At 61.0% G+C, this 57,671-nt stretch carries 45 protein-coding genes (1 of these 45 running past the window's edge); 14 read left to right on the top strand and 31 right to left on the bottom strand.

Annotated elements, in window-relative coordinates; all coding sequences use genetic code 11:
* Positions 1–292: 292 nt before the first annotated feature.
* Together HUU46_20835 and HUU46_20840 are read left to right on the top strand one after the other, a co-directional pair.
* Positions 293–514, top strand: a complete 222-nt coding sequence (locus HUU46_20835) for a hypothetical protein (GenBank protein ID NUM56094.1) — start codon at positions 293–295, stop codon at positions 512–514.
* Between the two features lie 34 nt (positions 515–548).
* Positions 549–1,052 (top strand): shikimate kinase, encoded by a 504-nt coding sequence (locus HUU46_20840; GenBank protein NUM56095.1) that lies wholly within the window; start codon positions 549–551, stop codon positions 1,050–1,052.
* A gap of 69 nt (positions 1,053–1,121) precedes the next feature.
* On the opposite strand, the gene HUU46_20845 is transcribed toward HUU46_20840, so the two are convergent.
* From HUU46_20845 to HUU46_20855, 3 genes are read right to left on the bottom strand one after another with little or no spacing between them, the layout of a single operon-like run.
* Complete coding sequence (locus HUU46_20845) at positions 1,122–1,949, bottom strand: class I SAM-dependent methyltransferase (protein NUM56096.1); 828 nt, start codon at positions 1,947–1,949, stop codon at positions 1,122–1,124.
* A 21-nt stretch (positions 1,950–1,970) separates the two neighbouring features.
* Complete coding sequence (locus HUU46_20850; GenBank protein ID NUM56097.1) at positions 1,971–4,514, bottom strand: helix-hairpin-helix domain-containing protein; 2,544 nt, start codon at positions 4,512–4,514, stop codon at positions 1,971–1,973.
* A gap of 60 nt (positions 4,515–4,574) precedes the next feature.
* Positions 4,575–6,713, bottom strand: a complete 2,139-nt coding sequence (locus HUU46_20855; protein NUM56098.1) for a hypothetical protein — start codon at positions 6,711–6,713, stop codon at positions 4,575–4,577.
* A gap of 107 nt (positions 6,714–6,820) precedes the next feature.
* On the opposite strand from HUU46_20855, the gene HUU46_20860 reads away from it, so the two are divergent.
* Positions 6,821–8,026 (top strand): glycosyltransferase, encoded by a 1,206-nt coding sequence (locus HUU46_20860; GenBank protein NUM56099.1) that lies wholly within the window; start codon positions 6,821–6,823, stop codon positions 8,024–8,026.
* Between the two features lie 11 nt (positions 8,027–8,037).
* Here HUU46_20860 and HUU46_20865 read toward each other — a convergent pair whose 3' ends face one another.
* Entirely contained in the window at positions 8,038–9,252 is a 1,215-nt protein-coding gene (locus HUU46_20865) for a glycosyltransferase (protein ID NUM56100.1), read from the bottom strand.
* Between the two features lie 93 nt (positions 9,253–9,345).
* On the opposite strand from HUU46_20865, the gene dprA reads away from it, so the two are divergent.
* Together dprA and lpxK are read left to right on the top strand one after the other, a co-directional pair.
* Entirely contained in the window at positions 9,346–10,539 is a 1,194-nt protein-coding gene (gene dprA / locus HUU46_20870; GenBank protein ID NUM56101.1) for a DNA-protecting protein DprA, read from the top strand.
* Positions 10,536–11,561, top strand: coding sequence for a tetraacyldisaccharide 4'-kinase (gene lpxK / locus HUU46_20875; GenBank protein ID NUM56102.1), 1,026 nt, complete (start codon positions 10,536–10,538; stop codon positions 11,559–11,561). Before dprA ends, lpxK begins: the two co-directional genes overlap by 4 nt.
* A gap of 16 nt (positions 11,562–11,577) precedes the next feature.
* Here lpxK and HUU46_20880 read toward each other — a convergent pair whose 3' ends face one another.
* From HUU46_20880 to folK, 13 genes are all read right to left on the bottom strand, one after another.
* Entirely contained in the window at positions 11,578–13,464 is a 1,887-nt protein-coding gene (locus HUU46_20880; GenBank protein ID NUM56103.1) for a response regulator, read from the bottom strand.
* A gap of 47 nt (positions 13,465–13,511) precedes the next feature.
* Positions 13,512–14,243 carry a hypothetical protein gene (locus tag HUU46_20885; protein NUM56104.1) on the bottom strand — a complete coding sequence of 244 codons (732 nt, stop codon included), beginning with the start codon at positions 14,241–14,243 and terminating at the stop codon, positions 13,512–13,514.
* A gap of 159 nt (positions 14,244–14,402) precedes the next feature.
* Positions 14,403–15,338, bottom strand: a complete 936-nt coding sequence (locus HUU46_20890) for a hexose kinase (protein NUM56105.1) — start codon at positions 15,336–15,338, stop codon at positions 14,403–14,405.
* A gap of 287 nt (positions 15,339–15,625) precedes the next feature.
* Positions 15,626–16,405: an imidazole glycerol phosphate synthase subunit HisF gene (gene hisF, locus HUU46_20895; protein NUM56106.1), complete on the bottom strand. Its 780-nt coding sequence runs from the start codon at positions 16,403–16,405 to the stop codon at positions 15,626–15,628.
* Entirely contained in the window at positions 16,399–17,022 is a 624-nt protein-coding gene (gene hisH / locus HUU46_20900) for an imidazole glycerol phosphate synthase subunit HisH (protein NUM56107.1), read from the bottom strand. Before hisH ends, hisF begins: the two co-directional genes overlap by 7 nt.
* A gap of 120 nt (positions 17,023–17,142) precedes the next feature.
* Positions 17,143–18,129 carry an ROK family glucokinase gene (locus HUU46_20905; protein ID NUM56108.1) on the bottom strand — a complete coding sequence of 329 codons (987 nt, stop codon included), beginning with the start codon at positions 18,127–18,129 and terminating at the stop codon, positions 17,143–17,145.
* Complete coding sequence (locus HUU46_20910) at positions 18,129–19,607, bottom strand: glutamate--tRNA ligase (protein NUM56109.1); 1,479 nt, start codon at positions 19,605–19,607, stop codon at positions 18,129–18,131. The genes HUU46_20905 and HUU46_20910 overlap by 1 nt, the downstream gene beginning before the upstream one ends.
* 89 nt (positions 19,608–19,696) lie before the next feature.
* Positions 19,697–20,032, bottom strand: a complete 336-nt coding sequence (locus HUU46_20915) for a hypothetical protein (protein ID NUM56110.1) — start codon at positions 20,030–20,032, stop codon at positions 19,697–19,699.
* Positions 20,033–20,039: 7 nt separating this feature from the next.
* The gene (locus HUU46_20920; GenBank protein ID NUM56111.1) at positions 20,040–20,387 is read right to left on the bottom strand and encodes a hypothetical protein; all 348 of its coding nucleotides are present in this window, start codon (positions 20,385–20,387) and stop codon (positions 20,040–20,042) included.
* A gap of 38 nt (positions 20,388–20,425) precedes the next feature.
* Positions 20,426–20,806 (bottom strand): aspartate 1-decarboxylase, encoded by a 381-nt coding sequence (locus HUU46_20925; GenBank protein NUM56112.1) that lies wholly within the window; start codon positions 20,804–20,806, stop codon positions 20,426–20,428.
* Entirely contained in the window at positions 20,797–21,648 is an 852-nt protein-coding gene (locus tag HUU46_20930) for a pantoate--beta-alanine ligase (protein ID NUM56113.1), read from the bottom strand. Before HUU46_20930 ends, HUU46_20925 begins: the two co-directional genes overlap by 10 nt.
* Positions 21,649–21,650: 2 nt before the next feature.
* The gene (gene panB / locus HUU46_20935; GenBank protein ID NUM56114.1) at positions 21,651–22,451 is read right to left on the bottom strand and encodes a 3-methyl-2-oxobutanoate hydroxymethyltransferase; all 801 of its coding nucleotides are present in this window, start codon (positions 22,449–22,451) and stop codon (positions 21,651–21,653) included.
* A gap of 207 nt (positions 22,452–22,658) precedes the next feature.
* The gene (folK, locus tag HUU46_20940; GenBank protein NUM56115.1) at positions 22,659–23,159 is read right to left on the bottom strand and encodes a 2-amino-4-hydroxy-6-hydroxymethyldihydropteridine diphosphokinase; all 501 of its coding nucleotides are present in this window, start codon (positions 23,157–23,159) and stop codon (positions 22,659–22,661) included.
* A 111-nt stretch (positions 23,160–23,270) separates the two neighbouring features.
* Here folK and rlmB point away from each other — a divergent pair, with 111 nt between their 5' ends.
* The gene (gene rlmB / locus HUU46_20945) at positions 23,271–24,002 is read left to right on the top strand and encodes a 23S rRNA (guanosine(2251)-2'-O)-methyltransferase RlmB (protein NUM56116.1); all 732 of its coding nucleotides are present in this window, start codon (positions 23,271–23,273) and stop codon (positions 24,000–24,002) included.
* Positions 24,003–24,287: 285 nt separating this feature from the next.
* On the opposite strand, the gene HUU46_20950 is transcribed toward rlmB, so the two are convergent.
* The 4 genes from HUU46_20950 to HUU46_20965 form a co-directional block, all read right to left on the bottom strand.
* Positions 24,288–25,238 (bottom strand): S1/P1 nuclease, encoded by a 951-nt coding sequence (locus HUU46_20950; GenBank protein NUM56117.1) that lies wholly within the window; start codon positions 25,236–25,238, stop codon positions 24,288–24,290.
* A gap of 8 nt (positions 25,239–25,246) precedes the next feature.
* The gene (locus tag HUU46_20955; GenBank protein ID NUM56118.1) at positions 25,247–25,585 is read right to left on the bottom strand and encodes a hypothetical protein; all 339 of its coding nucleotides are present in this window, start codon (positions 25,583–25,585) and stop codon (positions 25,247–25,249) included.
* 159 nt (positions 25,586–25,744) lie between these two features.
* Complete coding sequence (locus HUU46_20960) at positions 25,745–27,631, bottom strand: protein kinase (protein NUM56119.1); 1,887 nt, start codon at positions 27,629–27,631, stop codon at positions 25,745–25,747.
* A gap of 62 nt (positions 27,632–27,693) precedes the next feature.
* Positions 27,694–30,465 carry a fused MFS/spermidine synthase gene (locus HUU46_20965; protein ID NUM56120.1) on the bottom strand — a complete coding sequence of 924 codons (2,772 nt, stop codon included), beginning with the start codon at positions 30,463–30,465 and terminating at the stop codon, positions 27,694–27,696.
* A 192-nt stretch (positions 30,466–30,657) separates the two neighbouring features.
* Here HUU46_20965 and HUU46_20970 point away from each other — a divergent pair, with 192 nt between their 5' ends.
* From HUU46_20970 to HUU46_20980, 3 genes are all read left to right on the top strand, one after another.
* Positions 30,658–31,776, top strand: coding sequence for a hypothetical protein (locus HUU46_20970; protein ID NUM56121.1), 1,119 nt, complete (start codon positions 30,658–30,660; stop codon positions 31,774–31,776).
* 84 nt (positions 31,777–31,860) lie between these two features.
* Complete coding sequence (locus tag HUU46_20975; protein ID NUM56122.1) at positions 31,861–36,795, top strand: TIR domain-containing protein; 4,935 nt, start codon at positions 31,861–31,863, stop codon at positions 36,793–36,795.
* Positions 36,796–37,008: 213 nt separating this feature from the next.
* A complete protein-coding gene (locus HUU46_20980; GenBank protein NUM56123.1) occupies positions 37,009–37,875 on the top strand; it encodes an RNA-directed DNA polymerase in 867 nt (288 codons plus the stop codon).
* Positions 37,876–38,277: 402 nt separating this feature from the next.
* Here the strand turns inward: HUU46_20980 and HUU46_20985 are convergent, their stop codons facing one another.
* The 7 genes from HUU46_20985 to HUU46_21015 form a co-directional block, all read right to left on the bottom strand.
* Positions 38,278–38,484, bottom strand: coding sequence for a hypothetical protein (locus tag HUU46_20985; protein ID NUM56124.1), 207 nt, complete (start codon positions 38,482–38,484; stop codon positions 38,278–38,280).
* A complete protein-coding gene (locus HUU46_20990; protein NUM56125.1) occupies positions 38,481–40,301 on the bottom strand; it encodes a TolC family protein in 1,821 nt (606 codons plus the stop codon). The genes HUU46_20985 and HUU46_20990 overlap by 4 nt, the downstream gene beginning before the upstream one ends.
* Before the next feature lie 63 nt (positions 40,302–40,364).
* Positions 40,365–41,576: an ABC transporter permease gene (locus HUU46_20995; GenBank protein ID NUM56126.1), complete on the bottom strand. Its 1,212-nt coding sequence runs from the start codon at positions 41,574–41,576 to the stop codon at positions 40,365–40,367.
* A 210-nt stretch (positions 41,577–41,786) separates the two neighbouring features.
* Positions 41,787–42,446, bottom strand: a complete 660-nt coding sequence (locus HUU46_21000) for an ABC transporter ATP-binding protein (protein NUM56127.1) — start codon at positions 42,444–42,446, stop codon at positions 41,787–41,789.
* On the bottom strand, positions 42,443–43,816 hold the full coding sequence (locus HUU46_21005) for an efflux RND transporter periplasmic adaptor subunit (GenBank protein ID NUM56128.1): 1,374 nt from the start codon (positions 43,814–43,816) through the stop codon (positions 42,443–42,445). The genes HUU46_21000 and HUU46_21005 overlap by 4 nt, the downstream gene beginning before the upstream one ends.
* 159 nt (positions 43,817–43,975) lie before the next feature.
* Positions 43,976–45,295 (bottom strand): pectate lyase, encoded by a 1,320-nt coding sequence (locus HUU46_21010; protein NUM56129.1) that lies wholly within the window; start codon positions 45,293–45,295, stop codon positions 43,976–43,978.
* Positions 45,296–45,596: 301 nt separating this feature from the next.
* Positions 45,597–46,928 (bottom strand): TIR domain-containing protein, encoded by a 1,332-nt coding sequence (locus tag HUU46_21015; protein ID NUM56130.1) that lies wholly within the window; start codon positions 46,926–46,928, stop codon positions 45,597–45,599.
* Positions 46,929–47,193: 265 nt separating this feature from the next.
* Here HUU46_21015 and HUU46_21020 point away from each other — a divergent pair, with 265 nt between their 5' ends.
* Both HUU46_21020 and HUU46_21025 read left to right on the top strand, forming a co-directional pair.
* The gene (locus HUU46_21020) at positions 47,194–48,051 is read left to right on the top strand and encodes a hypothetical protein (GenBank protein NUM56131.1); all 858 of its coding nucleotides are present in this window, start codon (positions 47,194–47,196) and stop codon (positions 48,049–48,051) included.
* Between the two features lie 814 nt (positions 48,052–48,865).
* Positions 48,866–51,466: a DEAD/DEAH box helicase gene (locus HUU46_21025; GenBank protein ID NUM56132.1), complete on the top strand. Its 2,601-nt coding sequence runs from the start codon at positions 48,866–48,868 to the stop codon at positions 51,464–51,466.
* Here the strand turns inward: HUU46_21025 and HUU46_21030 are convergent.
* The gene (locus tag HUU46_21030) at positions 51,436–51,756 is read right to left on the bottom strand and encodes a hypothetical protein (GenBank protein NUM56133.1); all 321 of its coding nucleotides are present in this window, start codon (positions 51,754–51,756) and stop codon (positions 51,436–51,438) included. The two genes, HUU46_21025 and HUU46_21030, sit on opposite strands and share 31 nt — an antisense overlap.
* Positions 51,757–51,884: 128 nt before the next feature.
* Positions 51,885–53,063, bottom strand: a complete 1,179-nt coding sequence (locus HUU46_21035; protein ID NUM56134.1) for an exo-alpha-sialidase — start codon at positions 53,061–53,063, stop codon at positions 51,885–51,887.
* A gap of 142 nt (positions 53,064–53,205) precedes the next feature.
* Here HUU46_21035 and HUU46_21040 point away from each other — a divergent pair, with 142 nt between their 5' ends.
* Positions 53,206–53,811: an IMP cyclohydrolase gene (locus HUU46_21040; GenBank protein NUM56135.1), complete on the top strand. Its 606-nt coding sequence runs from the start codon at positions 53,206–53,208 to the stop codon at positions 53,809–53,811.
* 3 nt (positions 53,812–53,814) lie between these two features.
* Positions 53,815–55,095, top strand: coding sequence for a phosphoribosylamine--glycine ligase (gene purD / locus HUU46_21045; protein ID NUM56136.1), 1,281 nt, complete (start codon positions 53,815–53,817; stop codon positions 55,093–55,095).
* On the opposite strand, the gene HUU46_21050 is transcribed toward purD, so the two are convergent.
* The gene (locus HUU46_21050; GenBank protein NUM56137.1) at positions 55,092–57,257 is read right to left on the bottom strand and encodes an acylase; all 2,166 of its coding nucleotides are present in this window, start codon (positions 57,255–57,257) and stop codon (positions 55,092–55,094) included. The two genes, purD and HUU46_21050, sit on opposite strands and share 4 nt — an antisense overlap.
* Positions 57,258–57,529: 272 nt before the next feature.
* On the opposite strand from HUU46_21050, the gene HUU46_21055 reads away from it, so the two are divergent.
* Positions 57,530–57,671, top strand: partial view of a hypothetical protein gene (locus HUU46_21055; GenBank protein NUM56138.1) — the 5' end (the start) only. 596 nt of this gene lie beyond the right edge of the window; the window shows 142 of its 738 coding nt (coding positions 1–142); the start codon lies at positions 57,530–57,532; its stop codon lies off the right edge, out of view.

The following is a 57,671-nucleotide window of genomic DNA, read 5'->3' on the forward strand; positions in this document are numbered from 1 at the left end:
GCCGAACCGGCACCCGCGCCGACAGACGCCGCGCCTGCCCCTGCTGAACCGGCGCCGGCTGCACCCGCCGATGCGGCGCCCGCACCCGCGGATGCTCCTTCGGCGGAGCCTGCGGCGGACACCTCGGCAAGCGGTGGCGATGCGCTGGGCAACCTAGACGAGTTCCAGGTGAACACCGGCGGCAGCAGCGCCAGCAAAAAGCGCTAGCTCGATACCCCGACAACGTTATCCAGGCACCCTCGGTGCGCCGGGGGTGCCTTTGTCGTTACTATGTCCGCGGAGGTCCGAATCCATGCGAAGGATATGCTTGTTCGTGATCGCCGTCGCGCTGTCGCTAGCGTCATGTAAGCCGGCGCAGACCGGTCCCACCGGCGCCGCTCCCGAGGGTGCCCCCGCACAACCGCAATCTTCGCCGGATGAGACACCAAAGTCCGGCGACCTGGGCGACAATCTCGAAGAGTTTCAGGTCACGCCCAGCGGTTCGAGCGCAAGTTCGGGGAGCAAAGCGCCGTGACGTTCTGTAAGTTTTCGACGGCGCATCGCGTGCAATGAATGTCGTCCTCATCGGTTCGCGCGGCAGCGGCAAATCGGCGGTAGCGAAGGCGCTGGCAACGGTGCTGTCGCGGCCTGTCGTTTCGACCGACGCTGAAATCGAGCGGCGCGCCGGGTGCGCGATCGTGGATTTCGTTTCAAACCGTGGGTGGGACGCGTTTCGCGACCTCGAGTCGGAAGTGGTTCGCCACGTCGCGCCACGCGCCGACTGTATAATCGATACCGGAGGCGGCGTCGTGCTGCGCCAGGCCAACGTCGACGCGCTGCGCGCCGGCGGCCGCGTCTTCTGGTTGCAGGCGCCCGTGACCGTACTTGCCGCGCGCATCAAGGACGACGCCAGCCGCCCTTCGCTAACGGGCTCGAAGTCCGCGGTCGATGAACTCGCCGACGTTCTGGCGGCGCGCACTCCCTTGTACGCGGCGGCGGCCCATCATTCCATCGATGCCGCAACCCGTACGCCGGAGGAGATCGCAGCGGAAATATCCCGGCTATTCTATTGATTGTTTCTGCATGAGGCCTGTGTGGCCCATCGGTCATGAATCGATTCCTGCGTTCACAATCGACCGAAACTACTTTCCGCGTTTCTCGAACACAATCGCCGCGATTCCGTGCCGTGTAACGTGTGAGGGACCGCCATCCACCGGCACAATACATCGCGCGGCCCATACCGGGTCGAAAAGCTTTGTACCGATCGATCGCAGCGAAGCGGGACGCGCCGTTGCGCGGCAATAACGCGCGTACCAACCGGCCGGCGATTCTTGCCACGCGTGCATGGCCCTCACGTGCAACTCGGCAGCGCATACGATGCGGTCGTCGAGCGCGGGCCAGTCGTAGTAGCGGCTGAAGAACACGCGCCCACGCGCATCCCGCGCCTGCTTGCCGTACGGATCGGCGTCAACCCAGCGCTCTTCGTACTTGGGCACGATAGGCACCGTGACTACCGCGAGACCGTTCGGGGCGAGCACGCGCGCAATTTCGCGCATGGCGACGCTGTCGCCGGTCCCTGCGATGTGCTCGATCGCGCTGACGCTGTACAACGTGGAGATCGATGCATCGGCGAACGGCAGGCGCATCGCGTCGCACTGCATGAACTCCAATCCGGGCTGCGATCGCGGTAGCGCGTCCGCCGCAATATCGGAGCAGATGACAGCGGACCCCGCCGCTGCCCGGACGAAGCCGGCGAGGACCTTTGGGCTGCCGATGTCTAACGCCCGATCGCTGGCTGTAATCGAGTCGAGCACTGCCGCGAGTTCGTAGTAGCGCCAGAGATCGATGGGACAGAGCAGTTGGCGTATCGCCAGTTTCAGACTACGCCGCGTCCGGGCCCGCGGCAGCATCGCTAACGACGAGCGGAACCCCGCCCACCACCAACGCGCAAACCTCGGCGCGGGGGTCATGTTGGAACCGCGCGTGCGCGGTTACGCGCCGAGTTTCTCGCGCAGCGCCGCAAGTTGATCGGCCAATTGGGTGTTCAATGGTCCGCCGCCGTTGTCCGCATGCTTGATGGCCTGACCGCCCTTGCTCCCGCGCATGGCCGACTTCAATTCCGCCGCGGTTTCTTTGTCGCGCCGGCTGGGACGACGGGGCGCCCGTTGGTCGTCGCGCGGCCGTTCGTCGCGCTGGGGCTTGCGTTCGCGTGGACGATCATGTCCGTCCCGGTGTTCGTCGCGCCCGCGGTCACGGCCGTGGTGCGGGCGTGCGTGTTCGTGTGGACGCCCGTGCGCGGGCGGAGCGCCCGCTGGTTGGTCGTGCGGCGCATGGTGACGGCGCTCGGCGCGCTCCGGGCGCTGCCGCGGCTCCGGCGGCGGAAGCAGCGCTTTGATCGAGAGCGAAATGCGCGGAAGCGCCTTGTCCACTTTGATGACTTTCACCTTGACCACGTCGCCGACGCGCACGACTTCACGCGGGTCTTGCACAAACCGGTTCGCGAGTTCCGACAGATGCACAAGGCCGTCCTGATGCACGCCGATGTCAACGAACGCGCCGAAGTCCGTGACATTCGTAACGACACCCTCTATTTCCATGCCCTCTTCCAGGGCCTGGACCGAGTCCACGCCATCGAGGAACTTGGGGACCTTGAACTCGCGGCGCGGGTCGCGGCCTGGCTTGTGCAGTTCTTGGCGAATATCGTGCAGCGCGAGCGCGCCGACGGTCTCCGTTTCGAGGGCGCGCAGGTCGATCTCGTCAACCCGCGACGGCTTCTCGAGCAAGGTCGGCACGTCCACGCCAATCCGCCCGGCCAACTGCTCGACCACGGGATAGGCCTCGGGGTGAATGCCGGTCGCATCGAGCGGCTGGTCCCCGCCACGCACGCGGAGGAACCCCGCGCATTGCTCGAACACTTTGGGCCCCACGCCTTGCACTTCCAGGAGCTCCCGGCGGTTCTTGAATCCGCCGTGTTCCGTCCGGAACGCGACAATGTTCACCGCCGTATCGGACTGAATTCCGCTTACGTACTTCAGCAATGCGACCGACGCCGTGTTCACGTCTACGCCGACGGCATTCACGCACGAGACCACCGTCTTGTGCAGGCCCTCGCGCAGCGCGCGCTGGTTCACGTCGTGCTGGTACTGTCCGACGCCGATATGCCGCGGCTCGATCTTCACAAGTTCGGCGAGCGGATCCTGCATGCGGCGCGCAATCGAAATCGCGCCGCGAAGCGTGACGTCGAGTTCCGCAAACTCGTCCCGCGCGATTTTGGACGCGGAGTAGATAGACGCGCCCGCCTCGTTCACAAGCACCATGAACACCCCATTCGAACTGACTTTCGCGAGCGCCTGGCGAATGAACTTCGCGACTTCGCGCGAACCGGTGCCGTTGCCAATGGCGACCGCCTTGGCCTGGTGCTTTTCAATCAGCGCCAGCAACACTTTCTCCGAAGTCTCGAAATCGTTCTGTGGCGGGGTCGGGAAGACCGTTGCGCTTTCGACAAATGCCCCTGTCGCGTCGATTACCGCAAGCTTGCAGCCGGTCTTCAGTCCGGGGTCTACTCCGATTACCGTCATCGGTCCCGCGGGCGGCGCAAGCAAGAGGTTGTGCGCGTTCTCGCGGAACACGCGAATCGCCTCCGCGTCCGCGCGTTCCTGGACCTGACGCAGGACTTCGTTTTCGATCGAGGGGCGCAACAGTCGTTGGTACGAATCCTCAATCACTTCTCGCACGTGCGCCGCAAACTCGCCATCGGGAGACTTCAGATATTTCCCCTGCAACTCCGCGACCATGCGCGCGTCGTCCAACGCAAGTTCCATACGCAGAAACCCTTCCTTCACTCCGCGATGGACCGCGAGATACCGGTGCGAGGGAATCTTCGCGACCGGTTCGGAGAACGTATAGTACGCTTCAAACTTCGTGTGCTTCCCTTCGGCGTTCTTCGTCGGGTGCGCCGCGATACTTCCATGCTGATGCATGCGATCGCGGACAAGCGCGCGCGCCTCCAAATCAACCGACACGCGTTCCGCAAGGATATGCTTCGCGCCTTCCATTGCCTCCTCGACCGACGCGACGGCCTTCTCCGCACGCACGAAGGTCTGAGCAAACGTCTCGAGCGGTTGATCGCCTGCCGTCTGTGCCCAAATGAAATCGGCAAGGGGCGAAAGGCCCTTCTCGCGCGCCACCGTCGCCTTGGTGCGCTTGGCCTTCTTGTAGGGAAGGTACAAATCCTCGAGCAACGTTTGGCTCGTGCACTCGAGGATGGCCGCCCTGAGGGAATCCGTCAGTTGTCCCTGCTTCTCGATCGCATCGAGCACGAACGCGCGCCGCGACGTCAATTCGGCAAAGTACGCATGCTGCTCCGCAATCGCCTCGAGTTGCACCTCGTTCAGATTGCCCGTCGCATCTTTTCGGTAACGCGCGACAAACGGAATCGTCGCGCCGCCCGAAAACAACTCGATAGTCTTGACCACCCTCGGGATCGGTACGCGCGTGTGGTTACTGATCAACTGCAAAAAACGGTCTTCAAGCATTACCTGATACTCCGCAAACCCAATGGGAACTGTAGCAAATGCCCGAGCCGCCCCACAAAATCAATACGCAATGGTGATGCGCACGTCCTCCGCGCGATTGGGCAGTTCGATCAGCGCCGTCTGCGACGACGCGTCCCATTCCTGCTTCACGTCCAACTGCGGGTCGGTCGTGACGCTGCGCGGGGCGGACGGAAGATACACGCGAAGTCTCGCCGTTGTGCCGGCGGGACCGCGGGCGGTGAATGTGTATGCACCCGGTAGTTCGCGGGCATTGCGGATGCGGCTGCTCGATCCAACAACCTGCGGGCCAAAACGGTGCCGCTTGATATAGGACAGATCATAGAGAAACGCGCGCTGATTCGGGCCGAGGACCAAATTGTCCACAATGCGCAGTCCGGGATCGAACAAATCGACGCACTTACCCCAGACCGTCATCGAATGCACTTCCAGTGGCGACTCGTCACACACGCCGGCCGCGATGTACGGACCGCGCCGTATGCAAATGCCCGGAGATGTCTGCAGTTCTTCCCCGCGCTGCCGGAGCATCTCCGCAACCCACCCGCGCACTTTTTCCGCGCCGCCTTTTTCGCGCGAAAGCTGCGCCGGACTCTGCGCAATTGCCCGAACGAAGCCGCCCCCAACCACCACGGGATTCTTCCACGCGGTTTCCCCGGCGCCGAGAACGCCGAGCAGATGGTCGTACGCCTTTGCCTCCGACGCGCCCTGATCGTTCCACCATTCCCGAACGGCGTGATACGGGTCCCGTCCATCGTCCACGAGAATCAGACAACCGCCGCGGCGGACCCATCCCGCAAGTGCTTCATGATAGGCCGCCTTCAGCGGCTTCTGATGCTCGTAGGTGAGCAGGAGCACCTTGCAGTCGCCGAACGCATTCGGATAACCGGCGTTCTCCATCTGTACCATCTCGACGGGAACGCCCACCTTCAGTAAGGGAAGCGCCAGCCCGTAGAATGACCCGAGCATGGGATCGCTCGGTGTCGGGTCGGCGCGCTGAAACATCATCGTGTCCGATACGATGACGCCGACGCCACGCGTTCCACACTCGAACCGGACGTCGTGCTGTCCGACGTCGTTTAGCGCATTGACGACGGTCAGCATCTCCAGCGCGTAGTCCGCGGGAATGCCTTCTCGCTCGCCGGTCTTCGAGTCCAGATCCACCTTGGGATACTGCCCGCGAAAAATCCGGTCGGGCCACGGCATGACCTCGAAGCGGTGCACGGTCGGCCACATCAACGACGCCACGACCGTGCACTCGTAGTTGTAACGGTAATCGTTCCAACTGCGATTGGGATTGTCCTCGACCGGATCATGAAGGAACCACAGCTTCTTGCCGGTCGGGTGCGTCATCGCCACCATCTGCCCGTACTCGAGATACGCAGTCTCAAAGGTGCGCTCTTTCGCCACACCCTCGTACGAGTTCCGCGAGCGTGCCGTGCCGGTCCACACCTGCGCGACGTACCCGTCCAATTGCGGGATATCAATGAGATGCGACTCCGGGCTGACGATGCCCCATTGCGCATAGTTGATCAGGCTGTGCGTGGGCACGTGACATTCGATCGTCTGGCCGATCGTCTTGGCGCGCTCGTCCACGTGCGCGAACACCGTGTGCAGGGCGTTGAAATAAAGTTCGTATTTCAACTTGCTCGCCCGGTACTGTGCATCGGCGCTCGAATCCGGCGCCCGCCACGGCTCGCCATAGAACTGTTCCCACTCCCGCTTGAACGCCTCGCTCCAGCCCGTGTTCGCCCAGTACTCCGGCTCTTCGAGATATACCGCGCGCACGCCCGCGTCCAGCGCCGGGTCAATGTATTTTTTCACGAACTCGATATATGCAACTGTGGGCACGTTGTAACCGACATTCGTGCTGTTGCCGTGCATGCGCAACCTGCCATCGCGTTCGGTTTGCACTTCGCCTTTCTTGAATGCCTCGCCCTCGCCGTAGTACGCGCCGTAATCGCCCCATGCAATTCCGGTCATGAGCGACACGTCGTACCCCTTCGCGCGCCACTCCGCGGCGCGCTGCGCAAACGTTCGGCCCACACCGTAAACGATCGCAGTGTCTGAACCGATATCGACTTCCGGAGCGTACGGCGAGTGAATCTGAAACGTCGTCACATCGGGGCCGGCCACAACCGCAAACGGCGTCGCGGTGATGAGGAGGAGTGCGAAGTACTTCATGGTCGGCCCTTATGCGGAGACATTGCGAATTGTCCTCGCAGTATAACACTGTGTCCGACTCGCGCTCCGTTCCAGGTTCGCCACCCGTCAGTGGTACGATTTGCCGCATGAATGAACCGCGCCTCCGTATTACCGGTCGGCTCCGATCGATTATGAGCTACGACAAACTCGCGGGCGAAGTCCCGCGCGTACTCGTTCTACGGAGCCAATATTGGCTCGATGGTGCATGCGAAGCCGCGGCGCGCGGCATCGGGTGGCAGGTTGCGTCCGTTCCGACGGCCATGGAGGGCGCGGCGTCCCGCGAACAAATCGCGCAGTTGCTCGATGCGATCGTAACGACGCGTCCCGACTTCATCCTGTCAATCAACCTTGCCGGGATGGATGTCGACGGGATGTGGGCGCGCTTCTTCCATGACTTGCGCGTTCCGTACGTGGCGTGGTTTGTCGACAATCCCCGCACGATTGTCATGGGACGGACCACCTATGCCTCCAATCATGCGATGGCGCTCACGTGGGATGAATCGTACGCCCCCTACTTGCGCGCCGTAGGTTTTCCCCACGTGCACTGGCTGCCGCTCGCGGCGGATACGACGCTGTTCAACGCGGGACCGGCGGAACTCGCGATGCATCCCCCGGCGTTCGTCGGTAACTCGACGGTCGAGTTCGCCGAGCGCGCATGGCAAGCAGTCCGCGAGAAGCCAAAACTGTCCGTACTGGCAGAAGGGGCCTTTGCCGTCGGCGCAGTCACGCGCGATCACATGGCGCGCGGGCTCGCTTCCATCATTGGAGCGGAAGCGGCGTCGGCGTTGGACCCCGAGGAAAGCCGGCATCTGGAAATGCTGTTTTTTCTCGAAGGCACGCGGCGCCTGCGCCACGATGCCTTGCGGCAATTGGCGCCGGACGGCGTGCAGGTGCGGGGCGACGGCGCGTGGAAAACGGTCGTCGCGGATGCGATGCCGCCCGTTCATTACTTCGACGCTCTGCCGGCGTTCTATCGCGAGTGCGCCGTCAATCTGAACTTCACAAGCATCCAGATGCCCGCCGCGGTGAACCAACGCGTGTTCGATTGCCCCGCGGCAGGTGGTTTCTTGTTAACCGACAGGCAAAGCGATCTGGCGCGTTTGTTCGATTCAACGGAGGTCGCAACGTTTGCGTCAATAGACGAATGCCGCGATCAGTTGGCGCATTTTCGCGCAAGAGCGAGTGCCCGTGCCGCGATCGTTAACGCCGCGCGCACGCGCATTTTGGGCGAACACACCTACGCGCACCGCCTGCGCACGATCGCGCGGTGGGTGATGGAACACTTCGGCTGAACGCCTCCACGTTACGCGAACCGGTCGCGCAGATAGTCTTCCAGCGACTTCAGGCGGTGCGCGTGCGTGTGTTGCGCGAAGATGCGCGCCTGTGCCTGCGCGACTACGCGGCGGCGCTCGTACGCGTCGGCACGGTAACGCGCGATGAGTTCTACGAGTTCGTCCAAGGAACGGTAAGTGATACACTCGGCATCGGGGTCGAACAGTTCCTCCAAGTCGTCCTGCGCATCCGTAATCAGAAACCCGCCCGCGGCGGGGCAATCGAACACGCGCTGGTTCACCGCGCTTGCCATCTGAATACTGGTGGAATTGATATTAATTGCCGTCGATTGATAAAAGGGCGCAAGCGCATCGAAGTAGCCGATGTCTCCAAAGCTGCGATCATGAACGTCTTTCCAGTCGGGGTCGCCGTAGACCTCAAGGCCGAGCGGTGCGAGGCGCAACGCCAACGCGGCCCGGATTCGCCGCGTGCCTTCGTAGACAAGGCATAGCTCGAGATGACGGCGCTCCCGAGGCGCGCACCGGCCCAGGAGCCACGGGTCGATAATCGTTTCCACGCCCTTGGCAAATTGTTCGCGCGACATCCGCCCGCTGTCGAGCGCTTCGCGCACCGCTGTGCTAATGGCCGGGAATGCGCGCAGTTTCTCCCATGCTTCCTCCGCATGCGTGATCATGGACGCGCCGACAAACGCCAGTTCGCGCGTATGCGTCTCCAACGCGGGGCCCCGAAAAAGTCCTGGGTCCGTCGCGTGCGGCATAAAGTGCACGTGCTCAAAGCCGAGCGATTTCAGGTGCGCCGTATACCCGCGTTCCCACGTCGCCGCCACGCTGTACGGCGAGCAGTGGACAACGCGGTTGTACAGGATCATGCGGGGCGTGTCCGTAAACCAACTCACGTAGGGAATGCGCGCGTCCTCGAAGAACCGCGAAAACAGCCCGCCCTCGTCCATCCCCGCGTAGTTGGACGTAAGAATGAAATGCGGCTTGAACTCCGCGACCGTTCGAAACAGGGAGGCCACCTGGTCCCGCGTAAGCCCACCCGTCATCGCCGAGGAAACGGTCGCGACCGCCCAATCCAGCGACTCCGCCGCGCGGACCCAGCTCTTATCAAAAAAATACTCGGTTTCCAGAATCAGCAGCCGCGTCGGCCCCGAAAACTTTGGATAGTCGAGCATCGCCCGCATGCCGGGCGAGATGTGAAGTCGCTTTTCCATCGGGTGAGGCATAGACTACTAATTCGTGACCTGTATTCGCTAACATGGTCGCGTGGTGCGCAACAAGTTCAATCGAAGTATCAAGTACGATAGTCCACGATTCACATGCCGCTAACCGATGAACAACGTAGTTGGGTCACACTCGCGCTCGTGCCGGGCGTGGGCACGGCGATGTTCATACGTCTGTTGGCGCGGTTCCGTACGCCGGAAGCGGTACTGAACGCCAGCCGGCGCGCGCTCGAAGAAGTCGTCGGCCCCAAACTTACCGAGCGCATCGCGCAATATAGCGACGTAGCCGATGTGGCGGGACAGGAAGCCGCGATGGCCAAAGCGGGCGCCTCCCTGATCACACTCGAAGACCCCGCGTACCCGCTGCGGCTCGCGGAGATTTACGATCCGCCGCTGCTACTATTCATTCGCGGACGCATGCTCGAGGCGGAACAACCCTGCGTCGCAATCGTCGGCACGCGCCGCGCCACTCCGTACGGAATTCGCATGGCGGAAAAGTTCGGCCGCGAACTCGGCGCGCGGGGCGTCACGGTCGTGAGTGGAATGGCCAACGGCATCGACTCCGCCGCGCACCGGGGCGCGCTCGACGCCGGTGGTAACACGATCGCCGTGCTCGGGTGCGGCGTGGATATCGTGTATCCGCAGCAAAATGCCGAACTGATGAGGGACATCATCGCGCACGGCAGCGTGGTCTCGCAGTTTCCCATGGGTACTACGCCATCTCCCGGACACTTTCCGTACCGCAATCGCATCATCAGCGGCATGAGTCTCGGCACCCTCGTCATCGAAGCGCCGCTGAGCAGTGGCGCGCTCATCACCGCGAGGCAGGCGGCGGAGCAGGGGAGGGAAGTCTTCGCGATTCCCGGCCAAATCGGCGTCGTGAACAGCCAGGGCCCGCACCTCCTGATCCGCGAAGGCGCGAAGTTGGTTGAGTCCGTGGACGATATTCTCGTCGAACTCGAGTTGCCGTCTAATGTGCGCGTCGCCAACCGCGCACAGCCGGCGCCGGCCGCCGATGAAGACCGGCAGGACCGCGCCGCGCCGTCGCGGCCGCAGCTATCGGTCGTGCCGCAACAGTCCGCGCCGCCGCGTGCCGACCCGCCGAAGCAAGACGCGTCGACAAACGAAGAGCGGCGCATACTCGATGTGCTCTCGCCAAACGGCTCGCACGTCGACGAAATCGCGCAGGCGTGCCGCGTCAGCGTCTCGCAGGCGCTCAGCGCGCTCACCTTGCTCGAACTCAAGGGGCTCGTGCGCCAGTTCAGCGGCAAACGCTTCGCACCCAAATGACCCTATTCGATTCGCTCTCGGACAAAATCCGCAACAACGAGCCGATCCCCTGGTATCTCGACGCGCTCCTATCCGCCGCAACGCCCGTGTACCGCGCCGGTATGCTCGTGCGTGCAATGAGCACCCCCGTGAAGGTCAACGCCCGCGTCATCAGTTTCGGCAATCTTACGGTCGGCGGCACCGGCAAAACCCCAGCGGTAATCGAGCGCGCGGAGGCGGAAGTCGCTGCGGGCAACCGTGTAGCGGTCTTGACGCGCGGATACGGCGCGACACAGCGGCTGAACGAGACCATCTGCGTTCGCGGCAGCGACGCCAACGCGAAAGCCGATATCATCGGCGATGAACCGGCCATGATCGCGAGACGCGTGCAAAACGTAATCGTCGCCCGATCGGCTGATCGCGTAGCTTCTGCCCGAAAAGCCATCGATGAATTCGGCTGCAACGTACTCATCCTCGACGACGGGTATCAGTACTTGCGGCTTGCGCGCGATGAAAATGTGCTCGTCATCGACGCAACGAATCCGTTCGGTAACGGACGATTGTTGCCGCGCGGAATTCTGCGCGAACCCGTTGCCGCGGCAGCACGGGCGACACACGTAATTCTGACCCATTGCGACCGTGCACCTGTCGCCGCAATTGAGGGGCTGGCAGACCATTTGGACCAATCGTGTCCCTCGGCGCCCATTCGGACGACACGTCACGCTCCGGGCCCCCTGCGATCGCTCGCAACCGGAGAAGAACTCCCGCTGGAGACTCTCAACGGATTGGAGATTATCGTTGCGTGTGCAATCGCGCGGCCGGAGAGTTTTGCCGCCACACTCGAGTCCTTGGGTGCGCGTATCGCCGAAAGGCGGTATTACCGCGACCACACGTGCATCCCTGACGATGCCCTGCAAGGGAACAAGCCGGTGCTCGTGACAGAAAAGGATGCAGCGCGGATTTCCGAATCCCCTCCAAACGTTCAGGTACTCGGTGTGCGCCTCGCCGATTGCGCGGTGCCCTCATTCAGCCGCACCGCCTAGGGCCGCGTCGTTCGGCCTATGTTACCTGCGCTTTATTCGAGAATCGCCGCAGCACCGCCCGGATCGCGTCGGGGTTGATGGGCTTGCTGATGTAATCGTCCATTCCCGATTCGATGCACCGCTCGCGATCACCCTGCATGGCGTTCGCAGTCATTGCAACGATCGGAATTCGCTCGCTTTCCGCTTGCGCGCGCCGTATCTCCCCAGTCGCCTCGTAACCGTCCATTTCGGGCATCTGGCAATCCATGAACACCAGATCGTACGCGTTCCGCTGCACCATCGAGACCGCTTCCTTTCCGTTCCCGGCGACATCGACGCTGCACCCGAGACGCTCGAGCATCAGCAGCGCCACTTTCTGATTGACGGCGTTGTCTTCCGCCAACAACACGCGCATCGGGAAGAGGGGTTTGCCGTCTCGCGGGTGAGGCTCGGCGAATCGCTTGGGATTACGTTCGGTGATGGTGTGGCGCGTCACAAACGGAACGTCCGCATTCCCGGCGCGTGCGGCCTGCACCGTTGCCAGCGTGTCCATCAGTACGGCAGCCCGTACGGGCTTTATCAAATAGCCCGAAAAGCCCAGCGATTCCGCGCGTTTCGCATCGCCGCGCTGTCCGCTCGATGTGTAGAGGATCATGCGCAGGCCGGCAAACCGCGCGTCCGCACGCACGGCTTCCGCAAATTGCTCCCCGCTCATTCCAGGCATCAATTGATCTACAATTGCGATCTCGAACGCCTGCCCGGTCCGGATCGCATCGTCCAGCAGTCGCATCGCCTCCGCCCCCGACCCCGCGGCCTGCGCACGCACGCCCCATGACTCGAGCATTTCAAGTAGTATGCGCCGGTTCAGCATGTAATCGTCGACTACCAGCACGCGAATGCCGCCAAGCGCCGCCATCGGAAGCGGAGTCTGCATGGGATTCGCGTCAATCGGAAGCCGGATCGCAAACGTAAACGTGGACCCTTTCCCCACTTCGCTCGCGACCTTCAGGGAACCGCCCATAAGCTCGATGAGCCGGTGGCAGATGGAGAGGCCGAGTCCCGTACCGCCAAACCGCCGCGTCGTGCTTCCGTCGGCCTGCACGAACGGCTGGAACAACTTATCAAGTTGATCCGGCGACATACCGATACCCGTGTCCTCGATGGTTACCGTGATTTCGAACAACGTGTCTCGCGACGGAGTACCGGCCACGGAGATGAGCACGTGTCCAGCCGCCGTAAACTTCACGGCATTTCCTACAAGATTGAGAATAATCTGGCGAATGCGCCCCGGATCTCCTACGAGGCGCTCGGGAACCGACGGGTGAATTCGAACGATGAGTTCAACGTCCCGGCCGTGAAGGCGAACCGCCATGAGTTCGGCGACTTCGTTGACCGCATCGTGCATGTTGAACGGGATGGGATCAATCGACATCTTCCCGGCTTCGATCTTCGAGAAATCGAGAATGTCATTGATGATGGTGAGCAGGGCGTCCGCGCTGGCCCGAATCGTCTCCGCGTAGTCCCGCTGCTCCTTTGTCAGTTCGGTGCTGAGCAACAATTCCGTCATCCCGATCACGCCGTTCATCGGTGTGCGGATTTCGTGGCTCATGTTGGCGAGAAACACGCTCTTTGCGTGGTTTGCCGCTTCCGCGCGGACGGCCAGGGCCTCCGCTTGCTTTATCGATGCCTCCAGCTCGGAATTGCTGCGCTCCAATTCCGCCTTGTTCTCGTTGAGCGCACGCGCCGTTTCCTCCAGCCGCGCGTTCGACAGCTTCAATTCCTCTGTCTGTAGCTCAATGCGCCGAAGCACCGCATCGCGCTGCGCGGTCTGCTCGAGAACCGCGACCTCATGAACCTCGATCAGTTGCTCCAGCGATGCCACCTGAGACCGCAGGCGGTCGATTTCTACTTGCTGATCTGTCATTGCCCGTTCGTTTGCGTTTCCGACTGCGGAAACGCCTGTGTGAATGGCTACCGGCTAAATATCTTCCTTTCGACGGAAAACTTGAGTATTGCCGTCTTTATGTTCAGTGCGACCGTCTTGAACATCTGCGCCGACTCCAGAGGGATTTCGTCGCGCGCGAACAGTATTACCGCAAAAAGCTCCCCGCCCGGCAGCAAGCCGCCGAAACCCAAAACCGATCGGATTCCGAACGGAACCACGAAATTGTCCTGTGCGGGAATGTGGGGTGAATTCAGCGCCGTTGGGACATGGAACACGTTGTAGTTGCGCTGTTCCATTTCCAAAAACAGTTCGGGCGTCGGATCGAGAAAGTCGGACAACTCAATTCCCAATTGCCGGACCAATTGATACATCATCGGCATCTTGGAAACGACATCGACGCTCGGGAGTGGGATTGCCTTGTGCCCAACCGACGATATACGCGAATTCCAGGCCGGATCGTCCCCTCTCGTGGCGAGCAGCGTCATACACTTCGTCGATGCGCGAAGACTCCCGCAGTCTGAAATGGTACTCGCGAAGAGTTGAAGATCGGGTTCCAGCTCCCCAAACGGAACAGTCAGATAGAACCGCACGAGAACGCAATTGCGGGAACCGGTTGTGCCATTCCGGAAGTTCTCGTAAAAATAGTCGACTACGTGCTCTGCGGCCGATTCCATGCAGTTAAGGCTGGCCGGGATTTTGCGCAGTTCGCTCCCGACCCGGATCATGTCGCTTAACGTAAGTTTGTCGAGTTCAGGCACGCTCAATACCTGCCTCTCGCAATCGTCTCCGCAGTTGCGCGGAGGCGTTTGACTTACCGTTCCCCCGAAGGCGACCCCTTATGACAAACCAAATTCTGCAACGAAATCCCGCGATTGTCAAGACTTTTCGATCGGCATGTAAATTACACAAGCATAGTACTACTGCATCCGAACGACTCGTACGCCGTCTCGAATTGCGTGGACTTCTTCCACCCGAAAGTGGCCGATATCCCAGGACATGGCATTCGCGGTGCCCATGGCGCATGCAGTGCGCGCCGCGTCCTCGATCGGCGCCTTTTCCATAATCCCGATTGCGAGCCCCGCAACCAGCGCATCTCCGCTGCCGACCGCGTTGACCTCGCGAATCGCGGGCGGGATAACCTGAAAGCGACCCGCGCCGCTGGATACAATCGCTCCTTCCCTTCCGAGCGACAGTACAACAAGGCCGATCCCGCGCGCATGAAGAACGTCGATTGCGCGGAGCTGCTCTGTCGAGTTCGTTAGTGTGAACCCGACGAATTCTTGTAGCTCGGCCACGTTGGGCTTGGCCATGTACGGGACGGCCTCAATTCCTCGAGCAAACTCCGGGCCGTGCGAATCGAGAATCGTGATGGCTTCCGCGTTCTTCGCGATTGGGATCAGTTCGCCGTACAACCAAGAGATCGCCGGATCGGAAACCGTCCCGCTGAACGCCACTACACGCGCGCCTGCAACGGCACGTCGAAACGTCTCGACTATCCCGCGCGCCTCAGTCTCCGTCACACGCGATCCCGGCTCGAAGAATGCGGTTTGACGGTGAATCGGTTCCTCGAGCACCGTAGTAATCGTCCGCGTCTGCGACGCGACCCACGCGGGCACGCATTCGATGCCGTCCTGTTGCTCGATCATTTCGACAACATGACGCCCGGGATGCCCGCCGACAACCACCATCGCCTTCGTGTCGCGCCCCATCAACTTGACGGCCCGCGATACATTGGTGCCCTTGCCGCCGGGAATGCACGTACACTTGTGTGACCGCATGAACGCGCCGACCTTCAGTTTGTCGATGAAGACCGTTTTGTCAACACAGGGATTTGGTGTTACGGTCAGAATCACAAAGTCACCTCTCTACATATCGATTCTGCCGAAGATATCTAAAGAATTCTGCACTTCTCGCGTAAGCCCTTTGGCTTTGGCGCATCGTATTCTGAAATCTTGAGATTTGAAATTGATGGAGAAAACCACTTGATTGCGGCTATGCCGCGCTGTGTTCCCTTGCGGCCAGTTGAAATCCTGCTACCCAATTCCCGATCTGCTGAACCCTGGACCCTGTCCCCTGAACGCCAACGCACCCTTCGTTTGCCGCTATGTCGCGCTGTATTCTCTGTGTTCTTTCGTGGCGATTACCACTTCTTCCGCACGGGTACGCCGGCCGCGTCCAATTCCTTCTTGATCGCCGCGATCGTATAGTCGCCGGTATGCGTCATGCTCGCGACGATCGCCGCGTCCGCATGCGCGATCTTGAAAACGTCGATCAAATGTTGCGGCATACCCGCGCCGCCGGACGCGACTACGGGTACCCCGACGTTGGTCGAAATTAGTTTTGTAAGCGTCAATTCGAACCCCGCGCGCGTGCCGTCGGCATCGACTGAGTTGACAACAATTTCGCCAGCCCCGAGGTCCTGCGCGCGCTTCGCCCATTCGAGCGCGTCCATGCCCGTGCGCTCGCGGAACCCCCGCGTGGTGATTTCATAGCCGCTGGAGAATCTCGCAGGATCATCGACCTTCACCGGATCCATGCCGAGAACGATGCACTGGGCGCCGAAAATGCGGGCGCCCTCGGCGATTACGTTTGGGTTGCGCACCGCCAGCGAGTTCACCGAGACCTTCTCCGCTCCCGCCAGCAGTACGCGATACATGTCGTCAAGGCTCTCGATTCCACCGCCCACGGCAAAGGGTATGTGGACGACTTTGCCGATTTCCTTCACCATGTCGATGTCGATTGGCCTGCGTTCCGCCGATGCAGTGATATCGTAGAAGACAAGTTCGTCCGCGCCGCCGTCACTGTACGCCACGGCCATCTCGATCGGATCGCCGAGGTCGATATTGTTCTGGAACCGGACCCCCTTCGTGACCTTGCGGTTCCGGACATCCAAGCAGGGGACAATGCGTTTCGTCAGCATTGCCCGTTCCACTTCGTGAAGTTCTCGACCAGCCGCATGCCCACGCGCCCCGACCGCTCCGGGTGAAACTGCGTCGCAAACAGGTTACCCTTGCCGACCGCCGATGCAAACGTCGCGTCCGCATACCGCGTCTCGCCCATGACGAGATCGCGCGATGCCGGCACCGGATAATAGCTGTGAATAAAGTAAAACTCGCTATCGTCTTCGATGCCATCGAAGAGGGGATGCTCGCGCGCGAACCGCATCGTGTTCCAGCCCATCTGCGGAATCTTGCACAGCGGATTCGGCGCGACGAACTTCTTGACCCTGCCCGGCAACACGCCCATGCACGCGACCCCGCCGTCCTCGTCCGACCAGTCGCAGATCACCTGCGTGCCGAGACAAATCCCCAGCGTCGGCGTGCCTTTCGCTATGACGTCTTTCAGCGGTTCCAGCAATTCCAGCTCGCGCAAGTGGTCCATCGCCGCGGCTGCCGCCCCGTCACCAGGAAAAATCACGCGTTCGGCCCCGCGAATCACGGCGGGGTCCCGCGTAATCTGGCATTCCACGCCCAAGTGCCCCAGCGCCAGTTTCACGCTCGTCAGGTTTCCTGCTTTGTAATCGACAATTGCAATCATTCGGTGGTTCGCGAGCCGGGGGCGGCGAATCGCGCGTACCGTCCCGTTGCTCTCATTACTCCTATAGCACTCATCATTTCGATCCGTACAACTCTACGCCGTTCGTGTCGCCGTGGGCGGCTACCCGCGCACCTTGGTTTCCTCTTCATACCGCTGCAATGCGCACCCCGCCGCGCCAATGACGCCCGAGTCCGCGCCGAGTCCCGCGGGCACGATGACGGCGCGGCTCGCGGGCACTTCAAAGGCCTGTTCCTTTGCCGTCTTCCGAATCGGCGCGAACAGCGCCTCGCCCGCGGCAATCATGCCGCCGCAAAACACAACCATCTCCGGGTTGAGCAGGTTGATCAGACTGCCTACTGCCGTGCCCAGCCAGACGCCCGTCTCGTGCATCACCCAACCCGCAAACTCGTCCCCACGGGCCAAGGCATCGGATATCATCTTGCCGTCAATACGCTCGACGTCGCCGCCGCACATGTCCGTAAGTACCGTTCGCTTCCCCTGCTCGATGCCTTCGACCGCGGTCCGCACCATACCAGTGACGGATGCGTACTGTTCGAGGCACCCACGCGCGCCGCAGTTGCAGTCGCGTCCACCCCGCGCCACGCACATGTGCCCGATCTCCGCCGCGGTTCCGTCCGGCCCGCGCAACAACCGCCCATGCACAACGATGCCGCCGCCAACGCCGGTGCCGAGCGTCAGGCAAACCATCGAATCCACTTCCCGACCCGCGCCCGACCAAAATTCGCCCCAGCACGCAACGTTCGCATCGTTATCAACATACGTCGCTACGTTGTGCCGCTCCCGCATCAGGTCCGCCAGCGGTACATTCTCCCACCCCGGCAAATTCGGCGGACTGAACACGACGCCCGTGCGCCAGTTCATCGGTCCCGGTGCGCCAATGCCGATGGCGACCAAGTCGCTCGGGTCCGCGTGCGCCTCTTCCATCGCCGCGTCAAGACTCGCGGACATGTTGTCGAGAACGGTCTCCAACCCTTCGTCGGCGTCGGTCGGACGCGAATCTTTCGCGAGCAGCGTGCCGTTGCGCGCAACGATCGCCGTCTTCACGTTCGTGCCGCCGAGATCGATTCCCGCTACTACCAGTTTCATCAGGCATCGACTCCCCGTTTGCGGATGAATTCGATCGCGGCGCGCATCCGTCGCAGCGATTCTTCCTTGCCCAGCAACTCGGTCAGTTCGAACAGGCCGGGGCCCACACTCTTTCCCGTCAACGCGAGCCGCGTGGGGTGGACGTAGTGGCCCAAGCCCTGTCCGCTGTCGGCGGCGAGTTTCTCGAAAGCGGCTTTCAAAGTGTCATGGTCCCACGACGATACGCCATCGAGCGCCGCTACGATGGTCTCCATGTGCTCCGCGGCGCCCGGCTTGCCCCACTGCTTGCCGACGGCCTTTTCCTCATACGTCGCCGGCGCGACGAAAAAGAAGTCCGTGTACGGCACGACTTCGTTCAACGTCGGAATCTTCTCCTGGCAGATTCCTGCCATGCGCGTGAGCCATTCCAACGATTTGCCCGACGTATTGAAGCCAGCCTTGTGCAGAATGGGGAGGACCTTGTCCCGCAACGTCTCCGGCGTCAGCATGCGAATGTGCTGTCCGTTCAGCCACTGCAACTTCTTGAGGTCGAACTTCGCCGCGGATTTTCCCAGCCGTTCGAGCGAAAACGCTTGAATGAGGTCCTGCCGCGTGAACAACTCGCGGCCCTCTTCCTCCGGCGTCCACCCGAGCAGGACAAGATAATTCACAATGGTCTCGGGCAGGTATCCGTCCTCGCGCCAATCGAGCACGTTCGCGCCGTGTCGCCGTTTGCTGTACTTCTTGCCGGTCTCGTCCAGCACCATCGGCAAATGGGCGAACGTCGGCAACGAGTATCCAAGCGCATTGAATAACAGCACGTGACGAAACGCATTCGTAAGGTGATCGTCCCCACGAATGACGTGCGAAATCTCCATCAGACCGTCATCGATCACCACCGCGAGATGAAACACCGGATCGCCGTTCGGCTTCACGACAATGAAATCGTCAATCTCCTTGTTCTCGACGCGCACCGTCCCCTGCACAAGATCGTCAATGACCGTCGCGCCCTCCGGCACGCGGAACCGCACACTGAACGGCCGGTCGCCCATGGCGGCGATCTGCTCTGGCGTCAAGTTGCGGCACTTCCCACTGTACCGCGGCGGACGCTTCTCCGCCTGCGCGCGCTCGCGTTCCGCGTCGAGTTCCTCCTTCGTGCAGTAGCAGCGGTACGCCTTGCCTTCGTCCACAAGCCGCTGCGCCTCGCGCCGGTGAATGTCCGCGCGCTCAGACTGCCGGTACGGCCCGTGCTGGCCCTTCTCCGGCTCCCCGCCAAACGCCGGCCCCTCGTCCCAGTCGATCCCCAGCCAGCGCAACCCCTCGCAAATAATGTCCGCGTACTGCGCCTCGCTCCGCTCCGAATCCGTGTCTTCCAACCGTAAGATAAACGTGCCGCCGACCTTACGCGCGAAAAGCCAGTTAATCAACGCCGTCTTGGCGTTGCCAATATGAAAAAAGCCCGTCGGCGACGGGGCAATGCGGACACGGATCGGAGGCATCTTTTGTTTAGAATCCAAGTTTCATGCGTACGGAGAAGAAATTATAACGTTTGGGAGGGAAACTTTTCACTTCCGCATGCGCCGCCGTGCTAGGCAGGTTTCGCTCGGTTCAGCAGTCCTGAGCACTGCAGAATTCGCTGCGCCCATTCCTGGGCCGCACTCGATATCACGAGCCGCTCTGTATCATCGACCCAGTTCGACTGACAAGTTCGTTTCCATGTTTCCAATAAGGCGGCCAAATCTGCCAACACGTGTGACGTACTGCACTCGATCGTCGGATCAATCATCGTCCAGTTAACGAAATGGATCGTTTCGTTTATCAAGTCCAATACTTCCTCGCAGCTACCGATATCCTGTGAAAATGAGTAGATGCGCGATAGATTGGCGGCAATCCCTCCAATGCGTACGGACAGATTGTCGCGCATGTATCGCTCACGAATTCTGAGGGGATTCGGCATCGAAAATCCTTCGCACAATTGTCTCTATCTTGCGTCGCAGTGCCGCGTCGGCAATCTCCATTCCGTTATTTCCATCCCACGGTCGAATATTGATCAAAGACTCAAACGTGACAAGATTTCTCTTGGGGCGCCAATCGGCACCCCAGATATCGATTTGGCGGCTCCCGTTCTCAAGCAACACGGCCTCACAATCGGCATGCATCTCACCGCCACCGGCCAAGACCTCGCGCCGAATATCGACAGCCAACTTGATGTAGCTGTAAAACTCTAACATCTCGGTCACTTGCTCGGGAGTGGGCGCGGAACGAAGCAAATGAAGCACGGGAGGCTCCTTCACAAAACGACATCATGCCCGGAAAACTATACCCCATTCGCCTCCGGCTTCGTCACAATCTCCGTAATCCGGTTCTTCTCGTCCACATGCACATTCTTTGGCCTGTGCACCTTTGCCTCGTCGCGGTTCATCTCGGCGTAGGTCAGCACGATGACGATATCGCCCGGCTGCCCTTGCCGTGCGGCGGGGCCGTTGAGACAGCAGACGCCGGACCCGCGCTTGCCCTCGATGGCATACGTCTCGAAGCGCGCGCCAGTATTGACGTTGAGCACCTGCACCTTCTCGTGCACGAGGATGTCCGCGGCTTCCATCAAATCCGGGTCGAGCGTCAGGCTGCCGACGTAATTCAAATCGGCCTGCGTGACCGTCGCACGGTGGATTTTACTCTTCAACATCGTCAGCAGCATGGTTGGGGGACCTCGAAGGTGATGTTGTCGATGAGCCGCGCCTGCCCGACAAACGCGGCCACCGCCAACACAATCGGCTTCTCTATTTGTTCGACGGGCCTCATCGTTTCCGCGTCGACCAGCTCCACATAATCGATCTGCACGTCCGCCATGCCTTTACGCACGGCGTCGACAATGCGCGCCGCATCGCGCTCGCCGTCCCGCATCATCTTCTCCGCCGCAAACAACGATCGCGAAAGGCACAACGCGCGCTCGTGTTCGTCCGCGTTCAGATACCGGTTGCGCGAACTCATCGCCAGACCGTCCGCCTCGCGTACGGTCGGCATAATCACAATCTCAATTCCAAACTCGAGATCTTCCGTCATGCGCTTAATGACCGCACATTGCTGCGCATCCTTCTGCCCAAAATACGCGCGGTGCGGGCGCACGACGTTGAACAGCTTCGCCACGACCGTCGCAACGCCGCGGAAGAAAACAGGCCGCGTCACGCCGCAAAGACCCTCGGACAGGCCCTCGACATTCACATACGTCGCATAGCCCGGCGGATACAGCACCTCTTTCTGCGGCGCGTAGATGGCGGTGATGCCGCATTCCTCGCACAAAGCCACGTCCGCGTCCCACGTCCGTGGATACTTGTCAAAATCCTCGTGTGGGGCGAACTGCGCCGGATTCACAAAAATGCTCGCCACCGCGACATCATTCTTTTTCGACGACTCGCGCATCAGGCTCGCGTGACCCTCGTGCAGCGCGCCCATCGTGGGCACGAATCCGATCGTTTTGCCCGCGCACCGTTGCTCTTCCGACCACGCTCGCATCGTATCGGCCGTGTCGATCACAATCACAATCACTCGAACGACTGCTCCATCGCCGGAAACGCGCCGGATTTGACCTCGGCCACGTATGCTTCAAATGCGGTTTTCATCGCTGCGCCCACATCAAAATAAACTTTAGAAAACTTCGTGTACTTGCCCATTCCCAGCATGTCGTGCATCACGAGCACTTGCCCGTCGCAGTGGGGTCCGGCGCCGATACCGATGGTGGGGATTGAAATGGCATCCGTGATCTCCTTCGCAAGCGACGCCGGTACGCATTCGAGCACCAGTGCGAAGCACCCAATGTCTTCGAGCCCCTTTGCTTCTTCGATTAGCCGGGCGCGGCTTTCCGGATCCCGCCCTTGCACTTTGTATCCGCCAAGCTGGTGGATGGATTGCGGTTGCAGGCCGATATGCCCCATGACCGGAATACTTGCATCGAGGATTGCGCGAATCGTATCGCCGAACCGTTGCGCCGGTCCTTCGAGCTTCACCGCCTGCGCGCCTGCCTCGGCAACGAACCGGCCCGCGTTCCGCACAGCCTCTTCGGACGATATCTGATAGGAGAGGAACGGCATGTCGCCGACTACCAACGCGTGCTCCACCGCCGCCGACACGATCCGCGTGTGGTAGACCATCTCGTCCATCGTCACACCAAGGGTATTCTCGCGGCCCATCACGACCATGCCGCACGAATCGCCGACCAGCACAACGTCAACGCCGCTCTGATCGATAAGCTTCGCCGTGGGAAAATCGTAGGCGGTAAGCACGGCGATTTTCTCGCCGGCCCGCTTGCGGTCACGCAGAGAGACCGCGGAAACGCGTGGCATCACACTCTCCTGAACCGTGACGTTGCCCGTCCCGGTCCCTTTTGGGCTCCAAGCGGAGCGGTTCAGAAGTCAATTCGGGGCGCGCTTAACTCCGGGTCAGGGGCAAGTCCCTGCCCAAGCGCGCCGTATGGCTGAAAATAATTATGCCACATTCCAACGCCAGTTTGCACTATGCGCAGTTCCGCCAATGGAGAATCCGCGAAATCGACGTCACCGCCTCACATTAAGTGCCCCCACGAGTTTGACCCCGTCGCGCCCGGATACTCGTCCTGCAAGCACTTCGATACGTTCGCCCGTCGCCGGGTCCGTCGCATCCGGTGCAATCTCAGCAAGCGGCAGCAGCACGAACGCGCGTGCGCGAAATTCCGGGTGCGGAATCGTTAGATGCTCCGTCACCACAACGACGCCGTCCCAAAGCACAATATCGATATCGATGACCCGCGGCCCCCAACGTCGCGTCGGGACCCTGCCCAGCCGCTTCTCGATCGCCTGCATGCGACCCAGGAATTCCTCGGGCGCGAGCGATGTCGCTGCTGAAACAATCATGTTTAGAAAAAAAACCTGGTTCGTCTCGCCGATGGGTTCCGTCTCGTACACCTGCGATTCGCGCAGCACCGTTACGCCCGGCTCCACGCGCAGCGCATCAACCGCCGCGCGCAGATGCGCCATGCGGTCCCCAACATTGCTTCCCAAACCGAGGTAGACAGGCATATCGGAATCATAACGGCAACACCCCCGCCAGGGACACTCGCCATACTCCAATCCCCACGTTCAGACAACTCTGCTTTGCGCGCGCGCACGCAACGCCGTACCATTCCGCGTATGTCCGAAAAACACATTCATGGCGTGAAAGCCGTCGGCGAAGCCTTGCGCGAAGCGGGGCGGGTGAATCGTCTTTACCTGGCGAAAGAATCACGGGCGCACGGGGCCGACGCCCTCGCGACGGCGGCAAAGGCCGTGGGCGTGCCGTTCGACTACGTGCCCCAGGCGAAACTCAACGAGCTTGCCGGGACGCTGGAGCACCAGGGCGTCGTCGCGGCAATTAGCCCCGTGGCGTACGCATCGTTCGAGTCAATCGTCGAGACGTGCCCGCCAAAAGCCATTGTGCTTGTGCTCGATCAGGTCCAGCACCCGCGCAATCTCGGCATGCTCATCCGTACCGCCGCATGCGCGGGCGTCCACGCGATCGCGCTGCCCGAACGTGGCGGCGCATTGATCGACGATGACGTGCTGCGCGCGAGCGCGGGCGCCGTCTTCCACGTCCCGGTCGCGATGTGCGGAAACGTCGCGCAGGTGATTCGCGACTTGCGCGATGCCGGGTTCTGGACGTATGGCCTCGACGCAGCGGGCGATCAGAGCGTCTTCGACGTGAACTGGGCCGACCGCTGCGCGATTGTCATGGGCAACGAAACGAAGGGCCTGCGCCCCGGTGTGCGAAAGGCGTGCGACGTGATCGCGCGAATCCCGCTCGCAAAGGGAATGGAAAGCCTGAACGTATCTGTCGCCGCCGGCGTCGCACTGTTCCAGGTCGCCGCGAGCCACGGATTTCGCTGAACGCTGCGGCAACGACACCAATTACGCGGCCGCCACAACAGCTCCCGCAATCGTCCAACCCCGCGAACAAACGCGCGCACCTGTCTTCTCGTACTCGTGCTCGTAATCGTAATCGATCATCGGTGTTCGTCTTGAATGCTATCCATCTTGTCCATGCGGTCCATTCCGTCCATGAATTGAGAGCTATTCGCGTGAAGCTCCGCTTCATCGCGGCTCGTAATCGGGTATTCGGCTTCAACACCGAGTAATGTCCGCACCTTCAACCACGCACTTTCTCGCATCGCACTAATCGAACAACTGCTCCAGCACGTCGGCGAGCCGGTACCCCGCCAACGCCGCGCGCCGTTCCGCAAGCGCCTTCGCGTTCATCCGGTACGATTGCGTCAGCACCGGCGCATTGTTCTTGTCCACGCTGCCGGGCAATTTTCCAAACTGGTACACGTGGCTCTGCGCAAGCTGAAAACTCTCGGCGCTCCACTCGCGAAACTCGCGGTGCTGCAATTCCCTGAGATGGTCCCGCGGAAACGTCTTCCGGATCAGGATCGACGCATTGCGAATGCTCCGCAGCCGGTCGGACCCGATGATCAAATCGTCCCAGAACCGGTGCAGATCGATTGGCTGGTTCTCCGCCTTCGCACGAATGATGAAATCGTTCCCGCCACGGTCGCCGTTCGGCCACTGCACCGTAAACAGCGAGACCGTGTGCAGCGGCTGATGGACGTCCCCCACCAGATGAAATATCCATGCGAGCGCAACCGCACGTTCGGCATCCGGTCGCGCCTTGTTCTGCACAATCTTCACATTGTGGCTGAACGCGCTCAGGATGTTGTCCGGGTCCGGGTCTCGCCCGCGGATGTGCCGCGGTTGCCCTTTCGGCACGTACGGAAAATTCGCGAAGTGCCACGCGCCCTGGTGAAAGCGGCGATCCATCCGTACGTCGTCCGGCCAGGCGGACGCGAGCATGAACAGCACGAGCGCCTGGTCCTCCGCGGACAGCGCCCGGATTTGGCTCTTCCACTGCGGCTCGTAGAACGGGTGGTGCTGCAACAACGCCGTGACCTTCTTGATCACGTCGTCATCGTGACCACGCAACGAGTCGAATGCGACGCCGGCCGTGACCATGTGACCCGGCTTGTTCCACGCGAATGCGTCGAATGAAGCGATCAGGAGTATGAACGGTAGAAAGTAGGACGCCCGAATTGCGCCGCCGGGCGGAAACTGGGGGTGGGGCCGCATTGGGCCGGTTACGATCCGAAATACTTCCGGAAGTACTGCGCTTCGTCGATCTTGTTCAAGTCGACGCGCACAAATTGCTCCAACTCCTTCTGCGAGATGGGCCCGCGCAGCGGGCTGTCGCCGATCGGCGCCGATGGCGGCTCGCCGATTTCCGGTATCTCTTCACCATCGGTTGGCGGGAACTGAAAAATGCTCGGATCGAGAAACTCGGTGATTATTTCGGCAATGTGATCGCGTTTTTCCGTAAAGCTGCCCTGTTCGATTACGCGGCGGCTGAGCCCCGCGGCGTGCTGGCGGAACACAACTACCAGTTCGGTGCAGTTCGGGCACGTGAGCACAGCAACCACATCTTTGGGAATTCGCGAGAGAAGTATACGCGGTGCGCCGCAATGTGGGCACGCACAAACGTTCATTCGGGCCCCTTTCCAGCCGGGTGGCGCAAACGCCGGTCGGCTGATGTCACTGGATCGTACCGCGCGGATGCGCGCGTGTCAAACGCCCGCGCCTCACGATCCCAAAAGTTTGCGCACCGCGTCGGGGTTCGCGTTGACGGGTATCACGCACCGAAAACTTATCTGCTGTCCCGGCGCGTAGTATTGCGCGGACTGAAACACCGGCAACGTCGGATTGTTGTCGACATCCAATGAAACAGTCACAACCCACAGTTCATTTCCAAACGTCGGCAGTCCGTCCGCCTCCGGTTCGCCTCCCGTGACGGTGCGCGTCCACTCCGGAAATACGGTGGCCAGCGGCCCAGGTTCTTCCGCGAATGCGCGCTCCCATTCGTCACGCGAAGGGATGCGCATGCCTTGGTTCGCCGCGTACGCCTGCGCGTCGTAGTACTGGCTCGTTACCGCCGGTTGATCAAGCGTTGCGGCGGACGCGCTCGCCGGCCAGTTCGCGGACGGCGCCCACGCGCTGTATTGCGCAACCGTCACTGGATGCGTCGCCATGAAGAACCCGTCTTGATCGATGTCGTCGCCCGGCACTACGAAAAAATATTCGCCCTGCGGAAGCGGAGTTAGCAACGCCGCATAGCATTGCAGCGCCTGGTGCGCCAACCTCGCCGCGCGTTCCGGATCGCGCTCGGCATTTAATTCGGCCGAAGCGCGCAACGTGCCAATCCGCTCGAAAATGCGCTTCACCGCTTCGTCCGTTTGTTCGCGGTTCGCCGTGAACTGTTCAGCGGCCACGATCAGTTCGGTCGCCGTTGTGTACCGTTGACGCCATTGCCGTTCGATCGATTCGCCGGGATCGGCCACGGCCTGTGCATTCATCTCTTCCAACTGACGCGCGCGTCGCCCTTCGAGCCCGAAGACGCCAATTGCCGTCAGCGCGATCATGACGAGAACAAGAATACCGCCCGCGACGCGGCGCAGCGTCTCGCCGCGCGCCGCCGCGGGTGGTTTCACTATCTTCTTGGATTCGATCGTGCCCCCCCGCAACAAATCCATGACGCCCAAAAGCGCCAGCTTTAACTCGGCAACGGTCGCATAACGGTGGAACGGCTCCGGCTCGACGCATTTCGCGATAATCGGATCGAGCGCGGGGGGGACGTCGCGCAGAATCTGGGACGCCGGTTTCGGAACGCCCGTCGGAAGATTGCCGGTGAGTATTTCGTAAAGGATCACGCCGATGCTGTAAATGTCGGCGCGCGCGTCAACCGTGCTGCTGTCCTTGAACTGCTCCGGCGGCATGTAGTGCGGCGTGCCCATGACCACGGCCGTCGCCGTCAACTTTCCGGTCGTCATCAACTTCGAGATGCCGAAGTCCATCAGCTTCAGCGAGCCGTCCGGCAAAATCATGATGTTCTCGGGCTTGAGGTCGCGGTGGACCGTGTACTGGTGCGCGTATTCGAGCGCCGTGCACAGATCGATCATGATCTTCACCGTGTCCTTCACCGGCAGGCGCTCGCCGGGCAACAGCTCCTCGAGCATGTTGCGCAGCGACTTACCCTGCAGATACTCCATCGAAATGTAGAGCACCTGATCCGCCATGCCGATGTCGTGCACACGAACGATGTTCGGATGGGAAAGCTGCCGCGCAATACGCGCCTCGTTGAAAAACCGCTCGACGACCATCTTGTCTCGCAGGTACTGCGGCAGCAGCGTCTTCAACGCGACCTGCTCCTTCAGCGTGTTGTCGTGGACGCGATAAATGCACCCCATCCCGCCTTTTCCCACAAGGTCGAGAATGGTATAGCGGCTTGCGACAAGTTGCCCTTTGCGGAATGTCGAGTGTCCGCCGGATTGGCCTAGCGGCTGCGGCGCGGACGGCGGCTTCGGCCCCGAACCGTGAACGCGCACCTTCGGCAACGGCGCGCCGCATTGCATGCAGTCCTTGCGCGTCGCGTCGTTCGTGTGCTCGCACACCGGACACTTTATCTTCGTCATCCGCCCGCCCTCAACTACGCGCGCATTTTACACGACCCGCTTACCGCAAACACGCCGCCGGTTCAGGATGCGCCCCGCGCGGAAAGCTCATCCAGTTTGCGCCGCGCTTCCGCCGCCTCCTGCGCCTTTCCCCACGCCGTGTACAGTTCCACCCGGTACGCCCAAACCTCGCCGCTCTCTGGAACGTATCGCGCAAACCGGTCGAGATACGCTTCCGCCTCTTCGTATTCCTTGTAGCGTACGAACTGCGCAAACCGCTGCGGCGCGATCTCGCTGTAGTACGACCGCGCAAGAATGTCCGTCGGATCGATGTCCAGGGCTTCCTCGAAGATACGCTCCGGATTGCCAATCGGCCCAACCGCATATACCGTTTCGATGCCCTCGATCGTAATGGCCCGCGCGCGATGCCGGCGTTCGAGTCGTTCGCGCAACTCGGCTCCAGCCGATTGCAGTGTCTGCTCGTCCGCTATCGCGAAGGGGCTTTCAAAATGAGGAATGAGCGCGCGCAACGAATCCCCGACCGTATTCTGGTGCAGAATTCGCGGTACCAGGAACTCGACCCACGGGCGATCGTCGCTCATTACCGGCGCGTCGCCCGCGAACGTAGCAATCGCTTCGCCGGACATGAAATAACTCGACAGCATGTCCGTCGCGTCCACAAAACCCACTTCTCCCATTCCATCCGCAATTTGCGGCTCGGACATGCGCCGCACCGCGTTCCCAATGTCGATACGCAGCGGATTCTCGCTTCCCGCCACAAACAGGTCCGCATTGACGAACCATGCCGTGCAGTACGGAAACACCTCGTGAAACGTGCGCATCGCCGTACGGACCACTTCCAGGTTGGTGGCGTGCAACGGCACCCACTGCACGACGATCCCATTCGGCGCCAGCCGCATCTTGCACAGTTCGTAAAACTCTTCCGAGTAAAAGGTCGAAACTCCCGCGACCGCGAGCGGCATCGGCTCGAACGTGATTACGTCGTACCGTCCCTCGTGCGTCAGCAGGAAGTTGCGCCCATCGTCGACGTGCATCCGCAGGTTCGGGTTGGCCAGCGCATGCCAGTTGTCGTCCTCAAACAGGTGCGCCATCTCCAACACGTCATGCGATAGTTCCACGCCGGTAACCGACAGATGCGATGTCGCGAGCGTGCCCGCCGTAATGCCGGACCCGAAACAGATGAGCAGCGCCGTCTTCGGTTCCCGATCGAAAACAAACGGCAACACGCCCTGAAACCGGTTCATGCGAACGCCTTTCAGAATCGATTGCGTCGCCTGTACGCCGTTGATCCAAAGCGCGCGGTTCGAGTTGCCCGTGTTGCCCACCGGTTCCGACACGACAACCGTCCCCTCGACCCCCTCGCGAAACGCGACGACGCGATGCTCCGGCGGCAGGTAGCTCCTGTTCAACGACTCGCTCACGTCGCGCGGCAGTTTCGAGACAACAACCCCGCCCACACATATGACAAGGACGAGCAGGGCCACTTTTGGAATCGTCCGCACGGCGCTCGTACACGCGAGTACGATTCCGATCGCGATCAGCACCGCGCCGAGCACCGCGATGCCCGTGTGCGCGCCAAGCGTCGGCAGCAGAATGTATCCACCCGCGATCGCGCCCAGCACTCCGCCAAATGTGTTGAGACCGTAGAGCCGCCCAATGTCTTTACCCAATCGCGCGTGCGACGCGGCCACGGCGCGGACCGCGAAAGGAAACGTCATTCCGATGAACACGGTCGGAACTAGCAACACCGTGAACGACGACGCGAACAGGACCCTCATTTGTCCTTCGAATTGGAGCGAGTATTCGTGTTGAAACCGTTGTACCGTTTCCGGGAGGCGTTCGATAAAGATGAGCGTAGCCGCGCACGCGATTCCCGCCGCGCACTCGACGAGCCCAAGCGCGAACACGGGGGACTTCATGCGGTCCGCCAACGCCGCCGCAATGAGACTCCCCAACGCAATGCCAACCAGGATCGACGCCAGCATCGCCGTGTAGGCATACGTTGTGCCCATAAACACGAGCGTAAGCACCCGCGTCCACATCACTTCGAGCGCCAGCGTGCAAAAGCCGGATACTGCAAACGCGATCGCGACGATCGATATCGCCTTGGCGGCAGGCGTGCCGCTTGTCCGTTGCTCGAATGTCGCGTCCTCTTTTTCGTATGCGAACCAGCCGCACGCGATCAGCGCGAAAATCCCGATGCCGATATTCGCCGCCGCGGCAATGTACGTCGTCTTCGCGTATCCGTACAGCTCGATGCCGTAGATTCCCGCGAATACGCACCCCGACACGGCGCCGGCCGTGTTGATGACGTAGAGCAGACCAATCCGCAACCCGCGCGTGCGGTCCGAGCGCCCAATCATTTTCGAGAGCAGCGGCAACGTCGCGCCCATCAGCGTCACGGGGACGATGAGGAACGCGGCCGCCAGCAACGCGCGCAACGCAACGCCACCTGCGCGCGACGTGGCGAACGTCTGCAACGCCTGCGCAACGATGAACTCGCCGCGATCGATCCCGACTATGAACAGAACGGCCCAAACGCCAATCAGGATTTCGAAGACGCCGTAAATGCGCAGCGGGTTCGCGCATCGGTCTGCGATTCGTCCACCCCAGAAACTTCCGATGCCAAGTCCCAAAAAGAAAACGGAAAGGACCGTGCTGACCGCATACGCCGTCGTGCCGAACAGCAACACCAGCTTGCGCGTCCATACGACTTGGTACACAAGCCCCGCGGCGCCGGAAAGGTAGAAGAACAGCAGCACGACCCCAAACGGCCCCCACTCGCGCGCAACCCTCCTGTACGTGCTGATGGGAATACCAAAGAATCTGTCCACGTGCCCGCCCAGTCCCCGTTTCGTGCCGCCGTTCGCCGCAAGCCGTCGCGCATTCTACACAACCGCGCTTCCGATCGCTCAACATCCGACCGCTCGCCGCGCCGCGTGGAACTGGCGGGGCCGTCTGGTTTATCGTAATCGCCGCAGGGTACGTGTCAATTGGCTGCGTTCTTGAAATGGGAGGGAACTGCCGTGTTCCGAATCGTTCCGCTTGTGTTTGCCGCCGCTCTTCTCGTTGCGCCGTTGTCCTTCGCGCATCCCGGCCACCGTCATGACAAGGACGCCTCGACCATCACGCTTGCCCAGGCAGACGCGAACGCCCCGGCAAAATCCAGTCCCGGTGTCACCGGCCAAGGCGACCTCAAGTTCAAGCTGCTCTACAAGAGCGATCACCTTCCCGCGGAAGCCGTCGCTGTCTTAACGAAAGCGCACGGCGGCTTCGCCGTAGACCGGCGCGGCGATCGGGGTGAAGTCTACTTTGCGCTTCCAGGAGCGGGCATCATCGAAATCAGCCGCGATCTGAAGAAAACGAAAATGGTAAGGACGGCCGCGGTCATGAAAGACACGAACCTGCACAACGCGGCCATATGGTATGCGGGCGACGGTTCGCCGTACCTCGTGTTCCCCGGAAACGACGTTGGTAAGGTATTTACAACGACGCTCGAGGGCACGCTCGTCAACACACTCGATGCGCCCATTGCGGACACCGAGTTCGGCGTTGACACAGTCAACGCATACTTTGACGCCGGCGAGAAATTCGTCCCAACCGATGTGACGAAACTAGGCAATCTCTACTACGTCGCAACGGGTTACTCGAAGCTGGACTACGTCCTGACCGCAAACGTCGAAGGCAACGCCGCGTCTGTCACATGGAATAAGCTCGCATTCGGCGGCAAAGGCGACGGACCGGGCCAGTTCGGTACAGGCCACGGCATCACGCCAAGCCCGGACGGCAAACAAATCACGGTGGCCGACCGTCCGAACGCCCAGATCGATCGCTTCACTCCCGAAGGTGCCTACGTCGACACCGTATCGCTGCCCGCCGGTTCGCTCGCGTGCGACATTGACTACACGGAAGGCCTCGCCGTCATCGGCTGCCTGGACGGCCCCGACAAGTCGAAGGGCGCGCCCATCTACCTGCTGAAAGACGACGCCATCGTATCCACCCTCATGCCCAAGGAAGACCTTGGCCTCGAAAACTTCGTACACGTACACAACGCCACGATGACCAAAGTCGGCGACAAACTCTACGTCATCGCGCAGGCCTGGAATCCGGGAGACTTCGCCATCCTTGAACAAGTGAAAGAATAAAGTCTCCCGCATACTCGGGCAGGTTTGACACGGAGAACGCACACAATCGCACGATAGCCGCCCAACTGGGAATGCATACGGCCTATGTCCGACGCGTCGAAGCCGGAAGCCGGTTACCAATACTCCGCGTTTATCAGCTACCGCCACCTGGAACTCGATCGGGGCTGGGCGAAATGGCTGCTGAACGCCCTCGAAACCTACCGCGTTCCGCGCGCGCTCCGCGCGCGCGGCTTCCCGGCGACGCTCGGCAAGTCCTTTCGCGACGAAGATGAGGTCCCGGCCTCCTGCGATCTGAACGAACAAATCGTCCAGGCCCTCGTCGCGTCAAAGTTCCTCATTGTCATTTGCTCCCGTCACACGCCCCAATCCCGGTGGATTTGCCGCGAGATCGAAATGTTCCGCGAGATGGGCCGTGGCGCTCGCATTCTCGCACTCCTCATTGATGGCGATCCCGATGACTCGTTCCCAAAAGTCCTCACCGAAGAGCAGCAAATACACAATCTTCCCGATGGCACGCGGCACGAAGAAACGGTCGTCATCGAACCGCTGGCGGCGGACGTGCGCCCGCGCCACGACGAATCCATGCGCGAACTCCGCCGAATGGCCCTGCTTCGGTTCGCGGCGTGCATTCTTGGCTGCAGGTTTGACGATCTCCGCCAGCGCGACCGCGAACGCCGCAATCGTGTTCGCCGCCTCGTATCGGCGGGCGTCGCCGCCCTGCTCGCGCTCGGTGCGAGCATCGGCCTTTGGTACTGGGACAAAAGCCGCGTCAAAGAGTTCTTCTACGAAGATTTCGTACCGCGCTACGGCGTAGCCGAAGGCGTACGGCCCGTGACGCCCGAACAGAGCGCCCGCATCGCCCAACGCTATCGCTTTCAAACCCGCGGCGGGCGCGTGCTCCGCGTGTTCCGCGAATCTGGCCGCGGGAAGCCCGCCCCCGATAACGAGGACGTCACCGAGCGCGTGTACCACTACCGCGCCGATGGCCAGGTCGAACGCGTCGAACTGAAGGACAATCTCGGCCGCCCCATTCGCGAGTTGGTATTCAGCGCGGACCTCAAGAACGTCAACTTCCGCAGCGGAAACCGCCCCGTTACGCAACCATCCGCGACAATCTCCCTGCCAACCGTCTCGCTCAATCCGCGCACCAGCATCACGCAGCACCAACTCGCCTACGACGAACGCGGCTATCCGATCGAGACCCGCTACGCCGACGTCTGGGGCACGCCGCGTCCCGACGCCGACGGCAGTTTCGGGTCCCGGTTCGAACTCAACGAGCGAGGCCAGGTGCTGCGCGCGTTTCAACTCGACGCCGAGGGAAACGTCCGCGCCGACCGAAGCGGCGTCATGTCCTACGAACGTACCTATGACGACGCGGGCCGCGAGGTCCGAAGCACCGCGCTCGACGCCGACGGCAGCGCAATCGATGTCGTGGGCGGGTACTGCGTCGAGGAACGGGCCTACGATGCGCACGGCAACCTTACGGAAGCGCGGTTCAAGAACAGCAGCGGCGAACTGGTGCGCAATCTCGACGAGGTTGCGATCGTACGGCATGAACTCAACCCCCACGGCCAACCTGCTCGAACAACCTACTTCGATACGGCCGAGATGCCCACGCTGGATCGCAACGGTATCGGCGAAATCCGGTTCGCGTACGACAACAACGGGTACATCGCCGAAGAACTCTATTTCGATGCCCGCGGTAAACCCACGCTCACGCCCGCGGGATACCACCGCGTTCGCTACATACGCGACGATACCGGCTTTGCCACGCGCACCGAGTATTTCGGACTGGACGACAAACCAACCCTGTCGCGCGATGGATACGCCAGCAGCGAAGTACACATTGGCGATGACGGCAACGTCTTCGAGGTCTCGTGTTTTGGCACATCCGGCGAACCCGTATATGCGTTCTCAGGGTGGGCGCGCGTCGTTGTCGTAATGGACGACCGTGGCAAGGTCACTGAAACGCGCGGAACCTCGCCGGACGGGCAGCCGGTCGTCAACAAGGAAGGCTTCGCCGGCGTCAAACTATCGTACGACGTGCGCGAAAACATGACCGAACTCCGGTGGCTCGGTGAGGACGGCAATCCAATCGACGTGCCGTCATTTGGCGCCGCAACGTACAAACTCGCGTACGACGACAGGGGCAACCTTGCCGAGGCGGCCGCCTTCGGCGCCGACGGAAAGCCCGCGCGCCGCCCGGACGGCGTCTCGATAGAACGATGGACATACGACGATTCCGGCAATAAGACCCGGACCGAATACTTCGACGAAAGCGCGAGCGCGGTCGCGTCCAAGGCGGGATACGCCCGAATCGATTTCACATACGACGCAAATGGTTTTGTAACGAGCGAGTCGTATTTCGGCGCGCATGGCGAACCGGCCGTGTCCGCTGACGGTTTCGCAGTCGTAAAGATGGAAAACGATTCACGCGGCTACGTCATTCGCGAATCGCGCTTCGACGCCCACGGGCAGCCCACTCCCGACGCCGGGGGCGCGGCAGAGACGCGCTGGGCGTACGACGAGCGCGGCCTCGTCCGAGAAACCGCGCACTTCGACGTCGATGGGCGCCCCGTCATCGTCAAAGAACAATTTGCCCGATTGGTACACACATACGACGACCGCGGCTGGCTCTCATCTATATCGTACTTTGGCGCGGACGGACTGCCGTACCCCAGCCGCGACGCGTACGCGCGAATCGATTTCAAATACGATGACCGCGGCAATACCATCGGCGAGTCCTATTTTGACACCCTCGGCAACGCCGCACTATCGGTGCGCGGTTACGCGCGGCTCGCGCGCACCTTCGACGAACGCGATCGCCGCACGTCCGTGTCCTACTTCGATGCGGACGGAAACCCCACGCTCGCCGTCGACGGGTACGCCGGTGTCGCATACACCTACGACGCGCGCGGCAACCTCGTCGGTGAAACCTATCTCGATACCCGAAACGCGCCGGCATGGTCCCGCGACGGATACGCCCGAACCGCTCACGCGTACAACGCTCGCGGAGACCGTATTGAAACAAGTTACTTCGCGCCCGATGACAGTCCCGCGTATGCTCGCGACGGGTACTCTTCCGTCCAGTTCGAGTACGACCCGCTCGGGCGGCTTGTCCGCGAAACCTACTTCGGCCCTGACAAGCGCCCTGCCATTCACCGCCTCGGCTACGCGTCAGTCGCGCACGTGTATGACAAGCGAGGGCTGCTCGAGCGCGAAGAGTACTTCGGTCCGGATGGCGCCCCAACGCTGTGCGTGGACGGGTTCTTTCGACGCGTGAGCGACTATGACGCGCTGGGCATGGAAGTGCGCCGCCTCTACTTCGCGCAGGATGGAAAGCCGATCGAGACCGCTTTCGGCTACGCCGCCACGACCAAGTCCTACGACGAACGCGGATACGCGAGTGGCACCGCCTATTTCGACGAAAACGGAAAACCGGCGTTCTGCGAACGAGGCTATTCGCGGCTCGTGACAAAGTACGACGCGCTCGGACGGTTGTTGGACGAGTCCTATTTCGGTCCGGACAACGATCCGGTCATAAGCGCGAACGGCTATGCGCGTGTTACCCGGCAGTACGACGAGCGCGGTCGTACGACGAGCGAGGCATTTTTCGGGCCGGACGGCGCGCCAACGCTCGCGCGGCGCGGCGCGGCAGTCGTGCGTTACGCGTACGACGACCAATTGTTGCGGACGGAAATCTCGTTTTTCGGGCCGGCGGGCAAACCCATGCAGGTGTCCAGTGGCGCGGCGCGCATCCTCCAACAGTACGGAGTGCGTGGCGAACTGATCGAAGAGTCGTTCTTCAATCCCGACGGCGCGCTCGTAGTCACCGGCTCCGGATACGCGCGCATGGTGTGCGCATACGACGAACGTGGGAATGTCGTTCGCAGGGACTTCTACGACCGGGACAACCTGCCCTTCGAGACCGGCAGTTCGAGCACCGTCGTCCGGTATGACGAACGCAACAATCCCATCCTGACGGCATACCTCGGCCCCAATAACGAACTCGTGCCGGATGAATACGGCGTCGCCCTTGTCAAGCGCGCGTTCGACGCGCGTCGATTCCTCATCGAAGAGTCGTTTCTCGACAATAGCGAGCGGCCCGTGATCTCCGGCGATGGATATGCCCGCCGTACATTCCAGTACAACGCGCAGGGATTCCAGACCCTCGAGTCCTTCTTCGCCCTCGATGGCACTCCATACCTCGATGGAGCGCCCTACGTGGCCGTAGCGACAACGACGGACTTGAGCGGCAACGTCATCGAAGAAACCTACCTCGGTGCGAACGGGGCTCCAACGGAAAATGAAGACGGGTTCGCCCTGCAAACGTGGCGCCACCACGCGCGCGGGTTCCCGATCGAATCGAGGTTCTTCAATCGAAATGGCGACCCCACCGAAACGTACGACGGCATCGCCCGAATTACGAGCGAATACAACAACCAGGGCCTCGAAACGTCGCGCGCGTACTGGGCGCTTGACGACCGGCCCGCGCTCTACCGCGGCATCTTCGCGCGCAGGACGACGCAATTCGACCTACACGGAAATCCCCTCGAGGAGTGCTACTACGACGCCGATGGAAGTCTTACGCCAGGGCCGGACGGCTTCGCAAGAGTCACGCGGCGGTTCGAAAAAGGCGTTCAACTCGCCGAGGAAACGTACTACGATGCCACCGGCGCGATTTCAGGCGAGGCCAACGGCGTCGCCCGCGTGACGTGGAAACGCGACGACTTCGGAAACGTTACCGAACTCGCCCACTTCGACGCCAACGGGATGCTTGTCAACATTGCGGAAGGCTACGCCCGCTCCGTGTTCGGCTACGACGAGTTCGGCCGCCTTTCGAGTGTTCAGTTATATGACGCCGAAGGAAATGAAGTCAGTCTGTCCAGCATTAATAGTCCATCGAGCGGACTTCGTGTTCAACCACTCAGCCCCTACGACTTGCCCGATCACGCAAGCTTTCCTCTTGGGCCTGAGAACGGCACGGGAGCTCCCACAGAGAGTACCGCTATTCCGTAGAATGTGGCCAATCGATTGATTTCGCCTATCGCCAGTCGTACGCTGTCCCCACTTGCCTTGGTGGCGCGTTTAATTGCGCGGGCCGGCGTTTCGCCGGCCGGGTCCCATGGGCCTGTCCGAGAATCACCCGTACACACAGGTGTGTAGCAAGGCAAGGCGGATGCCGGGCAAGTTCCGGCATCCGCTATCTTCGGTTCGCAACGGGAGCGGCGTGTGGGTCTGTTCAAGAAGCTGTTCAAAGGTTCCGGGCACACCGTCGAAGAATTGGCGCGGCGCCTCGGAACCGCGCCGGCCGAGCTGTCCGCCGTCCGCCCGACATACACGACGTTTCACATACCGAAGCGAAGTGGGGGACAGCGCACGATCCATGCGCCGGCGCCGGAACTGAAACAACTGCAGCGCCTCATTCTGCGCCGCGTGCTCGCGCGGCTGCGCGCACACCCCCACGCCGTCGGGTTCGAGCGCGGTCACTCGATTGTGACGAACGCGGTGTGCCACGTCGGCCAGCCCGTCGTGGCAAAACTGGACATCGTGGACTTCTTCGCGAGCACGTCCGCGAGACGCGTGGAAGAGTATTTTCAGCGGATCGGCTGGAACCGCGAGGCCGCGGCGCTGCTAACCGAATTGTGTACGTACAACGGCGGCCTGCCGCAGGGCGCGCCAACAAGCCCGCGCATCAGCAACCTCGTCAATTTCGGCATCGACGCCGGCCTGAAAACGCTGGCCGAACGGTCGGGCGCAACCTACACCCGATACGCCGACGACATCACATTCTCGTTTGCGACCGACGACAGCAACACTATCAGCATGTTGCTGACCGTCACGCGCCAGATTCTCCGCGATTACGGCTACAGGGTTCACATCGCCAGGAAGCGCCGCATCATGCGCCAACATCAGCGCCAGGAAGTGACAGGGCTCGTTGTGAACCGGAAAGCGCAATTGCCACGCCGCACGCGGCGATGGTTGCGCGCCGTGCGGCACCGGGCCCAAGGCGAAAGTGGCCCGACGCTTACGCAATCGCAACTGCAAGGTTGGGCGGCCCTGGAACACATGATAACAACCCAGCGCGATACCCGATAACCGGGTCCACAACAGCCCCGCAAAATGCGTCCGGGCTTCGCCGCAGCCCCGCAAAATACGCAATGCTGAGCGCGCCGGCAGACTCCACCGTAGACTTACGAAGGAGAACGCCGCTTCCCCTCGTAATCAAACCCCCAAAAGAGACTTGAGGTATCACGTAGCCGCATTCTCTTTCTCGTGCTCTTACTCGTTCTTTTTCTCGTGTTCGTGTTCGTGCTCGTGCTCGTAATCGTAATCGTAATCGTTCCCGCCAGTAATCGTCCCCGTTCTCGCGCCACTCTTCAGACAATCAATCACGTCCCCCGCCGTATAGGTCCTTTAGGTCCCATTCGTCCTCTACGTCCTTTGCCCTCCGCCAAATTCAATCACGACCGAGCAAAGCCACGATTCCTCCAAAACGCCCTAGCTCTCTGTCGCTCCGCCAAACAATTCCGCAAGCGCCAGCGTCAGCGACGTCACCGCGGAAAGAAACGACAGCCCGATACTCGCGAAACTCCCAAACAGTCCGAGGACCGATTCCGAAATGAAGATCAGTTCCCAAATGGGGGAGAGCGCGGCCAACGCGGGACGCGCCTTCGCAAACCTGTGCGCGGACGTGGGGTGTGTCATTGCGGCAATGCTCCTTCGGTTTTGCTTACAGGTGCCGGAGTCGTCGCGCCGGCGGAAGCCGTCGCGAGAGATTCATCTTCGCTTGCCAAATCGATCGGTTCGCTGCCGGGGCACGCAACGCCCCGGCGCTCCAGCAGCGATCCTTCCAGACGGTACAGGTTCACCAGCGCCTTCAGATACGCCGCGATCGCCTGCACCTCGTTGATTTGCGCCGTCAGCAGGTCGCGTTGCGCCTGCGACACCAGCAACACCGTCGACTTCCCCTGGCGCAGCTTTTCGCGCTCCACATCCAGCGTTGTCTGTTGCAGCCTGCTCGTCACCGCCGTCGCCTCGATTTGCTGCTTGGCCCGGTCGACCTCGATGTGCGCAGTCCGGATGTCCTGCTCGACGAGTTGGTTCAAATTGGCTAGCGCCAGCAGATTGCGCGATCGCGTCATTGTCGAGCGGATATACCGCGCGCGCGGCCCGCGATTGCCGAACGGATAGCTGAACTCCGCGCCAATCTGCGTTGTCACGTTGTCGTCGTCCTCGACCTGCGTATTCACTAGAAACAATTCGCTGTAGTGTGTCTTGTTCTCGGACTTCGACAGCGTGACAAACACGTCAAGCTGCGGAAGCAAACCGTTTCGCGTGCGGACCACCTCGAGATCGTCCTGCTGAATCTGAAGGCGCGTCTGGTTAAGGTCGGGCCGCATCCGCCGCGCCAACGCGATGGACGCGCTGATGTCGATCAGTTCGACCTCCGGAATCTTCGGATCGCTGAGCAAATTCAGTTCGACCGGATGCAACGATTCCGCGTTCGGATTGAGCAGGCGCAGCAATGCGATGCGCAACGTGTCGTAGTTGCTCTTCGCGTCAATTAGTGAACTTTTCCGCTGCGCCACTTCCGCGTCGGCCGCTGCGCTCTCGCTTTCCGCCATCCCGCCGATCTCGATGCGATACCCGATTTCTTTCGCCTGGTTTTCCGCAATCGTCAGCGAGTCCTCGAAAATCTTGATTTGCCGCTGCGCCGTAAGGCAGTCCCAATACGTCTGCTCGACCTGCGACACCAGGTCCTCCGTAAACCCGCGCAAATTGTACTCGGACGCCAGCGCCGCCAACTTCGCCTGTCGCAGGCTCGCCAGGTTTACGCCGAGCCCGCCGCCCCGCAGCAGTTGCTGGCGCACTGTAAAATCGAGACTGTGGGTATCCGTGTCCGTATCGGTCCCGTACACGCGGCGCGGATCGGTGCTCTTGTTGCGCACGACCGTGCGGTCTTTCCCGTAGGTCAATGTAATGTCCGTGCCCGTCGGCAGCCGTTGCGTCACGCCCACGCTGCGCGACTCGCTGTCCGTCTCGACTTCCGTTTCCACAGGCTGCCACGCGCTGCCCGCCGTTATCGTGCCGCCCTGCCCGTCCGGAATCGTGATCGGCGTGCGCAGCAGCAGGTCGCGCTCATTCTCGTCGTCGGTTTCCACGTACGCAGCGTTCAGGACCGGATCGAACACGGAACGTTGCTCCGACACAAACGTCCTCTGAATCGCCGGATTCACTTCCTCGACCGCCAACGCCTTGTTGTTGGCAAGCGCAATCACGATCGCGCCTTCCACGGTAAGGTTCAGCGCCTCGCCCGGCACCGGGGCCGCGTCGTCTGCCGGCGGCACCTTCGCGGGATCCAGCGCGGGCGGCGAAACGTGCTGGTTCGCATCCTCCAACGGCTTCGTGACAACGACGTCGGGAACGCGCGGCGGCTTGGAAAACTCGATCGTGGCGCAACCGGTCCCGGCGCATACAAGCACGCAGCACAGGCCCCGCTGGGTCAGCAGACGGTTCAGCACTTCCACTCCTTACTTCCGCTACATGAACGCGCGCAGTCTCAGGGCGCGCGCATAATCTGAAATCTACTCGTATCGCAATGCGTCAATCGGGTTCAGCTTCGCCGCGCGACGCGCCGGATAGTATCCGAAGAAAATCCCCACCGCCGCCGAGAACAATAGCGCCATGACAATGTTGTGACCTTCAACGACCGTCGTGAATTGTGTCATTGACGACAACAATTTCGCAGCGCCCACTCCGGCCCCGACGCCAATTACGCCGCCGATCGCGCTCATCAGAATCGCCTCGAACAGAAACTGCCGCAGAATGTCGCGGTCCTTCGCGCCAATCGCTTTGCGGATACCGATCTCGCGCGTGCGCTCCGTGACCGTCACCAGCATGATGTTCATGATCCCGATGCCGCCGACCAACAGAGAAATGCTCGCCACCGCGCCAAGCAAAATCGTAAACGTTCCCGTAACTTCGTTTGCCGTGTTGATCATGTCCGCCTGATTGCGGATTTCGATATCGTCGGGCATCCCCGGCTCGATGCGGTGGCGTTTGCGGATTAACGCGAAGATCGCGTCCTGCACCGTATTCAAGTCTTCCTGGTTCTCGCACTTCACCTGTATTTCGCGCAGGTAGTCCTGCCCGAACATCTGCTTCATCGCCGTCGTATACGGCACAAACGCATTGTCGTCGGGATTGAACCACCCCTGATCGCCTTTGGCCTTCGTCACGCCAATGACCTCGAAGTTCACGCCGTTCACCTTGATCGTTGTGCCGATCGGATCTTCCGTTCCCATGAGATCTTCGGCCGTCTGTGGACCAAGTATGACAACGCGCGCCATGCGCTCCTCTTCGCCGTTGGTGAAGAGACGGCCCTTTTCGACCTCGAAATTGCGGAGTGGGAGGTAGGTGACCGCGACGCCCATGACGCTCGTATTGGTATTATTCTCATAGTATTTCATCTGGCAACGGCCGGAAACGACCGGCGCCACCTGTTCAACGCCCTCCACCTCGTTCAAAATCGCTTTCGCGTCATCGACGGTAAGGTTCTGCTCGGTGCCCGTCCGCACGCCGCTCGAACCGCCGCGCGATTCCGGGCGCACCGTGAGCAGGTTCGTGCCCATCGCCTGAATGCTGCCCATCACCTGCGACTGCGCACCCGCCGCGATCGCGAGCATCGCAATGACCGCGCCCACACCGATGATCACGCCCAACACTGCCAAAAACGAGCGCAGCTTGTTCGCGACCAAGCTGTAGATGGCAACCTTGAGTAATACCGCTAAGTACACGGATTTCCGCCTTTATGACCTTCTATTTCGTCGCTCGAAAATGCGGGCAAACCTTCGTCGCTCTACTATTTCAACCGCAATCACTAGCGAACCGACGAAGCTGGCAACGACGCTTGCGGCAACGAGACCGTCGAGAAATAAACTCTTCACCGCGGAGTTCAACCAGCCGAAGCCGAACCATACTGCAATACCGTCCATTTCGCCGGTCCTCTACGATTCCACTATCCGTCCATCAAAGAGCCGCACCGCGCGCCTGCAGTGGCTTGCGACTCCGCTGTCGTGCGTGACCATAATAATTGTGCGGCCGTCTTCGTTCAGTTTCGTGAACAACGCCAGAATCTCCTGGCCCGTCTTCGAATCCAGGTTGCCCGTCGGTTCGTCCGCGAGAATCATTGTCGGGTTCGTCACGATCGCGCGGGCGATTGCCACGCGCTGGCGTTGACCGCCGGACAACTGGTTCGGCTCATGTTTCATGCGATCGCCAAGCCCCACCGTGTCGAGGGCCTGCGCCGCCATGTCTTTCGCCTCGTCCTTCTGCGCGTAGAGCAGGGGAAGCTCGACGTTCTCCAACGCGGTCAAGCGCGGCAACAGATTGAACGTCTGAAATACGAAACCAATTCGTCGGTTCCGGACCTCGGCCAACTGATCGCTCGTCATACCCGCAACATTTTCGCCCCCGAGGCGGTAGATGCCCGAGTCCGGCGAATCCAAACACCCGAGGATATGCATCAGCGTCGATTTGCCGCTGCCCGACGGACCCGTGATGGCCACCATCTCCCCGTCGCGAATTTCAAGGCTGACGTTGTCCAGCGCCGCTACGATTTGTCCGCCAAGGTCGTACTTCTTGCAGACGGACTCCACTTCGATCACCGGCCCCTACCTCCGCCGCCCATCGTGCGCATCATCATCATCCGGCCGCGCGCGCTGTTCGCCCCGCCGCCGTCACGGTTCCACTCGCTGTCCACCTCGGCCCGCTGGACCGTCACGGTGTCGCCCTCATTCACGCCGCTCACGACTTCCCACGCCTCGCCGTTCGTGATGCCCAGTTCGATAGGGACCTTTTCGCCCTCGGAACCGTCCGCCTTCGCAAGCACCGTGTAGGCCTTGCCGCGCTCCCGCGCAACGGCATTGTAAGGTATCGTCAAAACGCCCGACTTGTCCGCGACCACAATCGTCACGTTCGTCGTCATTTCTGGCTTCAGCAAAGTCTTGTTTTCGCCCTCGACTTCGATGCGCACCTCGAACGTAACGACGTTTTGCAGGTTCACGCCCTTCGCCGCAATGCGATCCACGCGGCCCGTGAAGCTCTTGCCGGGAAACGCATCAACCGTAATCTCCGCGGGTTGATCGATCGCGATGGAACCGATATCGCTTTCGTCAACGGACGCGAGAATGAAAATCCGAGAAAGGTCGGACAGCATCAGCACCGCCGTGCCGCCGCCGACGTTGTTGATCCCTGACGCGATAATCTGCCCAATCTCCACCTGGCGATCCGAGACAACTCCGTCAATGGGCGAGTAAACCTTCGTATAGTCGAGCTGGAGCTTGGCGAGCGACAGCGCAATGCGATCGTTCTCGATTTGCGCCTCCGCCAGCTTGATCTCCTGCCGCCGCGTCTCAAGGTCCGCCTCTTGCGCCTTCAACGCCTCCACCTGCGCGACCGCCGTGTTGTAATCCTGTTTCGCCTGCATCGCGGTCGTCTGCGCCGTCTCCACAAACTCTTCGCTCGAATACTTCTTCGCGAATAGCTGCTCCTCGCGCTTGGCTTTCGCGCTCGCGTCGTTGGCGCGCGCCAGCGCCGACTCGACCGCCGCCGCCGCCATGATTCGGTCGGCCGCCAAGTTCTGTTCGGCCGCCTTTAACGTCGATTTCGCCTGCGCCAAGCGCGCCTCCGATGCTGAAAGCGTCACCTCGCGCTGCTGCACGATCCGCTGCTGGTCGACCGGGTCGAGCTCCATCAGCAGGTCGCCCTTCTTTACCGTGTCGCTCACATCGAAAGGAAGTTTGATGATCTCCCCGCTTGCCCGGCACTTAATCTCGACATCGAGGTTCGAGACCACCCGGCCATTACACGGAACCTCCTGCCGCATATCGCCACGCTCAATCTTCGCAAGCGTTATCGCCCGCGACGAGGCCTCGGTTCCCTCATCCGTCCCGTTCCACCACCGGTAACCGTACACCGCGGCGGCAACCGCCACGACCGCCATCACGGTTCTTGTCAAGAGTTTCTGCTTCTTCATGAACTACTACCTTCAATTGTGCGCGAACCGTATAGACATACTTATCCGCTTAGTCTAACACGGGAAATTTGCTGAGGTTCCATCCCACGTCCGGCAAAAATGCGCCGCCCAATCCACACGCGCGCCTACCTTCCCCCATTGCTCCGTCTCGCAAACACGTCAGCGCGTGGAAACAGTCCCGCCGGAAACAAGCGCGTCCAGATACTCTTCGAGGTTCGTGTAGCCGTCCCCGTCTCTATCGAGCGCCCCATCCGCCGCATCGTTCGGGTTCAGGCGCCGAGCGGCCTCCCAGTCGTCTGGCATACCGTCGTGATCGGTGTCCGCGGGCAGCTCCGTCGAACGCAATTCGGGCCAGCCCCCGACCGTTGCCTGCGAATCGATAATACCCTTCCCACCGCCTGCATAGGTCTCGCCGAACCGCGCCGTACCCGTGCGAATCTCTTCGACAATCCGCGCGTCGACTGCATCGCGCGCGACCGAACATCCCGCGCCCATCAACACCAATTCGTATGCCGCCTTTGCGGAGTGCGTCTCATTAACGGGAGCGACAACATACGGCTGGAATGCACGCAAGGTCTGCTCTGTTGCGTCGCCATCGGGGGCGAAATCTATCCCGCCTGCCCAGTTGTTCACGGTGATTTCCGGAAATCCCCAAACAAAATTGCCGTCCGCGTACATTCTTCCGCGCGGGTCCTTCTGCAAAAAAATACGGTCGCGCACGTCTTCTCGCGTCGCAGGACCGTACTTGTAGTAATTGTTGATCCAGTTCCGCGGCCACAACTCGCCGCCGTACGCGCTGTTGAATCCCCAGTTGTAGATGACATTGTTCCGGAAGTCCATCAAGCCCGATTCCTCGTTGCCCGAGGCGCGCGGATTACGCGACGTATGGTGCGCGAGAATGTTGTGGTGCCACGATCCGCCCGGCCCGCCCCACAGCCCCCCGTACCCGTGTGCCCCCTTCTTGTGTACGGACTTCGTCAGGCTCTCCGTCACCATGCACCACTGCACCGTCAGGTTCGACGCCTTGTTAATGGATAGCGTCTCGTCCACCGCCCAACTTGCCGAACAGTGATCGATAATGATGTGGTCGCCCTCGCCTCCGAACGCGTCCTGTTCTTTCTTCATCTCATCGCCCGGACGAAACCGCATGTACCGGCAAATAAAATGTTGCGTGTCGAAACTAACCTGATAATTCTTGATGCAAATCCCGTCTCCGGGCGCAGTCTGCCCCGCAATCGTAATGAACGGCTCCCTGATCTTCAGTTCCGATTCAAGCGGTATAGTTCCCGAAACACGGAATACCACCGTGCGCGGGCCCTTCGCTTCGCATGCCGCGCGCAAACTCCCCGGCCCGTGATCGTTCAAGTTGGTCACTTCAATCACGCGTCCGCCGCGCCCACCAATCGTATACATGCCAAACCCTTGCGCGCCGGGGAACGCAGGCGGACGGCTCGGTCGAAATTCGCTCAACACCAACAGCCCCTTGTCCTCGTAAAAGTGGGTGTCGTGCCGCCAACCTTCGGGAACCACGATGCGCTCGAAGTTCTTCTCCAGGCGCACATCTCCGTCGCCGATGGCTACCAGCGTGTTTCCGTGTGGTTCAATGCGCCCTGAAAACCGCACTTCCAGCACGGTCAAATCGGTCTTCGTTGTCGGATCGATTTCTACCGCGTCGCCGTTGTTGACAGTTACAACGAGCGCATACACCGGATGCACGAGCAGGGAGAAGAGATGGATTGCAGCCCACACGAATGTGAGACGAAGTCGCACGCGAACGCTTCTATCGTTTCAGTTTGTCAAGCTGCTGCTGAAGGATTTCGTGGGCCGCGTCTTCCAGCACGTTCGCCGGCTTCTTGGGCGGCGGAGGTGGCGCGGCGGGTTTGGGCGCAGGTTTCGTGGCGGGTTTCGGCGCCGACTGCGTGGACTTCGGCTGCGTCACGTTCGCGGGTTTCGCTTGCTCGGCCGACGGCGACGGGGCCGCGGGCTCCGCCGAGGGCGTCTGCGAAACAGTCCCCGGCACGGGTTGCGCCGAAGTCGTACCCGGCGTGCTTGCGGGCATGGGTGTCGTAGGCCCGGTCGCGGATGGGGGAGGCGTCTGCTGTGTCGGCGCGGCGCCGGGGACCATTCCCGCCTGTGTGGGTTGGCTCGGCACAATCACCGGCGCGGGTGCGGGCTGCACCTGTATCGCCGGCTGCGGAACGGGTGCCTGCTGACCGGGCGCGGGCTGCACCGCTGGCGCAACAATGCCCTGTTGCGCCGGCGTCACAACGTCCTGCGCCTGCACCGTCTCGTTACCGGCCGGCGCGTCCCCGCCAAACAGCGTACCGCGCAAGAGAATCCCGGCTGTCACCAGCGCCGCCAACCCCGCCGCCGCAACCGGCATTAGGATCGTTTTCAGTCCGGAAGACTTCTTCCCCTCGGAACCCGGCGCGTGGCGCGGCTGTGTGTCGTATTCGGACTTCTCCCGCCGCGACGCTTCGCCCCGAGTAGATTCTCCACGGTCCTTGTCGCGCACGGGGGACGCAGACTCCTCAATCTGCGGTTGCACCGGAATTCGCGGCAGCGCCCCCGACAAACGCGTGATCGTCGCAGACGGATCGATCATCGACTCCCGCCGGACCGGCGCGTCCATGTGATACTTCTCGCGCACACGGTCCACCTGCCGCTCGATCGCGCTGAAGATTTCCTCCTGCACGCGGTCCCACTCGGCGGGCGAGTCCAAATAACTAATCAACGGCGTCGGCTTGCCCGGCACCATCTGCGGCCGGCTCAGCAACCGCACATTCTGCCAGTTACAGTGGCCCACCAATATCGGGACCACGATCAGTTCGCCCATATCGAACCGGCGCTCGATACGCGGCAACTCGATCTCGCGAATGAAATCGGAATTCAGGAAGTTGCGGCTGACCAGCAGGACGGCCACGTGCGCCTTCTTGATCGCGTCCACGATCTCCTGCTTCCACGGGTCGCCCCCGCCCAGCCGGCGATGGTCATACCACACCTCCGCCCCGATCACCTCGAGCGACTTGATGAGCCGCGGCATCAACTTGTCGTCCGCGAACCACCGCGCATCGTCATGACTATAGCTGACGAAAATGTGAACCTGTGACATGCCTACCTCGCTGAAAAGAGCTGTCACCGCACTAAAAGACTATACAGGAACGAACGCCGGACAGACAAGACCGCCGTTCCCATGCCGAACCGCACTGCTTTATAGCGTTTGACACCGCGCGCCTCCCGGAGTTCGTCAGTCGTACGCCCCCGTTGACGCGCGAACATCGCGGTGGTACGCTGAGTTCACCCAAGGGGTGTTGGTTGCACGGCAACTGTCCTGATGCCCAATTGGCCACGCTGCGCCGGGCAAACGGATTCGAGCGATGAATGTCTGTTCCCGATTTGGGGACGTCGAGGGGATGGAGGAGTCGGTTATGCATTCCTCAATTCGTCTGTGGATACCCACCGTTGCGTTTGGAACTCTTGCCATAATGTTGGCCGGTTGCCCTCCTGCGCTCACCGTCCAAGCCGGACTCGACCTCTATGAAACTGCTGCGGACAACAGCAAGGGCGGCCCGCCCCAGGTGCTGATTGAGGCGTCCATTATCGAGATTGACACCGGTATGATTGGTGCCGACTTCTTTGGTCCCGGGTCGGACCCGTTCACGGGCAAAATCGAATTGCAGGGTGCGCCGTTGGGCAGTTCGATGTATTGCGACGACGACATCGGCGACACCGACACCATCATCGAACGGAAGCAGGATGCGGACCTGCCGAACATAAACTCGTCCGCGACCGTTCCCATCGAACTGCTCGAACTTTCCCTCGCATGCGTCGTACGTCCCACCATTACCTACAACGGCGGCTCGGACTCGGAACAATGGGACTTCCGGATCATCCTCACACCCGAGATACAGTCGACTGGCAACATAACCATGCGCCGGACCCGCGTGGACGGCGGCCTCTTCGACAGCACCCTCGACGTGTACCCGAGACTGATCTTTACCCGTCCGTCCGACAACGAAATGCGCATTCTCGACATTCAAGATACCCTCCAAACCAACCGTGCACCCTGGCTCACAAACGTGCCCAACGGCCAGGTGCCCACAGGTTGCCAAACGAACTTCGTTCCCAGCCTCGGCAAAATCCCCGTAATCGGCAGTCTCTTTTCACGAAAGGTCGAGATGAAAGGAAACGACCTAATAATCTTCGTCACGCCCCGCATCATCATCAACGAGTGACGGCCCCGCTGCGCCCTCGGATCAGTTATCCGCTCTTCTCTAAATAGGGACAGCCACCTGTTATTTACTAATGAGGTACGAATGAGGGACGGTACTAACGATGGACAGCCACTTGTTACTAACGATGGACAGCCAACTGTTATCTTGATGTTGTCGACCTGAACTTCTCCGGCGAAGACGGAGCCTGCCTTCCGAAGCTTCCGAGCGAAGAGGGAGCTTGCCCTCCGAAGCTTCCGAGCGAAGGAGGATCCATTCCGTCCTCTTGGTCCCATAGGTCCCATAGGTCCCATAGGTCCCATAGGTCCCTTAGGTCCCTTTGGTCCTTTTCATGGATTCTCAATAGGCAGCACGAAAGACCTTGCCGTTTTCGCTCCAGCCCTTCATTTCCAAGTCCTTGCCCTCTGAAATCTCAAATCTCAAATCTGAGATTGATGGAGGAAACCCTACGGCTGCTGCTATGCCGCGTAGTGTGCATCCTGTCTATTCCATTCGATCCATTCCGTCCATCATGTCCATAATGTCCATACAGGCCGCATCTGCGGGAGCACCCGTCGAAACAGAAACCCCGCGTGCGAGCCTCGCCCTGCGTCTTGCATTCATCCCACGGCATCTCGTTCCCGACTACCCATTCTTGTCAGTCCTTTTGATCGTTTCGAACTGCTGCCCACCATCGCGCCTGCCCCGCGACGCTATAGCGACGCCTCTAGACCGCCCTCAATCGCGAGGTGTCCACTATCTCAGATTCACCTCTTGACATCTGAAAATTTATACAGTATACTCCGCGTTGGTTGCTGAAACCTTGGAGGTTCTGGCCATGCGGATGACGGAGTTGCTGCGGTACGACATCCCACCCGAAATCATCGCACTGTGGCAAAAGGAAGAGAGCGACACACTCCTTCCCATCCAGGAAATGGCCATCAAGCGTCATAACCTGTTCTCGTCCAAGAACCTGCTAATCCAGGCGCCCACAAGTTCGGGCAAGACATTCGTCGGTGAGATGGCCGCGATTCACACCGCCCTGCGCCGCAAGAAGGTCATCTATCTTGTACCTCTGAAGGCCCTCGCCGAGGAAAAGTTCGAGGACTTTCGCGCAAAATACATCCAGTACGGCATCGATGTGATCATATCCACCCGCGACCGGCGCGAGTACGACGGACGGCTGGAAGACGGTTCGTTCTCGATCGCGGTCGTCGTATTCGAAAAGCTGTCTCAACTGCTCGTACGGCGCCCGGAACGTATCCAGGAAATTGAACTCATCGTCGCCGACGAACTCGAGATTCTCTCCGATCCCGAGCGCGGCGCCCAGATTGAAGTCCTGCTGACCCGCATCCTCCAAAGCAAACGCCGGATGATCGGCCTGTCCGCCGTCATCGGCCATGCGGACAAGCTGGCGCAATGGATGAACGCCGACCTCCTGCTGCACGAGCGCCGCCCTGTCGAACTGCGCTACGGCGTGCTCCACGAGGGCCGCTTCAAATACCGCACCTACAACGAGTACGCCCAATCCGAAGAGGAGTTGGTCCACGTCCACTCCGACTCGTCTTGGGAAGTGCTGACCGAAAACATCCGCGCGTTCGCGGAACGCGGCGAGTCGTGCCTTGTCTTCGTCAAATCCAAACACGAGTCCCGGCGCGGCGCGGAACTGATGGCTGGCAGGGTCGACATTGCCCCCGCGGCCGCCGCAATCGACGCGCTGCGAAAGTTCGAGGCGACCCATTCTCGCGACAGTTTAGTCGAGACGCTCAGTGCGGGCGTTGCATTCCATAACGCGGACCTCTCCCGCGACGAACGGCGCATCGTCGAGGAGGGGTTCCGCGCGGGGACCGTGCGGGTCCTCATCTCCACCAGCACACTCGCGGTCGGGATGAACCTGCCCGCGCACAACGTATTTATCGCGTCCGACAAGTGGCAATACGACGCGCGCTTTGGCATGCCGTGGAAAACGCCCATCCTGCGCTCGGAATACGAAAACATGGGAGGGAGGGCCGGCCGCATCGGTTCCGGCGCGCCATTCGGCCGATCCATTCTCATCGCGATGACGCCGTTCGACGACGCGACCCTGTGGCGGCGTTATGTCGACGGCGATCGCGAACGCGTCGAGCCCCGCCTTGCCCGCGAACCGCTCGAGAACCATGTCCTGCGGCTGGTCTCGTCGCGCTCGTGCGCGAATGAACTCGAGTTGCTCGACTTTTTCAATACGACCCTGACCGGCACCTGGATTTGGCTCGAAATGTACACCCCGGACGAAATCGAGTTCCGCGTCCGCGCCGCCGTCAACAAGGCCCTCGATTGCGGAATGATCGCCAAAGACCAAAACGGTCAACTGGCCGCGACACCGTTCGGCCTGGCAACTGCCGCGAAAGGCATTACTATCGCCACTGCGCTCGACCTCGCACACTGGGTCCGCGAGTCGGAGACCCGCATCTGGAGCGATCTCGATCTCATGCTCGCAGCCGCCCTGACTCCCGACGGGCGCATGTTGCAGGTCACGCTGACCTCGCGCGAGTACGAGCGCAGCGATTACCCGAGTGAACTCAAACGCCAAACATTCGACGAGGACCTCGCCGCCGACGTCCCCATGAACCGATTGCGTCAATGCAACCTTATGCCATTCTTCGAGGAAGTTCGCGCCATCAAGGTTGCATTGTTCCTCCGTGAGTGGATCGACGGTGTCCGCGTATACGACATCGAGGACAAGTACCACACCTTGTTCGGTCAAATCGCCGCCGCTGCCGATCAGATCGGTTGGCTCATCGATGCGGCCTCGGCCATCGCCAACGCCGTCGGTGCGCCGCGCGCATTTGTCGATCGCATCGCGGCGCTTGCCGAACGCGTACAGTTGGGCGTGCGCCCGGACGTCTTACCGCTCGCCCGCGCCCGCGTGGCGGATCGAAACACAATCCTTGCGCTCGAATCCCAAGGCTTCTACACACCTCAAGCGCTTGCCGACACCCCACCCCAAGTCCTCGCCCAGTGGGTGCCCACGGGCGTAGCCCATGAACTGCATTCATGGGGGCTGCGAAACCTCGGCGGGTCCCCTCCCGCTTCCGGCGGGGAGGTCCGCCCACCCACCTCCCCGCCGGTCCTCATTGTCGACGACCGGCGCCCTGGCGAAATCCTCGTTGACGGCAAACCCGTTCGCTTGCAGGACAAGCAATACCGCCTTGTACGCACGCTCGCTGAATGTCCGGGCGAATGCATCGCGTATGAAAAGGTCTACTCCGCGATTTGGGGCAGTACCGTCGTCGAATCGAACCAAATGCACTTCCAAAAGAAGCGCCTAATCGAGCGCATCAAGGACGCCGCGCCCAACCGCGCCGACATCGTGCGCACAATCCCCAAGCGCGGGTTCGTCCTCGATCTCGCACCGAACGACGTGTCCCTCTATCCACTAGCACCCATCTGCGCCGCGTAACAACCATGAGAGAATTCGATCTTCAGAAACAATCGCACGCATCCTGCCCCCAGTCTTCTCGTGCTCGCGCTGGTAATCGTGCTCGTGCGCGCGCTGTCGATCGCGCTCATAATCGTGCTCGTGCTCGTAATCGTGCTCGTACTCGTAATCGATCCCCTCGATCCCCGCTCGCGCTCGTCGCACTCGTTACGAGGTTTCCACTTCGTAACGCGCTCTTGAAAAGCTCCGCTTTGCCTCAACATCAGCCCCTGCCGGCTCACGCTCGCGCCCGCGCTGTCAATCGCGCTCATGCTCGTGCTCGTCCTCGTAATCGATCCTCTCGATCCCCACTCATCGAGATTCAATCTTCACGTACACAAATCTCCGGTCCGTTCTTCTCTTCAATCCAAAATCCAAAATACATCCCCCCCCCCGCACACTACTTCCCTTCCTTGATCCATTCCTCGTTAAACTCCGCATGCTTGATCGTCGATCCATCAACGCCCTGCCGCACAAACGAGTACGTGCAATGCAGCGCCCCGTCCTTGCTCTGTATCAGCGACGGATACGATCCCGATCCTTTCTCCCTCTCAAAATTCTCCAGCCTTCTGCTCCACGTCCACGTCGCGCCCTCGTCGTCCGACAGATACACCGTCAGCAAATGGCGCCCATTTTTCGTATCGTTGCACACCAACGCCCAGTTCCCGCTCGCGAGCGCAATGCACTCGACACTCGAACCGGGGTTCGGAATCTCCATTTTCTCGATCGGTCCCCACGACATGCCGCCGTCGTTGGATACCGCACGCCGAATCTGGTTCGGGAAGCCGTTGTCGCGCATGAACGCAATGACGTCGCCGTTCTTCTTCCTGACAAACGACGGCTGAATGTTCCCAAGTTCCGCGGAAACAATGGGCCTGCTAAACTGCCAAGTCTTGCCCCAGTCGTCGGTAAACGCGGCGAGCGAGCAATTGAACACGTCCGAATACAGCCCAAGCATCATCCGCGTGTCCGACAGCATGATCGGATGCAGACGCGTCATCCAACCCAATCGCTGCACCAGTTTCTCCTTGCCGCGCACCTTGATCGCCTCGATGTCGCGCTTCAACCCTTCATTCGACTTGAGCGCGTCGGCGTACAACGTCTCCGCCTCCGTGAGCGCATTGAAAAACAGCGGATCGAGATCAGTTGGACGGCAGTGGATGACGTCCTGCCATTCCCACTCCGGCGGGCCGTCCTTCGCGTACGACGACGCGACACGATACTTCAGCAACGACCCGCCCCACTCGTTGTCCTGCACTGCGATCCAGAACAGCCACAGCTTTCCGCGCGGATCGACGAACAGGACCGGATTGCAGTCCGGCAGGTCCGGCGTATCCGCCATTGTAAATGGCGCGCTCCACGCCGCGTCGCCCTTCCTCTTGCGCGCGCCCAGGACCTGCACGTCGTCCGACTTTCTCTCGCCGCTCCCGTGGAACCAGCACGCGAGCAAATCGCCCTCCGGCGTCTCGACGATACTGGACCCATGATTGTGGAACGGTTCCGCCGGAAATAGGGTCTGCGCCTCGTATTGGGGCGCGGCCAGTGCAACGCAGCAGGCTATAAATATGGAAGGAAACATCGCGTACCTCACCGTGTTTGTGGGGGAATGTCTCGTACAGTAACGGAGCGCGTTACGACTACGCAACTCGCGATTTACCCCGGCGGCGGACGTGCGCTATACTTTTTGTCCCTGTGCAGAGCGCAGGAGCGGGAGGGTGCGAATGGCGAAGATCACGCGGGCCATCATCAGTTGCCACGACAAGACCGGCGTCGTCGAACTCGCGCACCTGCTGCGCGAGTACGACGTTGAAATCATCAGCACCGCCGGGACCTTGCAGGTCTTGCACGACGCCGGCATCCAAGCCGTCAGCATGGGCGACTATACCGGCGTGGCCGAGATGATGGACGGCCGCGTCAAGTCGCTTCACGCAAAAATTCACGCGGGCCTGCTCGGCCTGCGCGCGAGCAAGCTCCACACCGAGCAGCTCAAGGCGTCCAACTACGAATGGATCGACTTTTGCGCCGTGAACCTGCACCCTGTCGAAGAAATGATCAGCCGGCCCGGCGTAACCACGGAAGAAGTCATCGAACAAATCGATATCGGCGGCATGGCCATGCTCCGTTCCGCGGCGAAGAATTTCCGTTACGTGACCTGCGTTGTCAATCCCGAACGCTACGGTACCGTCATGCACGAATTGCGCGCGCACGACGGCGAAGTCACATTCAAGACGCGGTTCCGCCTCGCCCAGGAAGCGTTCGCGTGTACCGCGCAGTACGATCAGGTCATCGCGGACTACCTGAAAAGCATCGAGCCGGGGGAAGAGTAATTCATGAACGTACTGGTCGTTGGGGGCGGCGGGCGCGAACACGCGCTCGCATGGAAAATCGCGCAAAGTCCGCTCGTCACGAAACTCTACTGCGCGCCCGGCAACCCCGGCATCGCCAAACTTGCCGAGTGCTTCGACATACCCGGCTCCAATCTGGACGCGCTGCTCGCCTTCGCGATCGAAAACCGGATCGACCTGACAGTCGTCGGTCCGGAAGACCCGCTCTCGCGAGGCATCGTCGACGTGTTTGAATACAAAGGACTGAAGATATTCGGCCCATCGAAGGCCGCCGCGGAACTTGAAGCGAGCAAGGCCTTCGCAAAACGAATCATGGAGAAATACGCGATCCCGACATCGCGCTACGCGACGTTCACCGACGCCGGCGCGGCCGCCGCCTATGTCCGCGAACACGGCGCACCGATCGTGATCAAGGCCGACGGCCTTGCAGCGGGCAAGGGCGTAACAGTCGCGCGCTCCGAAGACGAAGCGATGGACGCGATTCGCGCCATGATGTCGGACAAAGTCTTCGGCGAGGCCGGCCATACCGTTGTCGTCGAGGAATGCCTCCTCGGCGAAGAAGCCTCAATCCTGGCGTTCTGCGACGGCCGCAATGTCGTCCCCATGGTTCCCAGCCAGGACCACAAAGCCGCACACGACGGCGATACCGGCCCCAACACTGGCGGCATGGGGGCATACGCTCCCGCGCCTGTCGTGCCGAAAGAAATGCTCCCGGAAATCATGCGCACGATTCTGCAGCCCTGTGTCGACGGCATGGCCGGCGAAGGCGCGCCGTACCGCGGCGTTCTCTACGCGGGCCTGATGATCACGCCGGAAGGACCGAAGGTCATCGAATTCAATTGCCGTTTCGGCGATCCGGAAACGCAGGTCGTGCTGCCGCTACTCAATTCCGATATCGTGCCCATCATGCTCGCCTGCTGTGACGGCACCCTCGACCGCGCAACGATCGAATGGTCGAACGACGCCTGCGTCAGCGTCGTCATGGCGTCCGGCGGATATCCTGGCGCATTCGAGAAAGGTTTGCCCATTACCGGAATCGATGCCGCGGAAATAGACGAAGCCGTTCAGGTATTCCACGCCGGAACGAAGCAAAGTGGGGGAGACGTCGTCACCAACGGTGGACGTGTCCTGAATGTTACCGCCATCGGCCCGGATATCCGCCGCGCGGTCGTCAGCGCCTACGACGCCGTCTCGCATATCAAATTCAAGAACGCGCACTTCCGCAGCGACATCGGCAAGAAGGCACTTGCGCGATTGCCGGTTTAGTGCCGTTCTTCGCCCGGTTTGTATTCGGATTCCAGATGCGCGCGGATTTCGGGTTCGTCCAGCCAGACCGGTTTGAGTTCGCGTCGGCAGAACAACGGCGCCTGGTCGGCGTAGTGCTTCGACTCCTTGCGCGCGGTTGCGCTGCCGTATTGATGGATGCTCCGCGAGCGCACCGTGCCGTCCTTGTCCCACGCCGCGAGCAGAACATAGCAGTCGCCGGCGCGCCCGTGAATTTGCCCATTTTCCAGGCCGTCCACCTTCCCGTTGGCCACGCGCGATCCATACACCGCGTGCAGAATGTCCGGACCGCCGCCGAGCCCGATGTTGGCGTCGCCGCGGTGGAGTCGGTTCACCGTGCTCCACGCCACGTCGATCTTCCCGTGCGCGGCCTTCAGCTCAAGCGCGACATCCTTCATGAGCGCGAAGGTCTTGTCGAGGTTATCGACTTTTGCATCGTTGTCCGATCCCGAACCGATCGTGAGTACGCAGATTGCCGCGGAGGTATTCTCCGGGTCAGTCTTGAGGTCCCACTGTTTCCACACGTCAAGCGCTTCCGCGATCACCGGATCGTCCGGCGCCTGCGCTTCCACAACTTTGCGCCAGCCCTGTGCGACTTCGGACTCCTCGGAGTAGGCTCGGTCGTACTTATACTCGGTGAATTCCTCTTCGGTAATCGAAGTGTCCGCGTTGAGCAATTCGTACGCGCGCAGCGCCCGGTTCGTCATGTGGTTTTCGATACCCATCGTCTTTGGAAAGTCGGACTGCTTCGGGTCTTCGTCGAGCGCCGTAGCGCGGAAAGGCGTATTGTTCGAGTTGTAGATGAATCCGCAAGCCGGATTCACCACGCGCGGAGTGGCGTCGAACGGATAAAACTCGGTCCACAGCGTTTCGGACGTATTGCCGGGCAGGTACTGTTTCCAGTCGTACCCCTCCGCGCGCTTGGGAAACTTCGCGTTGTACAAGTAGAGAATGTTGCCCTCGCGGTCGGCGTAACCGCAGTTGAGCGACGCGATCGACTGCATCTTCATCGCGTCCAGCCACTCGGTCATGTTCGTGGATTTGCCCATCCGGTACCACTGCTCGACCTGGCGGATGTCGCCCATGTTCGCGTAGCGGATCGCGTAGACGCCGTGTTCCTGCTTGACCGTCGGACCGTACACGGACCAATACACCGGGCGCTTCACCGTCCAGGAGATCGGACCCCAGATTTTGACCTTGATTTTCGCCTTACGCGCCTCCAGGTCTTTCCATTGACCGTCGAACTTGTACTGGTTCGGATTGTCCGGGTTCATCTCCAACACGAAAATGTCGATCAGGTCAGGCTTATTCACCGTGTGCGCCCAACCCAGGTCTCGGTTGTGACCATGCAGTATCAGCGGCGCGCCGGGGAATGTGCCGCCGACAATGTCCCAACCCTCTTCGCTCACGAGATGGGCCTCGTACCACGCCACCGGGCCTTCCCACGGTTGGTGGGAGTTGATGTTGAGAAATGTGCTGCCGTCCGCGGACCGTTTCGGGCTGACCGCGGACGTGTTCGATCCGAGTTCGATATCGTCACGAAGAAATTGCGCCGCGGCTTGCGCCGGATTCTTCTCGGAAACCGTGCGGCGCCGTTCTGCGCCGAACAACTCCTGCACCGCGTTGTCCAGCCCGTAGAAGAACGGGCCTTTGAATACAAACCCGGCGACAACGTCCTTCCCGGTAAACGGAAGCAGTCTTCGCGGCACTTCGCCCGGGTGCAGCGCCGCATAGTAATTCAGCCCGTTCGCATATGCTTCGCAGATGGCGCGCGTATCCGGCGCAAGGTCCGTTTCATACTTGGCATCAACGTCATCCCATACGCGCAGCAGGTTCACCATGAAATCGATCGGCGCGGCGTCCTTGCCTTGAACGCTCGCAATGTGGCCGCGCGCTGCCAACAGCGCTTCAAGAATGGTAGGCATGTCGTCTTCCGCGTGTGCGTACGCGAGACCGAACGCGGTGTCCGCGTCCCGCTTGCCGAAAATGTGCGGCACGCCCCAGGTGTCGCGCAGGATGCGGACGTCGTATTGCTCGCCGAGACTCTTAAAGCTCGCTATCGACGGTCCGCTCGCGTACGAGTACACCGCGAACGCGCCCGCCAGCACGGCGGCCATAACAAAGACTTTGAGGATTTTCTGCATGAAACCGCACTCCACCCAAATGCCATTACACGCCCATGTGACGAAAAGGGAACGACAGGATGCCGAAGTCGCCGCGGAAACGCAACCGGCTTTCTCGTTGGCCTCGGCGAGGCGTTACCGGAGTATACACCAGCCTTTGTGGTCGGGCGTCATAGGCCCTACCACAGATTGTATAGGATGACTTGATCGAAGGAGTTGTAGGCGGTAAGCTACGGCGTGAACCGAAGCCGGTCGCACCAGCGCGGGCGACCTTATGGATGCTCTAATAGCATATGTCGTTTTCTCCCGGCAAACGTATCGAGTTCGAGCGTGAAGTTCTGGCGCGCGGGGCGCCGCTGGCACACCGCGCGACGCCACGTCCGCGCGGCCGCGTGCTACAGATTACCGCTGTGATAACGCTTTTGGCGGGCGCCG

This window comes from Candidatus Hydrogenedentota bacterium (assembly GCA_013359265.1).
Taxonomy (GTDB): Bacteria; Hydrogenedentota; Hydrogenedentia; order Hydrogenedentales; family SLHB01; genus JABWCD01.

Excerpts from the sequence above, each read along its gene's own strand:
- HUU46_20835 (NUM56094.1), top strand. The coding sequence starts at position 293 with ATGCGAAGGATATGCTTGTTCGTGATCGCCGTCGCGCTGTCGCTAGCG.
- HUU46_20840 (NUM56095.1), top strand. The coding sequence starts at position 549 with ATGAATGTCGTCCTCATCGGTTCGCGCGGCAGCGGCAAATCGGCGGTA.
- HUU46_20845 (NUM56096.1), bottom strand. The coding sequence starts at position 1,949 with ATGACCCCCGCGCCGAGGTTTGCGCGTTGGTGGTGGGCGGGGTTCCGC.
- HUU46_20850 (NUM56097.1), bottom strand. The coding sequence starts at position 4,514 with ATGCTTGAAGACCGTTTTTTGCAGTTGATCAGTAACCACACGCGCGTA.
- HUU46_20855 (NUM56098.1), bottom strand. The coding sequence starts at position 6,713 with ATGAAGTACTTCGCACTCCTCCTCATCACCGCGACGCCGTTTGCGGTT.
- HUU46_20860 (NUM56099.1), top strand. The coding sequence starts at position 6,821 with ATGAATGAACCGCGCCTCCGTATTACCGGTCGGCTCCGATCGATTATG.
- HUU46_20865 (NUM56100.1), bottom strand. The coding sequence starts at position 9,252 with ATGCCTCACCCGATGGAAAAGCGACTTCACATCTCGCCCGGCATGCGG.
- dprA (NUM56101.1), top strand. The coding sequence starts at position 9,346 with ATGCCGCTAACCGATGAACAACGTAGTTGGGTCACACTCGCGCTCGTG.
- lpxK (NUM56102.1), top strand. The coding sequence starts at position 10,536 with ATGACCCTATTCGATTCGCTCTCGGACAAAATCCGCAACAACGAGCCG.
- HUU46_20880 (NUM56103.1), bottom strand. The coding sequence starts at position 13,464 with ATGACAGATCAGCAAGTAGAAATCGACCGCCTGCGGTCTCAGGTGGCA.
- hisF (NUM56106.1), bottom strand. The coding sequence starts at position 16,405 with ATGCTGACGAAACGCATTGTCCCCTGCTTGGATGTCCGGAACCGCAAG.
- hisH (NUM56107.1), bottom strand. The coding sequence starts at position 17,022 with ATGATTGCAATTGTCGATTACAAAGCAGGAAACCTGACGAGCGTGAAA.
- HUU46_20905 (NUM56108.1), bottom strand. The coding sequence starts at position 18,129 with ATGAAACTGGTAGTAGCGGGAATCGATCTCGGCGGCACGAACGTGAAG.
- HUU46_20910 (NUM56109.1), bottom strand. The coding sequence starts at position 19,607 with ATGCCTCCGATCCGTGTCCGCATTGCCCCGTCGCCGACGGGCTTTTTT.
- HUU46_20915 (NUM56110.1), bottom strand. The coding sequence starts at position 20,032 with ATGCGCGACAATCTGTCCGTACGCATTGGAGGGATTGCCGCCAATCTA.
- HUU46_20925 (NUM56112.1), bottom strand. The coding sequence starts at position 20,806 with ATGCTGCTGACGATGTTGAAGAGTAAAATCCACCGTGCGACGGTCACG.
- folK (NUM56115.1), bottom strand. The coding sequence starts at position 23,159 with ATGCCTGTCTACCTCGGTTTGGGAAGCAATGTTGGGGACCGCATGGCG.
- rlmB (NUM56116.1), top strand. The coding sequence starts at position 23,271 with ATGTCCGAAAAACACATTCATGGCGTGAAAGCCGTCGGCGAAGCCTTG.
- HUU46_20950 (NUM56117.1), bottom strand. The coding sequence starts at position 25,238 with ATGCGGCCCCACCCCCAGTTTCCGCCCGGCGGCGCAATTCGGGCGTCC.
- HUU46_20960 (NUM56119.1), bottom strand. The coding sequence starts at position 27,631 with ATGACGAAGATAAAGTGTCCGGTGTGCGAGCACACGAACGACGCGACG.
- HUU46_20975 (NUM56122.1), top strand. The coding sequence starts at position 31,861 with ATGTCCGACGCGTCGAAGCCGGAAGCCGGTTACCAATACTCCGCGTTT.
- HUU46_20985 (NUM56124.1), bottom strand. The coding sequence starts at position 38,484 with ATGACACACCCCACGTCCGCGCACAGGTTTGCGAAGGCGCGTCCCGCG.
- HUU46_21005 (NUM56128.1), bottom strand. The coding sequence starts at position 43,816 with ATGAAGAAGCAGAAACTCTTGACAAGAACCGTGATGGCGGTCGTGGCG.
- HUU46_21015 (NUM56130.1), bottom strand. The coding sequence starts at position 46,928 with ATGTCACAGGTTCACATTTTCGTCAGCTATAGTCATGACGATGCGCGG.
- HUU46_21020 (NUM56131.1), top strand. The coding sequence starts at position 47,194 with ATGAATGTCTGTTCCCGATTTGGGGACGTCGAGGGGATGGAGGAGTCG.
- HUU46_21025 (NUM56132.1), top strand. The coding sequence starts at position 48,866 with ATGCGGATGACGGAGTTGCTGCGGTACGACATCCCACCCGAAATCATC.
- HUU46_21030 (NUM56133.1), bottom strand. The coding sequence starts at position 51,756 with ATGAGCGCGATTGACAGCGCGGGCGCGAGCGTGAGCCGGCAGGGGCTG.
- HUU46_21035 (NUM56134.1), bottom strand. The coding sequence starts at position 53,063 with ATGTTTCCTTCCATATTTATAGCCTGCTGCGTTGCACTGGCCGCGCCC.
- HUU46_21040 (NUM56135.1), top strand. The coding sequence starts at position 53,206 with ATGGCGAAGATCACGCGGGCCATCATCAGTTGCCACGACAAGACCGGC.
- purD (NUM56136.1), top strand. The coding sequence starts at position 53,815 with ATGAACGTACTGGTCGTTGGGGGCGGCGGGCGCGAACACGCGCTCGCA.
- HUU46_21050 (NUM56137.1), bottom strand. The coding sequence starts at position 57,257 with ATGCAGAAAATCCTCAAAGTCTTTGTTATGGCCGCCGTGCTGGCGGGC.